Annotated in this window: 58 protein-coding genes and 1 pseudogene (2 of these 59 cut by a window edge); 37 read left to right on the top strand and 22 right to left on the bottom strand. The window is 62.6% G+C overall.

What is annotated here, in order from left to right:
* From ACSQ76_RS19040 to ACSQ76_RS19020, 5 genes are all read right to left on the bottom strand, one after another.
* On the bottom strand, positions 1–388 hold the 5' portion of the coding sequence (locus tag ACSQ76_RS19040; RefSeq protein WP_437157796.1) for a hypothetical protein. The gene continues 113 nt to the left of window position 1, outside the view; 388 of the gene's 501 nt are visible here — the first part of the coding sequence; it begins with the start codon at positions 386–388; its stop codon lies off the left edge, out of view.
* Positions 389–706: 318 nt separating this feature from the next.
* On the bottom strand, positions 707–1,450 hold the full coding sequence (locus ACSQ76_RS19035) for a hypothetical protein (protein ID WP_437157795.1): 744 nt from the start codon (positions 1,448–1,450) through the stop codon (positions 707–709).
* A 7-nt stretch (positions 1,451–1,457) separates the two neighbouring features.
* On the bottom strand, positions 1,458–1,628 hold the full coding sequence (locus tag ACSQ76_RS19030) for a helix-turn-helix transcriptional regulator (RefSeq protein WP_437157794.1): 171 nt from the start codon (positions 1,626–1,628) through the stop codon (positions 1,458–1,460).
* Between the two features lie 73 nt (positions 1,629–1,701).
* The gene (locus tag ACSQ76_RS19025) at positions 1,702–2,868 is read right to left on the bottom strand and encodes a tyrosine-type recombinase/integrase (protein ID WP_437157793.1); all 1,167 of its coding nucleotides are present in this window, start codon (positions 2,866–2,868) and stop codon (positions 1,702–1,704) included.
* A gap of 482 nt (positions 2,869–3,350) precedes the next feature.
* Positions 3,351–3,962 (bottom strand): nuclear transport factor 2 family protein, encoded by a 612-nt coding sequence (locus ACSQ76_RS19020; RefSeq protein ID WP_437157792.1) that lies wholly within the window; start codon positions 3,960–3,962, stop codon positions 3,351–3,353.
* 482 nt (positions 3,963–4,444) lie between these two features.
* Here ACSQ76_RS19020 and ACSQ76_RS19015 point away from each other — a divergent pair, with 482 nt between their 5' ends.
* Positions 4,445–5,350, top strand: coding sequence for a helix-turn-helix domain-containing protein (locus tag ACSQ76_RS19015; RefSeq protein WP_437157791.1), 906 nt, complete (start codon positions 4,445–4,447; stop codon positions 5,348–5,350).
* A 73-nt stretch (positions 5,351–5,423) separates the two neighbouring features.
* On the opposite strand, the gene ACSQ76_RS19010 is transcribed toward ACSQ76_RS19015, so the two are convergent.
* Positions 5,424–6,323: an FkbM family methyltransferase gene (locus ACSQ76_RS19010; protein ID WP_437157790.1), complete on the bottom strand. Its 900-nt coding sequence runs from the start codon at positions 6,321–6,323 to the stop codon at positions 5,424–5,426.
* Between the two features lie 205 nt (positions 6,324–6,528).
* Here ACSQ76_RS19010 and ACSQ76_RS19005 point away from each other — a divergent pair, with 205 nt between their 5' ends.
* Positions 6,529–7,209: a glycosyltransferase gene (locus ACSQ76_RS19005; protein ID WP_437157789.1), complete on the top strand. Its 681-nt coding sequence runs from the start codon at positions 6,529–6,531 to the stop codon at positions 7,207–7,209.
* A 101-nt stretch (positions 7,210–7,310) separates the two neighbouring features.
* Here ACSQ76_RS19005 and ACSQ76_RS19000 read toward each other — a convergent pair whose 3' ends face one another.
* Positions 7,311–8,234: a helix-turn-helix domain-containing protein gene (locus ACSQ76_RS19000; RefSeq protein ID WP_437157788.1), complete on the bottom strand. Its 924-nt coding sequence runs from the start codon at positions 8,232–8,234 to the stop codon at positions 7,311–7,313.
* A gap of 254 nt (positions 8,235–8,488) precedes the next feature.
* On the opposite strand from ACSQ76_RS19000, the gene ACSQ76_RS18995 reads away from it, so the two are divergent.
* The 19 genes and pseudogenes from ACSQ76_RS18995 to ACSQ76_RS18905 all read left to right on the top strand — a co-directional run bounded on the left by ACSQ76_RS18995 (position 8,489) and on the right by ACSQ76_RS18905 (position 24,240).
* Positions 8,489–9,246, top strand: a protein-coding gene (locus ACSQ76_RS18995) for an IS5 family transposase (protein WP_420557722.1) whose coding sequence is annotated in 2 segments (ribosomal slippage) — positions 8,489–8,825 and positions 8,825–9,246 — 759 coding nt in all. Because the reading frame shifts where the segments join, the coding sequence is not laid out codon by codon here.
* A 277-nt stretch (positions 9,247–9,523) separates the two neighbouring features.
* A complete protein-coding gene (locus tag ACSQ76_RS18990) occupies positions 9,524–10,360 on the top strand; it encodes an alpha/beta fold hydrolase (protein ID WP_437157787.1) in 837 nt (278 codons plus the stop codon).
* A 119-nt stretch (positions 10,361–10,479) separates the two neighbouring features.
* The gene (locus ACSQ76_RS18985) at positions 10,480–10,872 is read left to right on the top strand and encodes a RidA family protein (RefSeq protein WP_437157786.1); all 393 of its coding nucleotides are present in this window, start codon (positions 10,480–10,482) and stop codon (positions 10,870–10,872) included.
* Between the two features lie 71 nt (positions 10,873–10,943).
* Positions 10,944–11,639: a hydrolase gene (locus ACSQ76_RS18980; RefSeq protein WP_437157785.1), complete on the top strand. Its 696-nt coding sequence runs from the start codon at positions 10,944–10,946 to the stop codon at positions 11,637–11,639.
* 142 nt (positions 11,640–11,781) lie between these two features.
* Positions 11,782–13,776 carry an amidohydrolase gene (locus ACSQ76_RS18975; protein WP_437157784.1) on the top strand — a complete coding sequence of 665 codons (1,995 nt, stop codon included), beginning with the start codon at positions 11,782–11,784 and terminating at the stop codon, positions 13,774–13,776.
* 9 nt (positions 13,777–13,785) lie between these two features.
* The gene (locus ACSQ76_RS18970; protein WP_437157783.1) at positions 13,786–14,031 is read left to right on the top strand and encodes a DUF1427 family protein; all 246 of its coding nucleotides are present in this window, start codon (positions 13,786–13,788) and stop codon (positions 14,029–14,031) included.
* The gene (locus tag ACSQ76_RS18965; protein ID WP_437157782.1) at positions 14,028–14,846 is read left to right on the top strand and encodes an efflux RND transporter periplasmic adaptor subunit; all 819 of its coding nucleotides are present in this window, start codon (positions 14,028–14,030) and stop codon (positions 14,844–14,846) included. The genes ACSQ76_RS18970 and ACSQ76_RS18965 overlap by 4 nt, the downstream gene beginning before the upstream one ends.
* A 216-nt stretch (positions 14,847–15,062) precedes the next feature.
* Complete coding sequence (locus ACSQ76_RS18960) at positions 15,063–16,040, top strand: pirin family protein (RefSeq protein WP_437157781.1); 978 nt, start codon at positions 15,063–15,065, stop codon at positions 16,038–16,040.
* On the top strand, positions 16,037–16,273 hold the full coding sequence (locus tag ACSQ76_RS18955) for a VOC family protein (protein WP_437157780.1): 237 nt from the start codon (positions 16,037–16,039) through the stop codon (positions 16,271–16,273). The genes ACSQ76_RS18960 and ACSQ76_RS18955 overlap by 4 nt, the downstream gene beginning before the upstream one ends.
* Complete coding sequence (locus tag ACSQ76_RS18950) at positions 16,270–16,581, top strand: VOC family protein (protein ID WP_437157779.1); 312 nt, start codon at positions 16,270–16,272, stop codon at positions 16,579–16,581. The genes ACSQ76_RS18955 and ACSQ76_RS18950 overlap by 4 nt, the downstream gene beginning before the upstream one ends.
* Positions 16,582–16,666: 85 nt before the next feature.
* Entirely contained in the window at positions 16,667–17,362 is a 696-nt protein-coding gene (locus tag ACSQ76_RS18945) for a type 1 glutamine amidotransferase domain-containing protein (RefSeq protein ID WP_437157751.1), read from the top strand.
* A 253-nt stretch (positions 17,363–17,615) separates the two neighbouring features.
* Positions 17,616–17,906: a DUF1427 family protein gene (locus tag ACSQ76_RS18940; protein ID WP_437157778.1), complete on the top strand. Its 291-nt coding sequence runs from the start codon at positions 17,616–17,618 to the stop codon at positions 17,904–17,906.
* Positions 17,857–18,165: pseudogene (locus ACSQ76_RS18935) on the top strand (MFS transporter); the annotation flags it as partial. The gene ACSQ76_RS18940 and the pseudogene ACSQ76_RS18935, both read left to right, overlap by 50 nt.
* 100 nt (positions 18,166–18,265) lie before the next feature.
* Positions 18,266–19,489, top strand: a complete 1,224-nt coding sequence (locus ACSQ76_RS18930) for an MFS transporter (protein ID WP_437157777.1) — start codon at positions 18,266–18,268, stop codon at positions 19,487–19,489.
* A gap of 57 nt (positions 19,490–19,546) precedes the next feature.
* Positions 19,547–20,167, top strand: a complete 621-nt coding sequence (locus ACSQ76_RS18925; protein ID WP_437157776.1) for a glutathione S-transferase family protein — start codon at positions 19,547–19,549, stop codon at positions 20,165–20,167.
* Between the two features lie 20 nt (positions 20,168–20,187).
* The gene (locus tag ACSQ76_RS18920; protein ID WP_437157775.1) at positions 20,188–21,705 is read left to right on the top strand and encodes a VOC family protein; all 1,518 of its coding nucleotides are present in this window, start codon (positions 20,188–20,190) and stop codon (positions 21,703–21,705) included.
* A gap of 344 nt (positions 21,706–22,049) precedes the next feature.
* Entirely contained in the window at positions 22,050–22,817 is a 768-nt protein-coding gene (locus ACSQ76_RS18915) for an amino acid ABC transporter substrate-binding protein (protein WP_437157774.1), read from the top strand.
* A gap of 3 nt (positions 22,818–22,820) precedes the next feature.
* Positions 22,821–23,495 (top strand): amino acid ABC transporter permease, encoded by a 675-nt coding sequence (locus ACSQ76_RS18910; protein WP_437157773.1) that lies wholly within the window; start codon positions 22,821–22,823, stop codon positions 23,493–23,495.
* A gap of 28 nt (positions 23,496–23,523) precedes the next feature.
* Positions 23,524–24,240, top strand: a complete 717-nt coding sequence (locus tag ACSQ76_RS18905) for an amino acid ABC transporter ATP-binding protein (protein WP_437157772.1) — start codon at positions 23,524–23,526, stop codon at positions 24,238–24,240.
* Between the two features lie 82 nt (positions 24,241–24,322).
* Here the strand turns inward: ACSQ76_RS18905 and ACSQ76_RS18900 are convergent, their stop codons facing one another.
* The 3 genes from ACSQ76_RS18900 to ACSQ76_RS18890 form a co-directional block, all read right to left on the bottom strand.
* Positions 24,323–25,786, bottom strand: a complete 1,464-nt coding sequence (locus ACSQ76_RS18900; protein ID WP_437157771.1) for a catalase — start codon at positions 25,784–25,786, stop codon at positions 24,323–24,325.
* Positions 25,787–25,949: 163 nt separating this feature from the next.
* Positions 25,950–26,714, bottom strand: a complete 765-nt coding sequence (locus ACSQ76_RS18895) for an alpha/beta fold hydrolase (protein WP_437155337.1) — start codon at positions 26,712–26,714, stop codon at positions 25,950–25,952.
* 277 nt (positions 26,715–26,991) lie between these two features.
* Positions 26,992–27,615, bottom strand: a complete 624-nt coding sequence (locus tag ACSQ76_RS18890; RefSeq protein WP_437157770.1) for a TetR/AcrR family transcriptional regulator — start codon at positions 27,613–27,615, stop codon at positions 26,992–26,994.
* 384 nt (positions 27,616–27,999) lie between these two features.
* Here ACSQ76_RS18890 and ACSQ76_RS18885 point away from each other — a divergent pair, with 384 nt between their 5' ends.
* The 8 genes from ACSQ76_RS18885 to ACSQ76_RS18850 all read left to right on the top strand — a co-directional run bounded on the left by ACSQ76_RS18885 (position 28,000) and on the right by ACSQ76_RS18850 (position 37,767).
* A complete protein-coding gene (locus ACSQ76_RS18885; RefSeq protein ID WP_437158235.1) occupies positions 28,000–28,905 on the top strand; it encodes a helix-turn-helix domain-containing protein in 906 nt (301 codons plus the stop codon).
* A gap of 798 nt (positions 28,906–29,703) precedes the next feature.
* Positions 29,704–29,880 carry a hypothetical protein gene (locus ACSQ76_RS18880; RefSeq protein WP_437157769.1) on the top strand — a complete coding sequence of 59 codons (177 nt, stop codon included), beginning with the start codon at positions 29,704–29,706 and terminating at the stop codon, positions 29,878–29,880.
* 27 nt (positions 29,881–29,907) lie between these two features.
* Positions 29,908–30,891, top strand: a complete 984-nt coding sequence (locus ACSQ76_RS18875; protein WP_437157768.1) for a zinc-dependent alcohol dehydrogenase family protein — start codon at positions 29,908–29,910, stop codon at positions 30,889–30,891.
* 38 nt (positions 30,892–30,929) lie between these two features.
* Positions 30,930–31,895, top strand: a complete 966-nt coding sequence (locus tag ACSQ76_RS18870; RefSeq protein WP_437157767.1) for a zinc-binding dehydrogenase — start codon at positions 30,930–30,932, stop codon at positions 31,893–31,895.
* A 121-nt stretch (positions 31,896–32,016) separates the two neighbouring features.
* Positions 32,017–33,672 carry an acetolactate synthase large subunit gene (locus ACSQ76_RS18865; protein WP_437157766.1) on the top strand — a complete coding sequence of 552 codons (1,656 nt, stop codon included), beginning with the start codon at positions 32,017–32,019 and terminating at the stop codon, positions 33,670–33,672.
* Positions 33,673–33,724: 52 nt separating this feature from the next.
* The gene (locus tag ACSQ76_RS18860; RefSeq protein WP_437157765.1) at positions 33,725–35,107 is read left to right on the top strand and encodes an aldehyde dehydrogenase family protein; all 1,383 of its coding nucleotides are present in this window, start codon (positions 33,725–33,727) and stop codon (positions 35,105–35,107) included.
* A gap of 83 nt (positions 35,108–35,190) precedes the next feature.
* On the top strand, positions 35,191–36,207 hold the full coding sequence (locus tag ACSQ76_RS18855; RefSeq protein ID WP_437158234.1) for a zinc-binding alcohol dehydrogenase family protein: 1,017 nt from the start codon (positions 35,191–35,193) through the stop codon (positions 36,205–36,207).
* A gap of 162 nt (positions 36,208–36,369) precedes the next feature.
* Complete coding sequence (locus ACSQ76_RS18850) at positions 36,370–37,767, top strand: MATE family efflux transporter (RefSeq protein ID WP_437157764.1); 1,398 nt, start codon at positions 36,370–36,372, stop codon at positions 37,765–37,767.
* 10 nt (positions 37,768–37,777) lie between these two features.
* Here ACSQ76_RS18850 and ACSQ76_RS18845 read toward each other — a convergent pair whose 3' ends face one another.
* The 4 genes from ACSQ76_RS18845 to ACSQ76_RS18830 are packed head-to-tail and all read right to left on the bottom strand — an operon-like array spanning position 37,778 to position 40,964.
* Positions 37,778–38,485, bottom strand: coding sequence for a nucleotidyltransferase family protein (locus ACSQ76_RS18845; protein WP_306130110.1), 708 nt, complete (start codon positions 38,483–38,485; stop codon positions 37,778–37,780).
* Between the two features lie 10 nt (positions 38,486–38,495).
* On the bottom strand, positions 38,496–39,494 hold the full coding sequence (locus ACSQ76_RS18840) for an SDR family NAD(P)-dependent oxidoreductase (protein ID WP_437157763.1): 999 nt from the start codon (positions 39,492–39,494) through the stop codon (positions 38,496–38,498).
* Positions 39,491–40,381 (bottom strand): NAD-dependent epimerase/dehydratase family protein, encoded by an 891-nt coding sequence (locus ACSQ76_RS18835; protein ID WP_437157762.1) that lies wholly within the window; start codon positions 40,379–40,381, stop codon positions 39,491–39,493. The genes ACSQ76_RS18840 and ACSQ76_RS18835 overlap by 4 nt, the downstream gene beginning before the upstream one ends.
* Positions 40,382–40,424: 43 nt before the next feature.
* Positions 40,425–40,964: a hypothetical protein gene (locus tag ACSQ76_RS18830; RefSeq protein WP_437157761.1), complete on the bottom strand. Its 540-nt coding sequence runs from the start codon at positions 40,962–40,964 to the stop codon at positions 40,425–40,427.
* A gap of 68 nt (positions 40,965–41,032) precedes the next feature.
* Here ACSQ76_RS18830 and ACSQ76_RS18825 point away from each other — a divergent pair, with 68 nt between their 5' ends.
* Positions 41,033–41,281 carry a hypothetical protein gene (locus ACSQ76_RS18825; RefSeq protein WP_437157760.1) on the top strand — a complete coding sequence of 83 codons (249 nt, stop codon included), beginning with the start codon at positions 41,033–41,035 and terminating at the stop codon, positions 41,279–41,281.
* Between the two features lie 271 nt (positions 41,282–41,552).
* On the opposite strand, the gene ACSQ76_RS18820 is transcribed toward ACSQ76_RS18825, so the two are convergent.
* The 3 genes from ACSQ76_RS18820 to ACSQ76_RS18810 form a co-directional block, all read right to left on the bottom strand.
* Positions 41,553–42,521, bottom strand: coding sequence for an LLM class oxidoreductase (locus tag ACSQ76_RS18820; RefSeq protein ID WP_437157759.1), 969 nt, complete (start codon positions 42,519–42,521; stop codon positions 41,553–41,555).
* A 175-nt stretch (positions 42,522–42,696) separates the two neighbouring features.
* Positions 42,697–44,091 carry a M20/M25/M40 family metallo-hydrolase gene (locus ACSQ76_RS18815; RefSeq protein ID WP_437157758.1) on the bottom strand — a complete coding sequence of 465 codons (1,395 nt, stop codon included), beginning with the start codon at positions 44,089–44,091 and terminating at the stop codon, positions 42,697–42,699.
* Positions 44,092–44,181: 90 nt separating this feature from the next.
* Positions 44,182–45,378 carry a trans-sulfuration enzyme family protein gene (locus ACSQ76_RS18810; RefSeq protein ID WP_437157757.1) on the bottom strand — a complete coding sequence of 399 codons (1,197 nt, stop codon included), beginning with the start codon at positions 45,376–45,378 and terminating at the stop codon, positions 44,182–44,184.
* A gap of 98 nt (positions 45,379–45,476) precedes the next feature.
* Here ACSQ76_RS18810 and ACSQ76_RS18805 point away from each other — a divergent pair, with 98 nt between their 5' ends.
* On the top strand, positions 45,477–46,388 hold the full coding sequence (locus tag ACSQ76_RS18805; protein WP_437157756.1) for a LysR substrate-binding domain-containing protein: 912 nt from the start codon (positions 45,477–45,479) through the stop codon (positions 46,386–46,388).
* A gap of 8 nt (positions 46,389–46,396) precedes the next feature.
* Here ACSQ76_RS18805 and ACSQ76_RS18800 read toward each other — a convergent pair whose 3' ends face one another.
* The 3 genes from ACSQ76_RS18800 to ACSQ76_RS18790 are packed head-to-tail and all read right to left on the bottom strand — an operon-like array spanning position 46,397 to position 48,978.
* Positions 46,397–47,182, bottom strand: a complete 786-nt coding sequence (locus tag ACSQ76_RS18800; RefSeq protein ID WP_437157755.1) for an amino acid ABC transporter ATP-binding protein — start codon at positions 47,180–47,182, stop codon at positions 46,397–46,399.
* Complete coding sequence (locus tag ACSQ76_RS18795; protein ID WP_437157754.1) at positions 47,160–48,053, bottom strand: amino acid ABC transporter permease; 894 nt, start codon at positions 48,051–48,053, stop codon at positions 47,160–47,162. The genes ACSQ76_RS18800 and ACSQ76_RS18795 overlap by 23 nt, the downstream gene beginning before the upstream one ends.
* Positions 48,054–48,075: 22 nt before the next feature.
* On the bottom strand, positions 48,076–48,978 hold the full coding sequence (locus ACSQ76_RS18790; protein ID WP_437157753.1) for a transporter substrate-binding domain-containing protein: 903 nt from the start codon (positions 48,976–48,978) through the stop codon (positions 48,076–48,078).
* A 369-nt stretch (positions 48,979–49,347) separates the two neighbouring features.
* Here ACSQ76_RS18790 and ACSQ76_RS18785 point away from each other — a divergent pair, with 369 nt between their 5' ends.
* Both ACSQ76_RS18785 and ACSQ76_RS18780 read left to right on the top strand, forming a co-directional pair.
* Positions 49,348–49,947: a TetR/AcrR family transcriptional regulator gene (locus ACSQ76_RS18785; protein ID WP_437157752.1), complete on the top strand. Its 600-nt coding sequence runs from the start codon at positions 49,348–49,350 to the stop codon at positions 49,945–49,947.
* 169 nt (positions 49,948–50,116) lie between these two features.
* A complete protein-coding gene (locus ACSQ76_RS18780; RefSeq protein ID WP_437157751.1) occupies positions 50,117–50,812 on the top strand; it encodes a type 1 glutamine amidotransferase domain-containing protein in 696 nt (231 codons plus the stop codon).
* 156 nt (positions 50,813–50,968) lie between these two features.
* On the opposite strand, the gene ACSQ76_RS18775 is transcribed toward ACSQ76_RS18780, so the two are convergent.
* Positions 50,969–51,466 carry a Dps family protein gene (locus ACSQ76_RS18775; protein ID WP_437157750.1) on the bottom strand — a complete coding sequence of 166 codons (498 nt, stop codon included), beginning with the start codon at positions 51,464–51,466 and terminating at the stop codon, positions 50,969–50,971.
* Positions 51,467–51,569: 103 nt separating this feature from the next.
* Positions 51,570–52,229: an NAD(P)H-binding protein gene (locus ACSQ76_RS18770; RefSeq protein ID WP_437157749.1), complete on the bottom strand. Its 660-nt coding sequence runs from the start codon at positions 52,227–52,229 to the stop codon at positions 51,570–51,572.
* A 661-nt stretch (positions 52,230–52,890) separates the two neighbouring features.
* On the opposite strand from ACSQ76_RS18770, the gene ACSQ76_RS18765 reads away from it, so the two are divergent.
* From ACSQ76_RS18765 to ACSQ76_RS18750, 4 genes are all read left to right on the top strand, one after another.
* Complete coding sequence (locus tag ACSQ76_RS18765) at positions 52,891–53,544, top strand: hydrolase (protein ID WP_437157748.1); 654 nt, start codon at positions 52,891–52,893, stop codon at positions 53,542–53,544.
* A 176-nt stretch (positions 53,545–53,720) separates the two neighbouring features.
* Positions 53,721–54,353: a LysE family translocator gene (locus ACSQ76_RS18760; protein WP_437157747.1), complete on the top strand. Its 633-nt coding sequence runs from the start codon at positions 53,721–53,723 to the stop codon at positions 54,351–54,353.
* Positions 54,354–54,444: 91 nt separating this feature from the next.
* The gene (locus ACSQ76_RS18755) at positions 54,445–55,170 is read left to right on the top strand and encodes a nuclear transport factor 2 family protein (RefSeq protein WP_437157746.1); all 726 of its coding nucleotides are present in this window, start codon (positions 54,445–54,447) and stop codon (positions 55,168–55,170) included.
* Between the two features lie 69 nt (positions 55,171–55,239).
* On the top strand, positions 55,240–55,748 hold the 5' portion of the coding sequence (locus ACSQ76_RS18750; RefSeq protein ID WP_437157745.1) for an Atu2307/SP_0267 family LLM class monooxygenase. 550 nt of this gene lie beyond the right edge of the window; the window shows 509 of its 1,059 coding nt (coding positions 1–509); it begins with the start codon at positions 55,240–55,242; its stop codon lies off the right edge, out of view.

Raw genomic sequence — 55,748 nt, 5'->3', positions numbered from 1 at the left:
TCTCCTGGAAGAACTCGGTTTCGATGTTGATCCCGTTTTCATTCCGCAGAAGCAGAACAATATCGGACAGGCGAACCGGACTGGCGCAGTAAATCGGGTTGCGTATCAGCGCATCCAGAACCTGCCGTTTGCGATTGCTCAAGGTGATGGTTTCACGCTTGCCGTCCGCGTGTTGCACCTCGTAGTGCGCCCCGCCTCGACGGCGCGGTAGATCAAGCCTCGAAATGATCCACTGGGTGTTTTCGGGCGGCGTTGCTTCTGTTTTTCTACTCATGCTCGTTTCCTTCTGGGTTGAAGGAACGGGCGGAATGCGGTACGTTTCTGTTGCTGCATAAACGAATACCGCCCCTGCCCGAACCTTTGGGTGGGGGTTTCGTTTAAGCAGCATCCTGCAATTGCTTGGTCAGAGCGTCGTCAACTTGGCTTTCGATCCAGTACGGACGACCGCCCAAGCGGATCGGTTCAGGAATGCGGCCAGCTTCTACGTCTCTATACAGGGAGCTGCGGGAGCGACCGCCAAGCTTTTGTGACAGTTGGTTGAGATTAAGATACGTCATTGCTTCACCTGCTTGTCTTTGTGAAGCTAACCCCTTCGGCCTTGCCACGCTTCACCATGGGGCGGCATGGTCGAAGGTAGAAGCGGACGATACTGCTAGCGCCCGACAGAAACGCAATATGTTTCCGTGGAATGTCTATGCGTATACATTTATTGATTTGGTTCAGCAGAACTGTCGACAGCAGATTTCCACGAACGAAGGGCGCTCTGAGCGGAAGGCGACTTTCCTTCGTCATATCCCCCTATCGTTGATAGAAGGTCCTCAAGCATACGGCCCATAGGACCAGGTGACTGTCTCTCACTTTTTGGAGCAAAGTTCTGGATATGATAGTTGTATCGCTCCAACAGTGTCTGATTATCGGCGCTATAGAATTCCTGGGTTAGAGCATTTCTCACAGGTTCTGGTCCGTAAGTTTGGGAGTTCACGCGCCATTCCTCAGTGGCCCAAACCTCTCGGCAAGCGCCAGCTATTGCTGCCATCTTCCAGTCACGATTAGCTTTCGCCGTCGGCAGCTGCTCTTGTACCTGCATTAGAGCCTTACATCCGCTTTTGATTTCCTTAGTCAGGAGGGTGACATCATATAGCAGTGCATAAGGCTCTAATGTCCGAGGTCCAGCTGCCCAATATAGCTTCTCTTTTAGCCCTTCCGGCAAAGCAGAGATTGCTCTTTCGTATTCAGTTGCGGCCTTAGAAAGACGTCGAAGGGCTTCCGTTTGCACCTTGGACCCATAGCCGAACTGCGCCTCTGGCGACTTCAGGGTATTGAGAATGATGTCTGCGTAACCGCAACTAACAGTGCTGCCGTGCCACGGTTCTACAGTACGCGGCAAATGGATTTCGATGATGCGAGCCACACCAGGCCTGAATGCTTTCATTTGGGACGTAATCTGCATTTCTATTCTATCTAGCCTCCATCCAGTCGCTGATTGCACTTTGCCGCCAACCAATGGCGCGTAGGCCAAGCTTTTGGGGTCGCGGGAAATCACCGCGCTCGATCATCCGGTATATCGTGGATCTGCTAAGCCCAATGGCTTGCTGAACTTCTCGGCATCTCAGTATCTTGTCGGTCATTAAAAGACTTCCTTCTTTCTTATGACACCAATCTGCACGATCACGGTTTAAGCCCAGTTAAAATTCCGGAAAATTAAGCATAATCCACCGATTTACTTATGTTCTTGCCGCTTGCGTGGTCAGCCCAACGGTTCATCAATTGCAGACGTAGAAGGAAAAGGTCAGACCTAGCATAGGCACGCTCGACCGCATCACCGACCTTGTGAGACAACGCAATTTCAGCAATTTCCCTGTCGGCGATTTGGTTTTCCCGGCACCAATCTCGAAACGTGGACCGAAACCCATGGGTGGTCAGGCCCTTCAGTTTCATTCGTTTGTACAGTGCGGCAAACACGGTGCCGGAAAGAGGCCGATTTCCGTTCGGACCACGATAAGGACTGGGAAATACCAACTCGTCATCCAGTCCCTTTACCTTCTCCAAGGTCGCAAGGGCCGCAGGCGAAAGCGGAACACGGTGCTTCTCGCCAGTCTTCATTCTTTCGGCGGGTACAGTCCAAACGCCACCGCTGATTTCGGACCAGCGTGCTCCCCTGGCTTCACCAGAGCGGGCAGCGGTCAGGATGATGAACTCTAGGCAACGTGCGGAAGTGCCCTCACGCTTTCTAAGTTCACGCATAAAGTCAGGTGTTTCAGACCAAGGCAGCGCTGCCATGTGCTGAGGTCGATTCTTTACGGTCGGCAGCGCCCTCGTCACGCCATTAACGGGGTTCTCATTCGGATACAGCATTGCACTTTTCGCCCAGTCAAACACGGTCGCGATGCGTTGCTTCACCTTGGAAGCTGTCTCGTTCTTTTCCGTCCATATCGGCGAGAGGACTTTGAGAACATGCGAACTGTCGAGTTGATGGATTGGCTTGGATCCAAATTCGGGGAAGACGTATCGATCAAGTGACGAAATCCACCTGATTGCATGGTCCTCGCTGCGCCATGATTTTCTAAGCTCGGAGTGTACCTTGCGCGCGGCTTCCTCGAATGTAACGCTCACACGTTTTCGCTCTTCGATTGGGTCACCGCCCTTGCGGGCAATTTTCCGCATCTCGCGCGCCTCGTCACGGGCCTCCGCCAAGCCAACAGTTTTGACTGAGCCTATACCCAGGTCACGCCTTTTGCCCTGAACGACCGTACGAAGGATCCATGACTTCCCGCCGTACTCTCCGATGCGCAGGTAAAGTCCGTCTCCGTCGCCGTACATACCCGCATCTTTAAGGCTGGAAACCTTTTTGGTGGTTAGTTTCCCCATCGCTGTCCCCACATTGGTTTACCATCATTTATACCATCAAAAAGTGTGGGGTTAAATGAAATTCTCTGGGGCAGCTTGAGACAAGCGCATTCAATAAGCACTGTAATTAAAGAATATTATGGAGTGTATTGGAACAGCGTGAAACATTAGTTTCGTAGCCTCCTCCGCTACCAAATTTTCCCTTGATGAAATCAGCGGCTTTCTCCTGTTCAGGTTCGGGACTGCGCTCCCAAAAGCTTATTGGGGTGGCGTCTGAGCCGAAAGGCTCGTTGGTGACCGCGAGTAATTCTAACCGAACATTTGGGCACACGATTGCAGTTGTAGCAGACCATGCGCACGCCGATTGTTTAACCAAGTGTCTGTATGGCGATCATGTTCACCCTGCCGCAATCGAAACTCAACGTCGGGTGGAGACCCTGAAGGATGCCGCCGCGACGGGAAGCTTCATCCAAGGTCACATGCCGGATCAGCATGGCGGTTGCCTATTCGTCCGGGTTTGCCTTGATGCGGTATTCGCCGCTTTCCCGGAAGCTGCGAACGGTGGCGAAGGTGTCTTCCATGAATTGCACATAGGACAGTTTGCCGTTTTCGCCGCGCGCCAAAACCGCGAACGGGGAGGTCACGGTCTTGCCCAGCGTGTTGGACGTATAGGTGAACGTGCCGAAAAGCGCGGCACCGTTCTCGTTCTCGAAGCTGTCCTGAATCTGGAAATCGTCGACCGTCCAGTAACGGCTCACATCGATGAAGGTCTGGACCAGACCTTCGGTACCCTTCGTCGTCCCGGCCCAAGGCATGATCTGCTTCAGTTCCGGATTCTCGTAATTCAATGAAACATATGTGAAATCGTCGGTTGTGTACTGCTTGACGAAGTCCAGGTCCGATGGGTTCGACAAGATGGTCTGCAGGACTGCCAGGGGCGATGCCTCGGATGCGGGCGCGACCGTGGAAAAATCCTGTGCATTTGCGGCGCCGGAAAGCGCGGTCAAGGCAATTGTGGCAGCGGCATTGCGAAGGGTGGCGGCGTTTGCAGGCATAATGTATTCCTTCAAAGCGCTGTGAGGCGTACGGCGCAAAAGCTGCTGCGTTGGTTTCATCCTTGCGCTCTTTGCCAAACCCAGAAAGCCGTGGCTCAGAATGGTTGAGAATTGCGGCGCGTGTCGCGGCCATTTTTGTTTCCCCCACAAGGGCGAGCACGGGCGCAGACTGCGCAAGCCTGTGGAGACGCGTCTGCCTCGGGCGCGACGCCGCACGGCTTTTGGTCGATACGGCGCTGAACGGCCTGGCAACATCCGGCTCTTTGCGAACGTGAAAGACAAAAACCGCAAGACCGGCACCATGGCAGCAAGCGCGGCACCGAACGGAAGTCGCAGGCTTGCTAATCGAAGGTAAGAAACCGAAGTTATCAATCTGCCGCCGACCTCGTTCCGGCTGGCCGACATGGAAGACGGAAAAGAGGTATTCCCCCGATTTTGCGGAACCGGAAGCGCACCCGCTGTTTTCCATCCAGGCTGGGGCCCCTGATGAAGAACCGCAGGTCGCGAGATCGCCCAGTTCATTCCGGAGATATCAGGCAACCATGTCCAAGTATGCGTCTTTTGCCCAATGGTATAGCGAAGGCCCCAGCGCGACTTACGTCCATTCGATGAAATCCACGGGCGGCATTCTGAGTATGTATGGCTCGACGCAACCGGGTCAGGAAATGGATACCCCTGCCGTACCGGATCTCGTGATCTATCAGGATGTGCTCGGCGGCAGCCGTCTCAATGCCAGCCTTGGTGGGGGACGTTTCGACGTGACAATGGAAAACGGCGGCTGCGTCTTTGCGGCACCGAATTTCGCCGTCAACTGCCGCGTTGAAACCACGCACCATATCCGCAGCTTCGTGTTTCCCGTGTTGCACTGGCAGACAATGCTGGACGAAGCCTCGGACGGCAAAATTTCGTTTGACAGTTTGAGTATCTATCGCGGAGCGTTCGCGACGCCGGCCCTGAAAGGGAAGCTTCGGAACCTCTGGGCGCTTTGTGAAGAAGAAGCCGCACCGTCGCGCATGTTGGCGCGGGCCGCCGGTTGCGAGATCCTGGCCGAGATCTGCCAACTGGGCGGCACGGATCTGGCGCCGAAGAAGGGCGGCCTGGCACCCTGGGCAGAGCGGCGTTGTATCGAGATGATGCATGCGCGGTTTGCGGACGACCTGTGCGTCGACGAACTGGCAGTCGAAGCGCGGCTATCGTCTTTTCACTTTGCCCGCATGTTCAAGCAAAGCACGGGGGTCACGCCGCTGGCCTACCTGACGCGGCTGAGACTGGAGAAAGCCTGCGAGCTTCTCGAGCATACGGATATTCCGATTACCGAGATCGCGCCGGACGTCGGCTATTCTTCAAACCAGGTCCTCGCCCGGGTGTTTGCCAAGCATATGCACATGTCCCCGTCCGATTATCGACGTAGCGTGCGTGATCCCGCGCGCTCGTACGCGATGCGGTAGCGGATTACCGGCGGCTATCCAGGATGAGCGTTTAGCTTCATTGGGTGTTTTGGTCTGAAACGTGCCGCCAGGGTCACAACCGTTCCAAGATCCTGGCCAGCAGAGCAGAGTCCCTGTGAGCGGCCAGCAGGTTGTACCCCTTGTAAGGATCCGTCTTGAGCGCACGCACCTGATCGAGCGATGTGACCTGGCTGAAGCGGTCGTCGCAAAAGAAGAGACAGGTTTCCGGGATGCTCAGGAGATGGCTGCTGGGAGCACAGGTCGGGTCGCTGCCGTGGTCTTCGTAAATGATGACGGCCCCCTCCTGCAGTGCGCGTGAGGCCCCTTTGAGAGCCTCGACCTCGGCCCCTTCCACGTCGAGCTTGATAAGGGCCGGAACGCCTTTGGGCACGAGATCGTCGATGCGGCGGGTCACCACGGTTTCCGTCTTGTCGCCCGGGCCGGGTTTCCCATCGCTCAAAAGCCGTGCCGAGGCGTGGCTGTTCGCGACATTCACGAAGGTCAGGTGCTTGCCGGAGACCGAGTGGATGGCCACCTGGTGCAAGGTGACGTTCGGCAAGCGCCCCGCATTCCCCTCAAGCGCGGCAAAGGTCGCTTGCGCAGCCTCCGCCGCGATCACCCGATCGAACAGTGCGGCGGCGCGCACCGTCCAATAGCCCTTGTTGGCGCCGCAATCGCAGAAGACTTTCGCCTGCCCGGACGCTGCCCCCAGAACGGCGGCGACTTCCGGTTCGTACTCTTCGTGCCAAAGCGCGAACCTGGTCCAGTAACCGTCGTCCAGCGAGATTCCGAAGGGCGGCGCTCCGTCGATGCGCAGAAAAACCTGGTTGTCGCGGTTGAAAATCCGTCCGAGACCCCGGGCGAAACGCCCGTAGAGACCGCGTGACACTGCCAACCGGAACAACGCCATCAGCAGCGAGTATTGCAGCCGCGCGCCGGGGCTGGAAAAGGTCAGTTCGCGTGTGTCCTGCATTGGCTTCCGATCATGACCGCGCTGAGCGAGGGTCGTCCTCATCATTGCGGGGTTTGCGGCGTATGATCACCGCTTTAAGTTCACCTCGACTGCGCGCTGACACACGGATCGGTTTATCGTCAGCAGCCTGTGAGCGATATTGTAAACCGCGCCTGCTTTTGCCACAAGTCCGGGACTTGGCAATCTGGACAGGAGTGATATTCGGATGCCCGATGGAATCTCGATTGTCATCCCCGCCCGGAACGAGGCCGAAACGGTCGGCAAGGTGGTTTCCGCCGTGATCAACCTGCCCTGCGTGCGCGAGGTCGTGGTTGTCGATACCGCCTCGTGGGACGACACCGCCGCGGTCGCCGCCAGCGCCGGTGCGGTGGTGGTCGAAGAACCCGAGCTTGGAATGGGCCGCGCGTTGAAAACCGGTTATGCCGCAGCGAGATGGCCTTGGGTCATGAAGCTGGACGCCGATCTTGAGGAGTTCGACCCCAACCTGGTGCTGATGCTCGCCGAGGCCCGAGAGCCCGGCGTGGGGCTGGTCAAAGGCAAATGGCAGGATCCCAATGACGACATGCCGATGACGCGGTTGCTGGTGCGGCCCGCCATCCGCCAGATTTTTCCCGAGCTTCGCCATGTCAGGGCGGTCAACTCCGGCCTTTACCTGTTCAACCGCGACCTCATCGAACTGGATGAACTGGTGGATACGAACGCGGCCGATATCGACGTGATGCTGCGCGTTCACCTGGCCGGAAAGGAGATCGTCGAGGTGGAAATCGGACGGATCGGCCATGATCCTCGGAACGTCGAGCATTACAATCTGATGGCGGAGAATATCCTGCAGCTGTTCCTTCAGCACTACGCCCGCCAGATCAGGAGCGCGGACACCGGCACCTGAGACGGCCGTCATGCGGGAAAAAACGATTCGCTGTCGCCAAGGCCAAACCTGTCAGTGCCGAGACACGATCGCGATGGCCGGCCAATGTCGGTAGAGCGCATTCATGCAACGTCCTCCCTTCGCAATTGGGGCCTTCCCGGCTCGCGCATGGCGCGGCGATAGTCTGTTGGGCTCATACGCCGATTCTTCTGAAAGACCCGGGCGAGTACTTGGTTCGACGAATATCCGACCTCCAGCGCGATCTCCGTGATCGGAATGTCCGTCTTTTCGAGAAGTTCGCAGGTCTTTTCCATTCGCAGTTGCGTCAGGTAGACACGTGGCGGCACACCGAGGCTCTGCTTGAACATCCGGGCAAAATGAAACGGAGAGAGTTGCGCCTCGGCAGCCAGTTCTTCCAGGCCGATGTCTTCTGAAAGCCGGGCGTGCATGAGCTCGATGCATCGGCGTTTCGCCCACGGTGAGAGGCCGCCCTTCGCCGGGGCAGGTTTTGCCCCGCCCAGTCGGCACAGGTGCGATATGATCTCGTAGCCCGCGGCGCGCGCCAGCAGACGGGATGGCACGCCCTCGACTTCGCAAATTGACCAAAGGCACCGGATGGCGGAACGGATCTCCGGTGAATTGAAGGTCCCTCTGAAGACGTCTGGCCGATCGAGTACCGTCTGATCGACATTCGCTTCGTCGAATGCGCTTCGCCATTGCGACAGGGGCAACGCCAGGCAGCGGACCTGATGGCTGGAGTCGACCATTATCGTGTTGGCGAAGTTCGGTTTCGCGAGGAAGAAGCCGCATTTGTCGCTTTTGACGTCGAAGGCCCCCGATCCCATGTCCCCCCTGACGCGCGTGCCGCAATCCATGTACTGATGCAGCACCAGATCCGGCACCGCGGGGTCCGACATGTCGCCGGCCGGTTGCACCGCCTCGATCAGATTGAGGATGCCGCCGGCGGACTTTCTTGCACGAACATAGGATGCAAGATGACCTTCCCGGTACCATTGGGCGAACGAAGTATAGGTAGGGTGCGTCATCCTTTGTTCGCCTTTTCTGTCAGTTGATGATGAAGGCCCAAATGCATGTGCCCCGCGGCATTGGGGCCAAGCTACGCACTTGGCGCGTATTCGTAAAATACCGTCTTTTTGGCGATCTATTCGCAAATGATATAGCTTTCAGGGCGTCCTATGCTGCCTCCCGACCCCGCTCGGTCGACCGACGGCACTAGGGTCAGGATGCATTGATTTCCGTTGCGCTGCGTGATTCACGGCTCCGAAAACGGAGCGGTGACATGAGCGACCTTTACTGGCTGAGCGATGCGCAGATGGCCAAGCTGAAACCCTTTTTCCCGAAGTCGCATGGCAAGCCCCGTGTGGACGACAAACGGATCTTGAGCGGTATAATCTTCATCAATCGCAATGGCTTGCGTTGGCGCGATGCCCCTGCGGAGTATGGGCCGCATAAGACGCTCTACAGCCGTTGGAAGCGATGGAGCGATAAGGGTATCTTCGCCCGGATGCTTCTCGAACTGGCCGATCAAGGCGGCGGGACTGACACGCTGATGATCGATGCGACGCATCTGAAGACGCACCGCACGGCCTCCAGCCTGGGGCTGAAAAAAGGGGGCGCGGTCGCCTGATCGGACGTACCAAGGGCGGGATGAACTCGAAACTGCACGCGGTGACCGATGCGGCAGGCCGCCCGCTACGGATGTTTCTGACGGCCGGCCAACGGAGCGATTACATCGGCGCCCGTGCACTGCTGGACGGCCTTCCTCCCGCCAACCACATGCTGGCAGACCGTGGATACGATGCAGACTGGTATCGCGAAGCCCTTGAAGACAAGGGGATCACGCCGTGCATCCCTTCCCGAAAGAACCGTAAGGTACCAATCCCCTATGACGAAGCCCGATACCGCAAGCGCCACAAGATCGAGAACAGCTTCGCTCGCCTCAAGGACTGGCGACGGGTCGCGACCCGCTACGACAGGTGCCCGAAGGTCTTCCTATCAGCATGCGCATTGGCTGCCGTCGTCATGTTCTGGCTATGAATCCTGACCCTAATGCGCAAGTTCGGTGCATACGCAGCAGAACAGGCAACGCCCGGAAATTCGATGCCGGCTAACCTGTACCCGAATACTCGGATGCGCTGCATGCCGCAGCACCTTGAAATCCGACAAGGAGAAAGGATCACCAATGCCCTCCAATGATCTGACCCGTACGACACTGACGCGGCGCACGGCTCTGTACTCTGCCGGCGCTTTTGCCGCTGCGAGTGCGTTCTCCCTTCCCGGTTTTGCTCAAGAACAAATCAAAGGAGATTTTGTAATGGCGGAAATCACCACCCCCGACGGCAACCGCATCTTTTACAAGGACTGGGGCCCAAAGGACGCTCAGCCCATCGTCTTTCACCATGGCTGGCCGCTCAGCACCGACGAGTGGGACGCACAGATGCTGTTCTTCCTGTCGAAAGGGTTCCGCGTGGTCGCTCATGACCGGCGTGGCCACGGCCGGTCCGAGCAAGTTGAAAGCGGGCACGATATCGACCACTACGCCGCCGATGCCTTTGCCGTGGCCGAGGCGCTGGACCTGCGCAACGCGGTGCACGTCGGCCACTCCACCGGCGGCGGCGAAGTGGCGCGCTACGTGGCGCGGCACGGCGAACCCGCGGGACGGGTGGCCAAGGCGGTTCTCGTCGCCGCCATCCCGCCGCTGATGCTGCAGACCGACGCGAACCCCGAGGGCACGCCGATTGAGGTGTTCGACGACTTCCGCTCGGCCCTTGCCGGCAACCGCGCCCAGTTCTTTCGCGACGTGCCTGCCGGGCCGTTTTACGGGTTCAACCGCGAAGGCGCGACGGTCCACGAGGGGGTCATCCAGAACTGGTGGCGCCAGGGCATGATGGGCAGCGCCAAGGCGCACTACGACGGGATCAAGGCCTTTTCGGAAACCGACCAGACCGAGGATCTGAAGGCGATCAGCGTGCCGACCCTGGTTCTTCATGGCGAGGATGATCAGGTCGTTCCAATCGCGGCCTCGGCCGAGAAGGCGGTGAAACTGCTGCCCAACCCCACGTTGAAGACCTATCCAGGGCTCTCGCACGGGATGCTGACGGTCAACGCCGACGTGCTGAACGCCGATATTCTGGAGTTCATCGCCGGCTGAGGCCGCTGTTGGGGCGGGGCTTCGGCCCCGCCCCGCAGCGGGTTCGCAGACCACGCCAACGGACGTCGGTTTGCCTCGTCCAGCCGAAAAGCTCCCGTCGCTCATAGAGGACCAGATCAATGTCAAAACGCGATGCAATCTTTCCCGCCAACCGTCACGCGCTTTACGAGGAACACGGCTATTCCGCGGCGGTTCGCAGCGGCGATCTGTTGTTCGTTTCCGGCCAGGTCGGCAGCCGTGAGGACGGCTCGCCCGAACCCGAGTTCCGCAGCCAGGTCGAACTTGCCTTCAGAAACCTTGAGGCCGTGCTTGCCGCCGCCGGCGCCGGTTTCGACGATATCATCGATGTCACCACCTTCCACACCGATCCGGACAACCAGTTCGAGGCGATCATGGAGGTCAAGAGCGGGATCTTTTCCCAAGCTCCCTACCCGACCTGGACGGCGGTCGGTGTCAACTGGCTCGCCGGTTTCGACTTCGAGATCAAGGTCGTCGCGCGACTGCCGCGATGACATCCGATTGGTCGCTGCTCCCAGCGAAAGGCCGGGACGAGAAATAATGCATACTTACAAGGAGATACCAAATGAACAAGCCTGACCTGCTGACGCCCAGCAACTGCCAGATCATCTTTATCGACCACCAGCCGCAGATGGCGTTCGGCGTGCAGTCGATCGACCGCCAGGTTCTGAAGAACAATGTCGTGGCCCTGGCCAAGGCGGCCAAGGTGTTCGACATCCCGGCCACGATCACCACGGTCGAGACCGAGAGCTTCTCGGGTCACACGTATCCGGAATTGCTGGCCGTCTTTCCCGATCATCCGCTGCTCGAGCGGACCTCGATGAACTCCTGGGACGACCAGAAGGTGCGTGACGCGCTTGCCAAGAACGACCGGAAGAAGGTCATCGTTTCCGGCCTCTGGACCGAAGTCTGCAACAACACCTTCGCCTTCAGCGCGATGGCCGAGGGCGGGTACGAGATTTTCATGGTCGCGGACGCCTCGGGCGGGACCTCGCAGGAGGCGCATGATTATTCCCTGCAGCGCATGATCCAGGCCGGTGTCGTGCCGATGACCTGGCAGCAGGTGATGCTGGAATGGCAGCGCGACTGGGCGCATCGCGAGACCTATGACGCCGTGATGGAGATCGTGCGAGAGCATTCGGGGGCCTATGGCATGGGCGTCGATTACGCCTACACCATGGTCCACAAGGCGCCCGAGCGCGTCGAGCACGCAGAGCGTCTTGCGCCCGTGGCGGCCGGATCGGCCGCTGCCGCCGAATAACGATCCCGATGCGCCGGGTCCGGCGGCCGTCTTCTCCCCGCGGCCGTCCCGCTCCCGCCCGGCGCAACTGGCGGGCCTGCGCCCCCACGCAGGCCCGCCCTGTTTGCAAGCCCGGGAGAGGAGAGCCGCGAGGACGCGAGACATGCTCGAGACGACACACGACCCCACAAGAGACGCATCGACCGTGACCCGCCGGTGGGTCACGACGACAGGTGCGGCGGCCGGCGCGTTCGGCCTGGTCGCGCCCGGAAGGGCGTGGTCGCAATCCAACGAGGAGGACAAGATGCCCGACACGATCATCAGGAACGCCCGCGTGACAACGCTGGACCCCGCCATGCCCGAGGCCGGCGCCGTCGCGATCCGCGACGGTCTCATCATTGCGACGGGGCCGGAGGCGGAGATCATGCGCCTCGCGGGCGTGGACACTGAAGTGATCGACGCGGGCGGCAGACGCGTCATCCCCGGTCTCAACGACAGCCACACGCACCTGATCCGCGGCGGGCTCAACTACAACATGGAGCTAAGGTGGGAGAACGTCCCCTCGCTGGCAGACGCCCTGCGGATGCTGAAGGAGCAGGCGGACCGTACACCCGCGCCGCAATGGGTGCGTGTCGTCGGCGGTTGGTCGGAGTTCCAGTTCGCGGAGCGGCGTATGCCGACGCTTGACGAGATCAATGCCGCGGCGCCCGACACCCCGGTGTTCATCCTGCACCTCTACGGCCGGGCGCTGATCAACCGCGCGGCGATCGAGGTGCTGGGTTTCGGAAAGGACACGCCGAACCCGCCGGGCGGCGAGATTCAGCGGGACGATCACGGGAATCCGACGGGCCTCCTTGTGGCGAAACCCTCGGCGTTGATCCTCTATTCCACCCTGGGAATGGGGCCGAAGCTGCCGCGCGAGGACCAGGTCAACTCCACCCGCCACTACATGCGCGAGATGAATCGCCTGGGCATCACCAGCGTGATCGACGCCGGCGGCGGCGGGCAGAACTATCCGGATGACTACGCTGTCATCCAGCAGCTTGACGACGCGGATCAACTTACCGTCCGGATCGCCTACAACCTCTTTGCGCAGACTGCCGGCGCCGAGCTTTCGGACTATGAGCGCTGGGTGGAAATGACCGAACCCGGTACCGGCTCGGACATGCTGCGGATGAACGGGGCGGGCGAGAACCTGACCTGGTCTGCGGCGGATTTCGAGAACTTCCTCGAACCGCGCCCCGATCTGGCCCCCACGATGGAAAGCGAGCTTGAACCGGTTGTCGAGCTTCTGGCCGAGAACAAATGGCCGTTCCGCATCCATGCGACCTATGACGAGTCGATCGACCGGTTCCTGACCGTCTTCGAGCGCGTGAACCAGCGCCAGCCTTTCGAGACGCGGTTCATCATCGACCATGCCGAGACGGTTACGCCGCGCAATATCGAGCGCATCACGGCGCTTGGCGGCGGTATTGCCACGCAGCACCGGATGGCGTTTCAGGGCGAATACTTCGTCGACCGTTACGGCCCGGAGGCCGCGCGGGCGACGCCGCCGATCCGGCAGATGATCGACACGGGAACGCCGGTCGGCGCCGGCACCGACGCGACCCGCGTCGCCTCCTACGATCCGTGGGTCGGGCTCTACTGGATGACCACCGGCAAGACGCTGGGCGGCATGCCTCTTTATGACGAGGAGAACCTGCTGACGCGGGAGGAGGCGCTGCGCCTCTGGACCCACGGCTCGGCCTGGTTCTCGGGCGAGGCGGAGGTCAAGGGTACGCTGGCGCCCGGCATGTATGCCGATCTTGCGGTGCTCTCGGCGGATTACCTGAGCGTGCCGAACGAGGAGATCCGGCAGATCAACGCGGTCCTGACGATGGTCGGCGGCCGGGTCGTTTACGGCGAGGGCGCGTTCTCCGATCTGGCGCCGCCGCTGCCGCCGGCCTCGCCGGGCTGGAGCCCGGTCGGCGCCATCCCGAGCCCGGGCGCGCGCCAGGCCGCCATGGAGACCGGAACGCGCTATGCCAGCGCATGCGGCTGCGCCAGTGCCTGTTCACTGCACGGCCACGACCACGGCATCGCCTGGACAAACCCCATTCCGGTGAAGGATCTGAAGTCCTTCTGGGGCGCGCTTGGTTGTTCCTGCTTCGCGGTCTGACGGGAGGGCATGATGGATTGGAAACCCTACGCTTTGTCGCTGGCGGTCGGACTCGCGGTGGGGGGGCTTTACGCGCTCTTCGGTATCCGTTCGCCCGCGCCGCCGATCATCGCTCTGCTCGGCCTGCTCGGCATGTTGGTGGGAGAGGCGACGGCCAGTTGGCTCAAGAACCGGACGACGGCCGCACAGGCCGCGGCGGAGTGCCTACACGCCAAGCGCTTCGCCGACTCGCCGAGTGAAGAGATGCGGACATGAGGTTGCTACTCGCGTTTTTGCTGGTAGTTGCCCAGCCGGGTCTCGCGGAGCCCCTTGTCTTCGAAGGACGGATCGAGGCCTCGGAGCGCGCCGTCCTGTCGAGCCGTCTGAACGGCGTCGTGGCCGAGATCCTGTTTGAGGGCGGCGAGCGCGTTTCTGCCGGGCAACCGCTGATCCGACTCGATCCGACCGACGCGACGATCGCGCTCGAGATTGCCGAAGCGCGGCTTGCCGTCGCGCAGGCGCGGTTTGACGGGGCTTCCCGCCGCGCCGCCCGGCAGGAAGAAATGCATGAGCGCGGGATCGCAGCCGACTCCACGCTGGGGCCTGCCCGCACCGAAAGGGCGATGGCCGAGGCCGAGGTGGCGCTGGCCGAGGCCGAGCGGCGCCGGGCCGGACTTGACTTGGAAAGGACGGTCATCCGGGCGCCGATTTCCGGTCTCGTCTCGCCCCCGTCAGTGTCGGTCGGCGCCTTTCTCGAGGCGGAAGCCGCGCCACCGCTTGCCACGATCGTCGCGTTCGACCCGGCGGTCGTCGCCTACCGCGCGCCCTATGACGAGCGGCTCGAGTCCCTGGAAGTGGCCGGATCCGGAACGGTTGCCGAGCTGCTGGCGCGCATCCGGGTGCAACTGCGACTGCCGGGCGACAGGATCTATGTCGGGGAGGCAACCCCCCATGCCGCAAGTGCGGAGGTGGACGCGGAGACTGGCACCGTGACGGTATGGGCGCGATTTCCGAACCCCGATGCTCTGTTGCGCCCGGGCATGAGAGTCACCGTCCTTTCGCATATCCCGGGTGCGGAGGCGGTGGAATGAACCCGACTGCCGGATCGGCGCCTGTAATCGCGGCCGGCTGCGTTACGGCCAGACACGTCCGGACCCGGCCTCTTCGCCTACACATCACCGCGACGGAAACGCGGCAACAGCAATGGGCCGTCACACATTCGGCACCGGCTGTTGTGCCTAACCCATACCATCTGGCGGCCCTACGGCGGTCGTAACCCTGAAACCATCCCGAAAGGACACCAAATAATGAGCTGGAGCCCATGCCCCGACCCGACCCTTGGTGACGCCGCGAGCGTCGATGCCGTCGAAACCGTTATCGTGCCCCGTGCCGTCGATCTCGGGGAAATGACCGTGCGCCGTGCACTGCCCTCGACAGCCCGCCAGATGGTCGGGCCGTTCATCTTCTTCGACCAGATGGGACCGGCGGAGTTCCTGACCGACCAGGGCATCGACGTGCGGCCGCATCCGCATATCAACCTGGCCACGGTGACCTACCTTCTCGAGGGCGAGATCCTGCACCGCGACAGCCTAGGAACCGAGCAGACGATCCAGCCCGGCGCCGTGAACTGGATGCGGGCGGGGCGTGGGATCGTCCATTCCGAGCGCACCGCGCCCGAACTCAAACGCACCGGACAGCGGCTCTTCGGCTTGCAGACCTGGATGGCGCTGCCGGTCGCGGCGGAAGAATCCGACGCCGCCTTCATCCACCATGGCGAGGCGGAGCTGCCGGTGATCGACGACACCGGGTTGAACCTTCGCCTGATCGCGGGTGAGCTGCACGGCGCGCGCTCGCCGCTCGCGACGGCGTCGGAAACGCTCTATGCCGACATCGCGCTGGCGGCGGGCGGCACCTACCGGGTGGAGGCCACACATGAGGAGCGGGCGCTTTACATCCTGTCCGGCCACGTCGTGATCGATGGAACATCCCACGAGCCCGGCACCCTGCTGATCCTTGCCCCGCGTGCCGAGGCCGTGGTGCGGGCCGCGGGCGATGCCCGCCTCATGCTCTTCGGCGGCGAGCCGATGGAGGGGCCGCGCTACATCTGGTGGAACTTCGTCTCATCGCGCCCCGAGCGCATCGAGCAGGCCAAGGAGGAATGGCGCCGCGGCCGTTTCGAGACGGTGCCCGGAGACGAGTCGGATTTCATTCCGCTGCCCGATAATGCCAATCCGCCGCAACGTGCGACCGGCGGACGCGACGCGAGCGCGGATTTGCAGGGATGAGCGCCGTCCCCGGACTGCACCATGTCACCGCCGTTTGTTCCGACCCGCAGGGCAATCTGGATTTCTACACGCGCAGGCTTGGTCAGAAACTGGTGAAGAAGACGGTCAATTTCGACGATCCCGGCACATATACCTCTATTACGGCGACCGTACCGGGTCGCGCCTGCGTCTGCGAGCGCCAGGCGGGGAAAAGGGCAGCGTCGTCGATCTTTTGCGCGAGGATGCCGCCGTGATCGGGCGGCCGGGCGCGGGAACCATCCATCATGTCGCCTTCCGCGCGCGCGGCGCGGAGGAGCAACTCGAATGGCGGGACCGTCTGCGTGCCGCCGGGATTGCCGTAACGCCGGTCATCGACCGTCAGTATTTCACGGCGATTTACTTCCGCGAGCCGGGCGGCGTGCTTTTCGAGATCGCCACTGATCCGCCGGGCTTTGCCATCGACGAGCCTGAGGCGGCGCTGGGCCGCAACCTGATGCTGCCGGACCGCTACGAGCCGGACCGGGCGCGGATCGAGCGCCTGCTTCCGCCGCTTTCAGCGTGACGCCGGGTCCGGGATCCGGGATCGGCCACCACGTCTCGGGAGGCCTTCGCTCAACCGAAGCAAACGACTGAAAAGGAAAAGAGACATGAAAGTTCTGATGATACTGACGTCGCATGACGAACTCGGCGACACCGGCCGCAAGACCGGCTTCTGGCTCGAGGAGCTTGCCGCGCCTTATTATACCTTCAAGGACGAGGGCGCCGAAATCACCCTGGCGTCTCCCAAGGGCGGACGGCCGCCCCTGGATCCGGTCAGCAATTCGCCCGATTTCCAGACGGACCACACCCGCCGCTTCGAGGCCGATGCCGAAGCCAACGCGGCGCTTGCCGCGACGGTGAAGCTCGCCGACGTGAACGAAGGCGACTATGACACCGTGTTCTATCCCGGTGGCCATGGCCCGCTCTGGGATCTGACCGAAGACGCGGATTCGGTGGCGCTGATCGAGGCATTCCACGCGGCGGGCAAGCCCTTTGCGCTGGTCTGTCACGCTCCCGGCGTGCTGCGCGACGTCAAGGGCAGTGACGGTCGACCGCTGGTCGAAGGCCGCGACGTCACGGGCTTTACCAATTCGGAAGAGGCCGGTGTGGGCCTGACCGAGGTTGTTCCCTACCTGGTCGAGGACACGCTGAAAGCCAAGGGCGGCGCGTTCGTGAACGGCCCTGACTGGGCCTCGTTCGTGGTACGGGACGGTCTGCTGATCACCGGACAGAACCCGGCCTCTTCGGCCGAGGCAGCCGTGCGGCTTATCGAGGCGCTTGCAGAGCGCCAAACGGCCGGTTGATTGACTTCGCGTCAAATCGACCAAGCGCCCGTCGACCGCGGCAGAGCTTCGGCTTCGCCGCGGTCAGCAGCCCCGACCGGTATCGCGGGGCAACGGCAAGACAGACTGCGAACAACGCCCAGCCCGGCTGCCTTACGGTCTTCGGCAAAGGCAGGGAAGGCCGCAAGATCGGAACCTTCGCGGCAGCATCTGCGCCGCGTGACAGACGGCAATCCGTTAACGTGACATTGACCTGATCCTCCAGGAGAGACTTATGAGCCCCTTGCACCCCTATATCCTTTCGCTGACCGCCGGTCTCGCCATCGGCGTGATCTATGGCCTCATTTCCGTCCGTTCGCCCGCGCCGCCGATCATCGCGTTGCTGGGGCTTCTGGGCATGCTTGCCGGTGAAGCGTGCGTTCAGTGGCTGAGGGGCCACGCAAGTGTCGTGCAGTCGGCCCTGCACGCGAAGACCTTTGCGCATCCCTTCCGGGACGGCTCGGCGAAGGACGCCGATGCGGACGGAACGCGCGGCCTCCCGCAGACCGGACATCGCCGTGGTTGAGCGGCCTTTGGAGGGGGACAAATCCGGGAACCCGCTGAGCTACCCGGTCTTCCGGGCGCTCTGGATCGCGACGATCGTGTCGAATGTCGGCACATGGATGCATGATGTGGGCGCCGGGTGGCTGATGACCTCGCTGTCGCCGAGCCCGCTGCTGGTTGCTTTGGTGCAGACCGCGACGACGCTGCCGATGTTCCTTCTCGCACTGCCGGCCGGTGCGCTGGCCGACATCGTGGACCGGCGCAGGATGCTGCTGTCGGCGCAGTTGCTTGGCCTGTGTGCGGCGCTGACGCTGGCGATCCTTACAGCCTGGGGCCTCGTCCTCTCCGGAAATCCTGCTGGCGACGACGTTCCTGCTCGGCATGGCGGCGGCGCTCAGCGCGCCGGTGTTTCAGGCGATCGTACCGGAACTCGTGGGCCGGCAGGCGCTGCCGGACGCCATTGCGCTGAACAGTCTGGGCGTCAACATCTCGCGCGCGGTGGGCCCGGCGCTCGGGGGGATCATCGTCGCCCTTGCAGGAATCCCGGCCGTCTTTGCGCTAAATGCGCTTTCGGTGCTGGGCGTGCTGGCGGTGCTGTTCATCTGGAAGCGCCCCAGTACCGTACATACCCTGCCCCCCGAGCATTTCTTCGGCGCCCTGAAGGCCGGTTACCGCTATACCCGCCATTCCCCCGCCATGCGCCTGGTGCTGGTCCGGGCGGTGGGGTTCTTTCTCTTCGGCAGTGCCCTCTGGGCGATGCTGCCGCTGATCGCGCGGCACGGGCTCGGTCTCGATGCCGCCGGGTATGGTGTGCTGCTTGGCTGCATGGGCGCGGGAGCGGTCGCAGGTGCGATCCTGCTGAAACGCGTGCGGACGCGCGTCTCCGCCAATCCGTTGTCCGTTGCGGCGACACTGCTCTTTGCGCTGTCGACGCTGGCGCTTGCTCTGTCCACCCATGCCTGGGTTGCCGGCCCGGTCCTCTTCATGGCCGGGCTGGGCTGGATCGGGATGCTGACGTCGCTGAATCTCGCCGCGCACATGGCCTCGCCGGGCTGGGTCAAGGCGCGGGCGTTGGCGGTCTATCTGCTTACGTTTCAGGGAGCTATGACCTGTGGCAGTGTCCTGTGGGGTATGCTTGCCTCCGGCACCAGCGTCGCCACAGCCCTGGTGATTGCCGGCGTTGGGCAGGCTTGCGCGGCCGTCATTGCAATCCGCTGGCGACTGCCCCGCGATTCGGCAGCCGATCTCGCGCCGTCGCACCATTGGGCGGAGCCGGTCGTTTCCGTGCAGCCGGACGACGACCGCGGCCCGGTCATGATCGAGATCGAATATCATGTCGAGCCCGCGCGGCTGGCCGAATTCGTTACGGCCTTGCGCCGCTTCAAGTCTGTCCGACAGCGCGACGGCGCGATCCGCTGGGACGTCTGGGAGGACATGGCCGAGCCGGGGCGGGTCGTCGAGACATTCGTCGTGGAGAGCTGGGTCGAGCACCAACGCCAGCATGCGCGCGTGACCCGCGCCGATCAGCTGGATCAGGAGATCCTGCTCAAGTATCAGCTGGACGGCAGACAACCGGTGGTCCGGCACCTTTTGCGGCCATCATGACCTGTGGCGGCCCAATAGACAGCGATGCCCGCAACCAGTATTCCAAAAGGAAACACCATGCCCACACTTTACTATGTCCCGGATGCCTGCTCGCTGGCCCCGCACGTCGCGCTCGAATGGATCGGCGCCCCCTACGAGGCGGTCAAGGTGCAGTTCGGCTCGAAGGAGCTTCTGGCCGTGAACCCCGCCGGTGCGGTTCCCACCTTTCGTGAAGACGATCGCTGGCTGTTGACGCAGGCCGGCGCGATCCTCGATTACCTTGGCCAGAAGCACCCGGAGGCCGGACTGTCGGGCGGCGAAACCCTCCGCGCGAAGGCCGAGGCGCATCGCTGGTCGGCCTTCCTCACCTCGGATCTTCATGCCTCGTTCTGGCCGATCTTCGTGCCCTACCGCTACACGACCGACAAGAGCGATGCGGCCCGGCAGGCGGTGGCTGATGCCGGGCACAAGCTGGCCGCCAAGCAGCTTGGTGTTCTGAACCGCCACCTAGACGGGCGGGACTACATCCTGGAAGGTGGCCGATCGGTGATCGACGCCTATGCCTTTCCGATGATCCGCTGGGGGGCGAAACTTCTGCCGGGTGGGCTGCAGGACTTCCCGGCCGTGCAGGCGCTGCATGACCGGATCGCCGCCGATCCCGCCGTGCAGAAGGTTCTCGGCCGAGAGGCCGCGGCGTGAGTGGGGGTGGTGACGAAGGAATGATCAGCGGAATTCACCACGTCACCGGCATCACCGCCGATGTGCAGGCCAATGTCGATTTCTATGTCGGCTTCCTTGGTCTCAAGCTGGTCAAGCGGACGGCGGGCTATGCGGATGCCGAGCAGTTGCACCTGGTCTACGGCGACAGGCTTGGAAGCCCCGGATCGCTTCTGACCTTCCTGGTCTGGGAGGCCAGCGGCCGCGGGCGCACCGGCATCGGCCAAGTGCTGGAGATTGCGCTTGCGGTTTCTCCGCAGTCCATCTCCGGCTGGCTGACCAGAGCGCTTGCGGCCGGTGTCCCGTTCGAGGGGCCGACGCGCGAATTCGAAGAGCCGGTTCTGCGGTTCAGGGATCCCGACGGGCTGATCGTGAAACTGGTTGGTGTCGACCTGTCGACGCCCGCGCCGCTTCCAGGGGGACCCACCCGTTTGCGGGGCGTCACCCTGCTGACCGACAAGGCTGCGCAAACCGCGGAATTTCTGACGCGGTTCGGCTACCGCCACGGGGAACGCGCGGGCCAGACGCACCGCATGACATCCGACACCGACGTGATCGACGTGCGCGACGCGACGGGTTTCGTCCCCTCCGTCGCCGGGGCGGGCGTGCCCGATCACGTGGCCTTCCGGGCCGGGAATGCGGACGAGGTTCGGTCCCTGCGGGAATCGCTCCGCGAGCACGGACCGACCGAGGTCCATGACAGGAAATATTTCCTGTCGCTCTATGTTCGCGATCCGGCCGGCATCCTTCTGGAATACGCCACCGACAGGCCCGGCATGACGATCGACGAGGCGCCGGAAGCTCTTGGCCGGACGCTGTTCTTCCCGCCACAGGAGGCAGGCCGCGCCCAGGATCTCGAGGTCATGCTGCCGCAGTTCTCATTGCCGGGCGAGGAGCGGTTCCCCATCCGCAAGCTGCCCTTCGTTCACCGTTTCAACCGGCCGGATCAGCCGGATGGCACGACCCTGGTCTTGCTGCACGGCACGGGTGGAAACGAGGCCGATCTCATGCCGATTGCGCGTCGCATCGCCCCGCGTGCGACGCTGTTGGGGGTGCGAGGCCGGGCCACCGAGGAAGGCACCAATCGCTGGTTCCGGCGCTTCGACTTCACGACGTTCGATCAGGCCGATATCCGAAGCGAAGCCGAGGCATTCGCGGCATTCGTGGAGGGCGCGGTGGCCGGCTACGGAATAGATGCGGTCGGGCTTACCTTCCTCGGCTATTCCAACGGCGCGAACTTTCTGGCGGCGGTGATGCAGCTCTATCCTTCTGCCGTGCGCCGTGCCGTTCTGCTTCGCAGCGTCCAGGCCCTCGAGACGCCACCGTCGGCGGACCTTTCCGGAGCGCAGGTGCTGATGCTCGATGGGCGGGACGATGTTTACGCGCGCCAAGCGCCCGCCCTGGCCGAGGATCTGAGGGCGCAGGGTGCGAATGTCGAAACGCGAACGGTACGTGGCGGTCATGAGTTGACCGGCGCGGACGCCACCGAGGCCGCTGACTGGCTTGAACAGGGCACATGACCTGCCAGCGGGATCAAGCCGGGTCCGCGCCCGACGAACCGGCGTCTTCCTCGCCGGGGCGCTCTCACCGCGTCGCGTACGCCGCCCGATCTGCGTTGCGCGGGATGCATAGCCGCTCTGAGAACCGGTCTGGCAGCGGGAAAAGAGGGCTCGAGTTCGGAACGAACGTCGCGGTTCCGTACAGTCCCATGGTACAAATTTCGAGGCGCGGGGCCAAACCGGACGTTTCATTCCGGTTTTGCCGCCGTTCCGGGATGCCCGGCCTTCGTTTCGGAGCGTTCTTGCGTTTGCGCCAACCGATCGACATCTCTGCGTCCATAGCCGTTACCAAGGAGTCTTCCGCCATGACCAATGTCCTTCACTCCGCCCTTCTGGCCGGGCTCATCGTTGCGACCGTCCCCGCGGCCCAGGCCGAGGACGCCGCTTTGACCGTCGGCATGTCCGGCGGCTATTTCCCGTTCACCTTCGTGCGCCAGGATGTGCTGCAAGGGTTCGAGGTCGATGTCATGAACGCGGTGGGCGAGAAGGCCGGTCTCGACATCCAGTTCGAGACGATGTCCTTTTCCGGGCTAATCGGGGCGCTGGATGCGGGCCGTATCGACACCATCGCCAACCAGATCACCATCACGCCGGAGCGGGAGGCGAAATTCGCCTTTACCGAACCCTACGTTATCGACGGCGCCCAGGTCGTGACCCGCAAGGGCAATGATGCCATCGCCGGGGTCGAGGACCTGCGCGGCAAGATCGTGGCAGTGAACCTCGGGTCGAACTTCGAACAATTGCTGCGCGATCTGCCGTTTGCCGATGAGGTCGAAATCAGGACCTACGAAAGCAACATCGAGCAGGACACCGCGCTTGGCCGCGTCGACGCCTTCGTGATGGACCGGGTATCCTCGGCCCAGGTGATCAAGGAAAGCCCGCTGCCGTTACAACTGGCCGGCGAGCCCTTTTCGGAAATCCGCAATGCCCTGCCGTTCCGGGATGACGAAGAGGGCCGCGTTCTGCGCGACAAGGTCGATGCGGCGCTTGCAACGCTGCGCAAGGACGGCACCCTGAGCGAAATCTCGGAGAAGTGGTTCGGATCGGACATCACCTCGCCTGCGGCGGAGTAGACCGTGCAGGGGCTCGACATCGGGTACATGCTCGGGCTGGTGCCGGTCATCCTGGGTTATGTTCCGCTGACGCTGGCCATGGCATCGGCGGCCATGGTCTGTGCGCTGGTGCTGGCGGCCCTGCTGGCGGTCGAACGAGTGGCGCGTGTGCCGGTCCTGGACCGGCTGGTGATGCTTTTCATCAGCTTCTTCCGTGGCACGCCGCTACTGGTCCAACTTTTCCTGTTCTATTACGGGCTGCCACAGGTGCTACCTGTCCTGACCCGGATCGACGGGGTGACGGCGGCAATCCTGGGCCTGACGCTGCATTTCGCCGCCTACATGGCGGAATCGATCCGCGCCGCCATTGTCGGTGTCGATCGCAGCCAGTGGGAGGCGGCCCAATCCGTCGGCATGACCCAGCGACAGCTGATGCAGCGCATCGTCCTGCCGCAGGCCGCGCGTGTGGCGGCGCCGACGCTGGTCAACTACTTCATCGACATGCTCAAGGGGACCTCTCTGGCCTTTACCCTCGGCGTGACCGAGATGATGGGCGCCGCGCAGAAGGAAGCCGCCGGCAGCTTCCTCTACTTCGAAGCTTTTCTCGTGGTGGCGGTGATCTACTGGGTCATGGTCGAGGCGCTGAACCAGGGGCAGAAAGCCCTGGAAACCCGGCTGAACAAGGCGTACGCCCGATGAGTTCGACGACCGGCGTGACAGTCAGGGGTTGACCAAGACCTTCGGCGGGGCGGCGGTGCTGGACGGCATCGACCTCGACGTTTCTCCGGGTGAACGGGTGGTCATCATCGGGCCCTCGGGCACCGGGAAGTCGACCCTGCTGCGCTGCCTCAACTATCTTGACCAGCCGGATGCGGGGCAGATTTCCATTGGCGACCTGACCGTGGATGCCGCCCGTGCGCGCAAGTCCGACATCCTCGGGCTGCGGCGGCGCACCGGGTTCGTGTTCCAGAACTACGCGCTTTTCGCCAACAAGACCGCGCTCGAGAACATCATGGAGGCGCTGGTGACAGTTCAGCGCCTGCCGCGGGCCGATGCCGTTGCCCGCGCCCGGGACGTGCTTGCCGAGACCGGCCTCGCGGACAAGGCCGACAGTTATCCGGCGGCGCTTTCCGGCGGGCAGCAGCAACGGGTCGGTATCGGCCGCGCCATGGCTCTGGGTGCGGGAGTGCTGCTGTTCGACGAACCCACCTCCGCGCTGGACCCGGAGTGGGTGGGCGAGGTGCTCGACCTGATGCGTCGGGTGGCGGCGCAGAAACAGACACTCCTGATCGTGACCCACGAGATGCAGTTTGCCCGCGAGATCGCTGACCGTGTCCTGTTCATGCACAGCGGCAGGATCGTGGAGCAGGGCACACCGGCACAGATCTTCGATGCCCCACAGGATGCGCGGCTCCGGCGGTTTCTGGCCCGGACAGGGGTTTGAGCGCCCGTTGACAGCCCGGTGGGCCGAGGCGCCGGTGCCGAAGGCGGCTTTCCGTCAGAACGCAGCCCGCAGGGACGTTCGATCAGAATTGCGGGTCCAGTTCATCCAGGGCCGCGCAGACGCCCGCGCCGAACTCGGGATGGACCTGCTGGAACAGCCCGATCTGCCGTTCGGCTATGTCCGCCGGAACGCCGCGCATCGACTCGGCGATGTTGTCGAAGAGCCGGGCCTTCTGCGCCTGGTCGAAGAGCAGGAACAGCGCGCGCGGCTGAGTGAAATCATCGATGCTGTCGCGATGGTCGAACCGGCCGGCGGGACCCTGCAGATCGAGTAAGGGCTCGGCGAATGACGGATCCTGCCGGGGGCCGTCAAAGCTGTTCGGTTCGTAATAGGCATCCGGATTGGTTGCGTTCTCGAAGAAGCGCATCGCGCCGTCCTTGTGGTAATGATGCACCGGGCAGCGCGGACGGTTGACCGGCAGGGCTTCGTAGTGGGTGCCAAGCCGATAACGATGGGCATCCGCATAGGAAAATATCCTGCCTTGCAGCATCCTGTCCGGCGAATGGCCGATGCCGCGCACCACGTTCGAGGGGCTGAAGGCAAGCTGTTCGATCTCGGTAAAGTAATTGTCGGGGTTTCGGTTCAGCTCGAGCACGCCGATCTCGATCGGGGGAAATTCCGCATGGGGCCAGACCTTCGTCAGGTCGAACGGGTTGAACGGGAACGCCTCTGCCTGGGGTTGCGTCATGATCTGCACCTGCACGGTCCATTGCGGAAACTCCCCTGCCTCGATCGCGCCGAAGAGAGCCTCCTGATAGCCTTCGCGGGTGCGCCCCACGACTTCCCGCGCTTCGGCGTTGGTATAGTGGCGATGCCCTTGTCGGGTCTTGAAGTGGAACTTGACCCAGACCCGTGCGCCGCCGCTTGTCCAGAGGCTGTAGGCATGGCTGCCATAGCCGTTCATGTGAACCGGGCTGACGGGCAGGCCACGGTCGGAGAAGAGCATCGTGACCTGATGGAGGCTTTCGGGAGTGAGAGACCAGAAATCCCACATCGCGGTGGTCGATCGCAGGTTGGTGCGCGGGTGGCGCTTTTGAGTATGGATGAAGTCCGGGAACTTCATCGGATCGCGGACGAAGAAGACCGGGGTGTTGTTGCCGACCAGGTCCCAGTTGCCCTCCTGCGTATAGAACTTGAGTGCGAAGCCACGCACGTCACGCTCATGATCCGCGGCTCCCATTTCGCCGGCCACGGTCGAGAAGCGCGCGATCATCGGCGTCTCGGCACCGGGTTGGAGCGCGGCTGCACAGGTCAGGTGCGATATGTCGCCGGTGATCCGCAACACGCCATGCGCGCCCCACCCCTTGGCATGGACAACGCGTTCGGGGATTCGCTCGCGGTTCTGGTGGGCCAGTTTCTCGATCAGTTGCCAGTCCTGCATCAGAACCGGGCCGCGAAGACCGGCGGTGAGGCTGTTCTGGTTGTCCGCGACAGGCGCGCCTGCGGTGGTCGTCAGGCGGGGCGGCAGTGTTTCTTTGGTGGTCATGATCAATCCTGTTGGGTCCGGCGAGGCTGGTCGCCGGCTTGTTACGCGCGCCGCGTTCCGAATCCTGCGCCGGTGCTGCTCTTACGTTTCGAGATTTCGAAGATCGGCAACCGCGTTAAGAGGCCGGTCTCCGGTATGTCGTGCCGGCCGTTCGTCAGCCGATTCATTCCACCGCTTCGGCGGCCTGTCGGATCACATTCGCCACTTCGGCAGGGTTCGTCATTGGCAACATGTGACCGTTCTCGACATCGACGACAGTCGAGCCGGCCCGCTGCGACATCTGACGCTGCAGATCGGGCGCGATGGTCCGGTCGAGGGTCGCGATGATCGACCAGCTCGGCTTTTCGGTCCACGCCGCCGACCTTGTCCGGTATTCAAGGATCGCCGAGTTGGAAGCGGCCTGCGACCTGGCCACGTAGATGGCGTCATCCTCGGACAGCCCATTGCCGACGACCGAGAGGAAGGCCTCTTCATGGATCAGGTAGTGCCCATCTTCGAAGACCGTAAGCTTGTCGGGCGTGAACTCGGTTGGCATGGAGGCCAGCAGGCTGCCGCCGCTTTCACCGGCATCGGGCAGGAACGCCGCAACGTAGACGAGGCCGCTCACGTCAGGATCAACGCCAATTTCGCTGATCACCACGCCTCCATAGGAATGCCCGACCAGCAACATCGGACCGTCCTGGATGTCGACGATGCGCTGGACGGCGGCAATATCGTCTTCGGTGGAGGTCAGCGGCATCTGCGCCACCGTGACCTTGTAATCGTCTGCGGTGAGATTGTCATACACATCGCGCCAGGTGCTGCCGTCGACATTGGCGCCATGCACCAGAACGATCTTGGTCACATCGGCGCGCGCCACGCCTGGCTGCCCGGCTGCAGCGCCAATCGCCACGGCGCCGGAAATCAGAAGCGTTTGTAAAGTGTCCATGATCGGGGTCCATTATCTGTTTATTTGATGTTCACGCAGGGGGCCGCGTGGTCAGGGCCGGCGGTGGCTGCGGGGCACAATGTTCATTCATTCGTCAGCGACATACGCGATCGAGTCAGGGCATGATCCGTCCGAACCGGGCCGGGCCGCAGGAGCAGGATAGCCGGCACCGGCAAAGGTGCGTCGCAGACCTTGCTGCAATGGCACCATTCTTGCGGGTGGGTTGGCCGACATCTGCGCTGCGCCTGCAAAATCGACCGCCGTTATCGGGTATGCCCTAACGGTTGTGACAACATGCCTTGATGCCGGCTTCGATGACCACGACATGCCTTTCGAGGTCGGCCAGCGTGGTCGAAACCCCTCGATTGATCATGCTCATGTAAAGCGGCCCGACGAGGTAATCGAGCGCCAGCTCCCTGTCGAGATTGGCGTCCATTTCGTTCCGGGCGATGGCGCGGTCCAGCAACCGATGTCCGACTTGACGTCGCACCGATACGATGCGGTCCAGCAATGGCGACAATTCGCTTGATCGCAGGCGCTCAGCCACCATATCCGCGATGACCCGGCGCGCCAGCGGATGTCGCAGGATCCTGATCGTGGCGCGAAGGTATGCACGGATATCTTCCTGAAAGGTCTCCTGCTCCGAAAAGCCCGCCCACATGACTTCGACGCTGCGTATCGCGTCGCACGCAAACTCGAGCTTCGAGGGCCATCGCCGGTAGATCGCGGCTTTGCCGGCGCCTGCCCGCGTCGCGACATGTTCCAGGCTTATTCTCGTATAACCGGTCTCGGCCCACTCCTCGAAAAGCGCCCTGAAAAGCGTGGTGGTCAGTTCCGGGCGGATTATCGCCGCCCCGCTCGGTTTCCGCTTTTTTTTATGGTCGACACTCTTGCGTTCCATTCTAAAATCTCCCAATATGAACGGAACGATAGCGTCTCGACCGACCCTTGAAAAGGGCCCGAAGTCGCGTCCATTTTGAAGAGTCTTTGCCTCATTCCGGCGACGGAGCCGTCGCTTGGAGATAGGGGGACAGAAGAGTCCCGGCGGCTTTTTCGTCAGTTTGCCCGATACGTGAATCGCCTGATCTATCCGATCGCACCCAGAACACCTCAGGGATGGAAGGCCGGAACGCCCTGATCGAAAGATAACGATGCACTGGAAAATGAGCATGCCCACAGATGCGTCTTTTCCCGAAATCAATTTCGAGGGCCGGCAGGCGGTGCGTAATTTCCCGCTTCAACTGCCCTGTGCGGCGCTTTTGGAATGGGAGGCAGGGCGTTGACCGTGCCCACCTATTCGGCTTCCACCCGGTGGTACCGTGAGGGCCACTGCGGCTATCACCTCCGCAAGATGAAGTCCGCAGGCAGGATCCTCGATATGCTCGAGATAGAGCGTCCGGGCGGGAACATGTCTCGTCCGGGCCTACCCGATCTCGTGCTGGTTCAGGACATGCACGGCGGCAGCCGCGTCAGCGGCAGCCTGGGAGGGGGGCGTTTTGCCGTGACGAGCAAGAATGGCGCGTTTTATCTCGGTGCGCCGAATTTCGCCCTTACGTCCAACGTCGATATCGGCCACCAGATGCGCGTCGTGGCCTTTCCCCTGGCGCAGTGGCAAAACATGCTGGATGAAGCTGTCGACGGACAGTTTTCTTTCGAACTCGCTCATGTCTATGACGGCATGTTCGAGTCTCCGATCATCCGGTCAGCGCTGCGGAAGCTTTGGACCCTGTGGGCCGAAGAGGGTGGAGCGACGCGCTTGTTGACGCGCGCGGCGGGCTGCGAGATCCTGGCCGAACTCTGCCGCCTGGGCGGGGCGCCGTTTGTCCCGGCCAAAGGCGGCCTTGCGCCCTGGGCCGAGCGCCTCGTGCTGGACCTGATGCACACGCGGCTTTCCGAAGACATCAGCCTTGACGAGCTGGCGACCGAGGCGCGGCTCTCATCTTACCATTTCGCCCGGATGTTCAAGCAGACCTTAGGCGTGCCGCCAAGGGTCTATCTCACCCGTCTGAGAATGGAAAAGGTCTGCGAACTGCTGGAACACACCGATCGTCCGATCACGCAAATCGCGGTGGAGGTCGGGTATTCATCCAATCAAGTCCTCTCCCGCGTCTTCTCAAAGCAGATGCGCATGAGCCCGTCCGATTATCGCCGAGCCGTTCGTGATCCGGCGCGGTCCTACACGCTGCGGTGACCTTCGCCGAGGCAGGCCGAGAGGCAGGAGCGTATATCCCCGACCCGAGGAAAGGGGACGTTCACGCAGGCGGTGGTTCGCAAACCGTTGTGCCGAGAGCACCCTTGCAGGGCGAAGGAAGGTCCAGCCTAGCCACATGATGTAGGGCACCCGCCAGCCGGAGGCCGAGAAAGGCCGCGGGGTAGGTTTCGAGCAGGGAGCTCAGACCCAGAACCAACAGCGCGGCCATCGCGATGGCGAGCAGGTCGCCGCTCAGACGCTAAGGGCGTCGTTCAAGGTCGTCGCCGTCTCGGCCCGCGCCCAGTCGCGTCGCCATTCGGACGCCAGCGGCAGCTAGGGTCATCATGTTCATGCCGAATCCTCGGGACGAAAAAGCGACTCGAGGCCGTTACGGAAGGTCATGATGTCATCCTTTAATTGGTTGGAGACCTGCGCTCTGGTAACAGAACGTAGCCAGTGAAAACGGGCACCGCGTCGCGGATCTGCCGCAAGGTTGCCATTTCTGCGTTCATGTCAGCTTTGGCGTCCATGAAGCCCGGACACGCCGGCGCGAGGGTGCCGCCCGATCCTCCGGTCGCTGCGGCATCCAAGGCTGTCAGCCCCATTTTGCTGCCAAGGCATAGGCAGGCACAACGCCTGCGCAAGAGTGGAAAGCTCCATCTTCCTGATTTCTCAGCGCTCTCAGAATGGACCGCAAGTGCAGTTAAAACCAAGCAAGTTCCGCACCGCGGGCAACTAAAGCCTTTGCTAGGCTCGCGCAGCAGAGTTCGGATTCAATGGAATTTCAGGGAGTAGATCATGCCCGTTCACAATGCCTTGGTGTTTCCGCATCGGAACGCGGAGGCGGTGCATAATCTGAGTGCCTTGATGAAGCTTGACCGGTCCCCCTGCATGCCGCGCGATGTTTTGCAAAGCGTGGCCAGAAGAAAGTTCAAGGCGCACGCCTTCAACGAGAACATCGCCAATGAGCGATGACAATTCATCCTAAGCTGGAGAAGAACGATGCAAGCTATTAGCCTCCCTCGGTTCGGCGGCCCCGACGCTTTCGCGCTATCAGAATTTGAGACCCCCGCCGTTGGCGCCGGAGAGGTGCTGGTCCGTGTCCACGCAACCTCGATCAACCCGCTCGATTATCAGGTGCGCCGAGGCGATTACGCCGATCTGGTGCCGTTGCCCGCAATCACCGGCCATGATGTTTCGGGCGTTGTCGAAGCCGTCGGCTCCGGCGTAACGGCGTTCAAGCCCGGCGATGCCGTCTGGTACACACCGCAGATTTTCGGCGGGCCCGGCAGCTATGCCGAATACCACGTCGCGAGCGAGGCGATCGTCGGTCACAAGCCGGAATGTCTCACGCATCTGGAAGCAGCCAGCCTAAGCCTCGTGGGCGGCACGGTCTGGGAAGCGTTATTCACGCGGGCGGGACTGCGGATTGGTGAATCGATTCTCGTTCACGGCGCGGCCGGCGGCGTGGGACATGTTGCCGTGCAGGCGGCCAAGGCAACGGGCGCATTCGTCTTGGCGACAGCGTCGGGCTACGATGCCGACTTCGTGCGCAGCCTGGGCGCCGATGTGGTGATCGACTATCGCACCGAAGATTACGTGGCCATCGTCAACCGCGAGACCGACGGTGCTGGCGTCGACGTCATCCTTGACACGATCGGCGGCGACACGCTCGAACGCAGCCCGCACGCGCTGGCCCAGCTCGGCCGGGTCGTCTCCATCGTCGACATTGCCCAGCCGCAGAACCTGATCGAGGCCTGGGGCCGGAACGCCAGCTATCATTTCGTCTTCACGCGGCAGAACCGCGGGAAGCTTGACGAGCTTGCGACCCTCGTGGCTCGCGGACAGCTGAAACCCCATGTCGGAAAGGTCTATCCTCTCGCCGGCATTCCCGACGCCCACGCCGATCTGGAGCGTCCGCGCAACGGCATTCGGGGCAAGATCGGGATCGCCATTGTCGACGATGGTGCGGCCGGACCAAGGTGATTATTGGCCGGCACAACGCGGTATATAGGAGTGTCCCATTGAAAGCCGTTACCGTTTCGAAGAGTGGCCTGGAAGCCAGCCTTGTTCTGGCTGAGCATGAGGAACCGGCAGCGGGGCCGGACGAGGCAATCGTCGCAGTTCGCGCGATCTCGCTGAACAATGGTGAAGTTCGCGGCGCGCTGCTCGAAGGGACCGACCGCGATCGACCCGGATGGGATCTGTCGGGCGTCGTCCAGACGGCCCCGGATGGCTCCGGGTTCCGCCCGGGCGATCGCGTGGTGGGCCTGGTATGGAGTGGTGGCTGGGCAGAACGTGTCGCCGTGCCGAGGCGCCGCCTGGCCAGGATCCCCGACGACGTGAGCTACGAAGCGGCCTCGACCCTTCCTGTTGCGGGTCTGACCGCGACTGTTGCGCTTCAGAAGAAGGCAATCGGTCCGGGAAGCCGTGTCCTCGTCACGGCGGCCACGGGGGGTGTCGGCATGTACGCGATCCAGCTTGCCGCGGCTGCGGGCGCCCATGTGACGGCCTTCGCCCGGGATGCCTCGAAAGCGGAATTCCTGCGCAGCCTTGGTGCGAACGCGGTCGCGGTCGGCGTCGAGGCAGGCGCGAAAGGAGGGCCCTACGACCTGATTCTGGAGGGTGTCGGAGGCCCGCTCCTAGGCCAAGCGCTGATGTGGCTGGCACCACGCGGTGTCTGTGTTCTCTTTGGCGATGCGTCGCAGGACACGCTCACAACCTTTGACGCCCGCCGCTTCCGGCTACAGTCGGGCGAGGCGTTTGGCGGCACCGTTCTCTACGGCTTTTTCCTTCCCGAGGAGTTGACCAGGCCCGAGGCCGCGGCCGACGGGTCGGCCATTCTGGCCGATCTGGCGCGGCGGCTTTCCGAAGGACGTCTCCGACCGGTGATCGGAAAAACCGCGCCGTGGGCCGAGATCGATGTGACAGCGCGCGACCTTCTGGAACGGAAGTTCGTGGGCAAGGCCGTCCTTACAGTGGGCGGATGAAGAAGAGCCTCGGGATACCTGCGATTGGGTATGGGGCTCGTGCCGCGGGTCTGGCGATCGCACGGGCTGGCAGGTATCTTTCGTCAACTCTGTCGCAACCGTTAAAATATGGATTGAAACAATGCCCAAAGGATCGGACCTGTTTGTCGCAGCGCTGGAAAACGAGGGGGTTGACCGGGTCTTCGGCGTCCCCGGCGAGGAAAACCTCGACATCGTGGAATCGCTGCGCACCTCCAAGATCGAGCTGATCCTGACACGGCACGAGCAGGCGGCGGCCTTCATGGCGGCAACGCATGGGCGCTTGACCGGCAGGCCCGGCGTTTGCCTCGCCACGTTGGGCCCCGGCGCCCTGAACCTGTCGACCGGCGCGGCCTATGCCCATCTGGGCGCCATGCCGATGATCCTCGTCACGGGACAGAAGCCGGTGATGAGCGCCAAGCAGGCCCGGTTCCAGATCGTCGATATCGTCGCCTCGATGAAGCCGCTGACAAAGATGACACGCCAGATCCTGAGCCCGGCGGCCATTCCCGCGACGGTGCGTGACGCGTTTCGGGTCGCGGCCGAGGAAAGGCCGGGCCCGGTGCATCTCGAACTTCCGGAGGACGTGGCGGCCGCGGATGCCGAGAACGCCGCCGTCATTCCCCGCCATTCGCAGCACCGGCCCCTCGCTGGGGCCGCCGCGCTCGACAGCGCGGCCGAGATGATCCTTGCCGCCCAGAAGCCCCTGGTCATGATCGGCGCGGCGGGCAACCGGCCCGCGCTGATCGAGCCGCTTTCCGGCTTCATCGCGCGCACCCGGTTGCCCTTCTTCAACACGCAGATGGGCAAGGGTGCCGTGCACGGCGGCTCCAACCTTTACGTGGGAACCGCCGCGCTGTCGGAGGGGGACTATGTTCACGAGGCCATAGAACGGGCCGATCTGATCGTGGCCATCGGCCATGACACGATCGAAAAGCCGCCCTTCCTGATGAAGGCCGAGGGCGGGCCCAAGGTTGTCCATATCGGCTATGAATCAGCGACGGTCGAACAGGTCTACCACCCGGATATCGAGGTGATCGGCGATATCGGCGCGTCTGTCGACGGTCTCGGCGACCGGCTCGAGGGCAAAGTGCCGTCCGACGAGGGGGTCGTCGAACTGCGCCAGAAAATTCTGGCTCGGCTGAATGACCGCGCCGAGGAGGACCGCTTTCCGGTGACGCCTCAACGTCTTGTCCACGAAGTGCGGCAGGTCATGCCAGAAGACGGCATCGTCTGCCTCGACAACGGCATGTACAAGATCTGGTTCGCCCGCAATTACCGCACCCATGTCGCCAACACGCTGCTGCTCGACAACGCGCTCGCCACCATGGGGGCGGGCCTTCCCTCGGCGATCATGGCGGCCATGCTTCATCCCGACCGCAGGGTGATGGCCGTGTGTGGCGATGGCGGGTTCATGATGAACTCGCAGGAGATGGAAACGGCGGTGCGGCTGGGGCTGAACCTTGTCGTCGTGATCCTCAATGACAGCGCCTATGGGATGATCCGGTGGAAGCAGTCGGTCGACGGTTTTCCCGATTTCGGGATGAGCTTCAACAACCCCGATTTCGTCCGCTATGCCGAGGCCTATGGCGCAACAGGCTCCCGGGTCGGCGCGATCGAAGAGCTGGCGCCGACGCTCGAGGCCGCCTTCGCCGGTGGCGGTGTTCATCTGGTCGACGTCCCGATCGACTACTCGGAAAACACCCGGGTTCTTGTCGACGAATTGCGCAACCGCACGCCGGATGTGGAATGTTCATGACCCGCGTTCGCCAGTGCAGAGCACGGGCCAGCAACAGGCAAGGAGATCGAGAATGTTGACCGTCGTGCAAGCGTTCGACCGTGCGCAGATCGCACAGATCGAAACAGACGATGCCGCCGCGCTGGAGCGCAAGCTGCAAGCCGCCGACCTCGTTTTCCGGGCTCGCGACGGCTGGCTCAAGCCTCATCAGCGGATCGCGGTTCTGCACAGGCTGGCCGGGCTGATGGAGGGCCGACGCGACCACCTTGCCCTGCAGATCGCCCGTGAGGGGGGCAAACCGCTGCCCGATGCCATTGTCGAGACCAACCGCGCCATCGATGGTGTGCGCAACGCCGCCGATGAACTGCGCAACTTTGCCGGCCGGGAGATCCCGATGGGCCTGTCGGCGGCGGCCGAGGATCGCTGGGCCTTCACCACGAAAGAGCCCATCGGCATCGTCGCGGCGATCTCCGCCTTCAATCACCCGCTGAACCTGATCGTCCACCAGGTTGTGCCGGCCATCGCAACGGGCTGTCCCGTGATCGTGAAACCGGCAAGCGCGACTCCGCTGTCCTGTCTCGACCTTGTGGGCCTCGTCCACGAGGCGGGCTTGCCCGAGCCCTGGTGTCAGACTTTCGTCACCCAGGACAACGCGCTTGCCGAGAAACTGGCCACTGACAGCCGGGTCGCATTCCTGAGCTTCATCGGCTCGGCCAGGGTCGGCTGGTCGCTGCACGGCAAGCTCGCGCCGGGCACGCGTTCGGCGCTGGAACACGGCGGCGCGGCACCGGCGATCATCGACCGCAGCGCGGATCTCGACAAGGTCATCGAACCGATCGTCAAGGGCGGCTACTACCACGCCGGCCAGGTCTGCGTGTCGACCCAGCGCATCTACGTTCACGACGACATCGCCGACGATTTCACACACCGCTTTGTCGCCCGCGTCGAGAAGCTGCGCACCGCCGATCCGGCGCTGAAGGATACCGACGTCGGGCCGCTGATCCAGCCCCGCGAGGCTGACCGAGTCGCGGAATGGATCGCGGAGGCGGTATCAGGTGGGGCGGTTCTCGCGACCGGCGGTGAACGACTTTCCGAAACCACCCTGAGGCCCGCGGTGCTGCTCGATCCGGCTGTAGACGCGAAGGTGTCCAGGCTGGAGGTCTTTGGCCCCGTCGTGGCGGTCAACCGCTTCGCGGATGTCGACGACGCCATCCGCCACGCCAACGCCTTGCCCACCGCGTTTCAGGCCAGCATCTTCGCGCAGGACATCGACATCGCCATGCGCGCGGCCAACCGTCTCGATGCCTCGGCGGTCATGATCAACGATCCGACGGCCTTCCGAACCGACTGGATGCCCTTCGCCGGTCGCAGGGAATCGGGATACGGCACCGGCGGCATCCCCTACACCATGCGCGACATGACGCAGGAAAAGATGATCCTGATGCACAAGAGCTGAAAGGTGCCCCATCCAACCGTCCCCCGAGGTGGCATGTAGAAACCCGAACGAGGAACACCATGACCCTTATGCCCGTATCATCCATGAAGTCCGTCGCGCTTACCCATTACCTGCCGATCGACAATCCGCAGGCGTTGTTCGACGTGGAGCTTCCGCGCCCGGTGCCGGAAGGCCGCGACCTGCTGGTGGAGGTGCGCGCCGTGGCCGTCAACCCGGTCGATACCAAGGTTCGCGCTCCGAAGGACAAGGTTGAGACGTCCCCGCGCGTCATCGGCTACGACGCGGCCGGTATTGTCGCGGAGGTGGGGCCCGACGTGACGCTTTTCCGCCCCGGTGACGAGGTCTATTACGCCGGCGACATCACCCGCCCCGGCACCAACCAGCAGTTTCATTTGGTCGACGAGCGCATCGTCGGTCGCAAGCCTCGTACGCTCGGCTTAGCCGAGGCCGCCGCCTTGCCGCTGACCACTATCACGGCCTACGAGGCGATGTACGACCGTCTCGGCATCGACCGGGACGGCGGCTCGACTGGGGAAACCATCCTGATGTTCGGCGGCGCCGGCGGGGTCGGTTCCATCGCCATCCAACTGGCGAAGCGCAGCGGCCTGACAGTGATCGCTACCGCATCGCGGAGCGAGACCATCGAGTGGGCCCTGTCGCTCGGTGCCGACCACACGGTCAACCATCGGGGAGACGTTGTTGCGGAAGTCCGCGCGCTCGGGTTCACCCATGTCGATCATATCGCGATCTTCAACGACATGCGTCACTGGAACGCGGCAGTCGAGTTGATCCGGCCGCAAGGCGGGATCGTGGCGATTAACGAGGTCGACCACCTGTTACCGATGGGCATGATGATGACCAAGGCCGCCGCTTTGCACTGGGAGTACATGTTTGCCCGCGCGATGCACCAGACCCCGGACATGATCGAGCAGCACAACCTGCTGAACTTCGTTGCGGACGAGATAGACGCGGGCCGCCTGCGGACCACTCTCGCCGAGGTGCTCTCGCCCATCGACGCGGCCACCCTTCGCGAGGCGCACCGGAGGATTGAGACAGGCACCACCCGCGGCAAGATCGTCATCGAGGGTTTTCCGAAATGATACGGACACCTTAGATGTGCCTGCCATGAAGGCGATACATACCCAAGTACGGTTTAATTCGTTTTGTCGTCCTGCAGATTTGCACAGGTCTTGCGCCGGCAGCGCAGTTGCCATCGCCAGGATATATAGTAAATCAAATCCGATCTTGCGTGGAGCACTCCTTTGACCGAAGTCGTGGCCCGATTCGTTGAAGGCAACCTGATGCGGCATGTCTCGGCGATGTCGCTGACATCCAGTATCGGCCTGATGGCGATCTTCGCCGTCGACCTGATCGACGTGTTCTTCATTTCCATGCTCGGGCAGGACGCGCTCGCGGCCGCCGCGGGATATGCCAGCGTCGTGATGTTCTTCGCCAGCGCGATAAATATCGGGCTGTCGGTCGCGGCGGGCACGCTGGTGGCCAATTCGCTGGGCGCCAAGGCCGACGTCCCGGCGCGCGAGCACGCCTTCAGCAGCAGCATCTTCGCCATTGCTTTCGGCATTCTCATACCGCTGTTCACACTTCCCAACCTCGACTACATCCTGACTGTCCTCGGCGCCTCTGGCGAGGTGGCTGAGCGAGCGGCGGACTACTTGTGGATCATCCTGCCGACCACCGTCTTTTCCGGGCTCGGGATGACCACCGTCGCGGTACTGCGGGCTTATGGCGATGCCAGGCGCGCGATGTTTCCTTCACTGACGGGGGCGCTGGTCAACGGCGTACTTGACCCGATCTTCATCTTCTCGCTGGGGCTGGGGCTGGAAGGGGCGGCCTGGGCCACGGTCGCAGCGCGGTTCGCCACGATGCTCATGGCGCTCTGGCCCACCATCCGGCTGTACAACGGCTTCGCGGTGCCGCGCACCGGCTGTTTCCTGTACGATATCCGCGAAGGGATGCAGATCGCGATTCCTGCCATCCTGGCCACTGTCGCCACGCCGGTCGGCACCGCGATCGTCACCCGCGAGATGGCCAAGTACGGGACGGATGCGGTGGCGGGCATGGCGGTCATCAACCGGATGATCCCGGTCGTGTTCGCGGTGGTCCTCGCGCTGTCGGGCGCGATCGGGCCGATCATGGGGCAGAATTTCGGGGCCGGGCGGAATGACAGGGTACGCGAGGCCTTCTTCGACGGCGTCATCTTCGCGGGGGTCTATGTTGCCGTCGCCTCGCTTCTCCTTCTCCTGTTCCGGGGACAGATCGCCGATTTCTTCGGCGCCGAGAACCAGGCACGGGATCTCATCCTGCTGTTCTGCTTTCCTCTGGCGCTGGCCAGCTTCTTCAATGCGGTAATCTTCGTGGCGAGCGCGTCGTTCAACAACCTTGGGCATCCAAGCTATGCGACCTGGGTCAACTGGGGGCGCCAGACGCTGGGCACGCTGCCGCTGGTGCTGATTGGCGGGGCGTTCTACGGCGCGGCGGGCGTGCTGATCGGGCAGGCGGTGGGGGGGATAATCTTTGCCGTAATAGCCGGATGGCTGAGCCTGTGGATGATTACCGAGCAGGCGCACCCGCTGAAGCAGCTGACCTGCCGGTTCCAACTACAACGGCGCATGCACGAGATGTATCACAAGGTCGCCTGAAGAGGGTGCGTCAGGCGAGGAAGGCGCCGGGATCGTCCGCGAATTCCTGCTGGGCGCGCTCGTACTCGCCGGGGTTGCCGATATCGATCCAGCGGCAGGGCGCGGTAAACCCGGACACCTTCTCGCCCCTCTCGATGAGGCGCAGAACCAGCGTCGGAGCGTCGAGATGTCCTCCCGGCTCGACAAGGGATTTCGCAAGGGGCGAATAAACGTATATGCCCATGCTGGCCGCATAGGACATCTTCGGTTTCTCGTTGTAGCCGGTAATGTTGTCGCCCTTGTCCAGCGACAGGACGCCAAGCTGGATCTGCACCTCGGTGGAGACCACACCCACGGTCAGGCACGAACCGGTGTCCAGGTGGTGTTGCATCATCGCCTTGAAGTCGATGTCGGACAGCAGGTCGCCATTCATCACGAAGAACGGCTCGGTCAGGCCGTCGATTCCGCCGATGGCCCCGGCCGTGCCGAGCGGTTCGTCTTCCATGTGATAGGTGATGTTCATCCGGTTGGAGATGGGGTTCTGCGCGAGGTAGGTCTGGATCAGGCTGCCGAGATAACCGATCGCGATCACCACGTCGGTCACCCCGGCTTTCTCCAGCCGGCGCAGGATGATCTCGAGGATCGGCAACTCGCCGATCGGCAGCAGGGGCTTGGGCAGAACCGATGTGTAGGGGCGCATCCGGAGGCCTTTTCCCCCGGCAAGGATCACGGCTTTCATACGGGCCTCCTCAAATCTGGTAGCCGTCTACGGCGAGCTCATCGATATTCGCCTCGATCCATTCGGCGGTTCGGGCAAGCCCCTCGGTGAGCGCCACGTTCGGGCGCCAGCCCAGCAGCGCCTTGGCGCGCGCGGTGGAGGCGATCAGCCGGTTCACCTCGCTTTTCTCGGGGCGGGTGCGGTCGGACTCGTTGGCGATGATCCGGGGCGACTTGCCCAGAAGGGAACAGATTTCCCGGACCAGATCGCCGATGCTGATTTCCACGCCCGTGCCCAGCTGCACGACCTCGCCCACGGTTTCGCGGGCTTCGGCGATCCGCAGGGCGCCGGCCACCGTATCCTCGACGAACAACATGTCGCGGGTTGGGTGCAGCGAGCCCAGCCGCACCTCGTCGCCGCGCAGGGCCTGACCGATGATCGTCGGGATGATGGCGCGGGCGGGCTGGCGCGGGCCATAGGTGTTGAACGGCCGGCAGATGGCGACGGGCGTGCCGAAGGCGCGGTGATAGCTGAGGCCCAACTGATCGGCGGCGATCTTGCTGGCGGAATAGGGGGACTGGCCCTGAAGCGGGTGATCCTCGTCGATGGGCGAGTATTGCGCGGTACCATAGACCTCGCTGGTGGAGAACAGCACCACCTTCGAGGCGCCCGACGCGCGGGCCGCTTCGAGTACGTTGGTGGTACCCATGACGTTGGTTTGCACTACATCGACCGGGTGCACATAGGAATACGGAATGCCGATATGAGCCGCGAGGTGAAAAATGACGTCGCAGTCGGCCGCGGCCGCCATAACGCCCGCCGGATCCTTGAGGTCGCCCATGATGAAGCGCATCCGGGCGCGGAGGGCGGCATCCATATCGCTCACCCCGCCGCCAAGCCCGCGCGAGGAATAGCGGGTATAGACCACCACTTCGGCTCCCGCCCGGACCAGCGCCTCGGACAGGAAACTGCCGATGAACCCGGCCCCGCCCGTGACAAGCACCCTTTTGCCGTTCCAGAACTGTGTCATGTTTTCGCCGTTGCCCCCAGCTTGCTATATTCTGCATCAATGGCGCGCGTCAGCGCGGTTTCGAAATCGAAGCGCGGGCGCCAGCCGGTGCGGGCCGTCAGGCGGGCCGCGTCGCCATAGCAGACATCGCTGCCACCATCGCCGCTTGCCCGGCTTTCCCATGACGCCCCGGTACGGGCGTCGATGGCATCGAGCAGGTCGCTGATGCGGGTGGGCCGGCCGGTCGCCACGTTCACAACCTCGCCCGCCCTGCCGTGAAGCGCCATGGCAATGAGCGCATCGGCAGCATCCTCGACATCCATGAAATCGCGCACCGCACCGACCGGGCCCACCTGGTAGCGGCCGCAATCCGCGCCTATGGCTTTTTCGATGAAGACCCGCGGGGCAAGATGAGCCTGCTGCCCCGTCCCCATCAGGTTGAAGACCACGGCTGTCTGGATGTCGAGGCCGGCGTTATCGTGCGCCGCGCGTCCCATTTCCAGCGCGGCGAGCTTTGCGCGTCCATAATCGGCCAGCGGCTGCCGTGGATCGTCTTCGCATGTGGCGCGGTTTCGCGCGGCGCCGGCGCCATAGATCGCCGCCGAATTCACGAGAACCAGACGGGGCGCGCTGCGGGCGTGGGTCAGCGCTTCGATCCAGCGTCGCGTCAGCGCGAGGTTGGTAGCGACATCGCCGCGCCCGGGCACCACTCCCGCGGCGTCGATGGCAAAGGCTGGTTGCACCTTGTCGAGGAACGCCGTGAAGGCGGCTGCGTTGTCGGGGCCGAAGACGTGGCGAGGCGCCGGAATGGCCTTGAGGTTCCATGCACCGGCCCGAGCCATGACGGCCTGCCCCAAGAACCCGGTCGCGCCCGTCACGAGCAGCTTAGCATTCTCGGTATGGCTCACGTTTCGGCCCTTTCAAGCATGTCTTCACCCTGACACACGCCGGTCAACGCCCGGCGACCGCAGCCTCCTCTGGCGGGCGTGCGACGTAGATCTGCGCATAAAAGTGGCCCGTGGTCTCGAAGCCGGTGGTATCATGGCCCGCGGCGCGCGCGATATCGATCGCCCTGGCCTGTTCCGAAGGGCTGTCGAAACGCCGGTGCGGAAAGGGCGGAAGGCCGAGAGTTTCAACCACGTAGCCGTGATCGCGCAACAGATCGAAGGCCGCCTTGCGTTCGTTGCCGCGCACCGGCGAGGTCACGATCCAGGGCTTGTTCACGGCGCTGGCCCGCAGCAGGCGTTCGAGCGCGGCGGGCTTCAGTTGGGCCACGCTGCCGCATTCGAGGATCAGGTCGGTTGAGGACAGGGTCTCGGCCAAGGGGGCGGAGGGGGCGGCATGTTCGAGATCCTCGTCGAAGGCGGCGTCGAACAGGCCGATCGCGCGCCCGTAGGCCACCGCGTTGCCGGCAACGTCGACCCCCGTGAAACGCGCGCCGGGATAGCTTTCCGGCAGATCCGAAAGCCAGGCGGCGTCTCGGCTGGCCATCTGTCGGGGGTCAAACGGTCGAGTTCGCGATCTTCGTAGCGCCTGAGGAAAGCCTCGGCCGACACGTCGTGCCGGACAAGCGCGCTGACGATGCCGTAGCTGCTGGCGAAGTCGAGCACGTTCGGCGCTTCGAGCCTGCGTTTGCGCAGCAGTTCTTCCAGCATGCGGCGAAAGACGGGTACCGCGTGGGCGTGGTGGCTGTAGCCCAGCGATTTCTGCATCCGGTAATACGCCCTGCAATCGGGTTGATTGTAGGTGTCGTCAAACAGCGTTACGAAATTCGTTCTACGTTCGGAAAGGTTAATCGGCATCAATAAACCTGATTGAAGTATGTTCCGCATGCGCGGGCCTATTGAATTTGCATGCTTTGCGATGGCGTTCAATTGCAAACGTGCTCGTGCCTCTCGGGTCCGATTTGTCGACATGTTTTTTTGCTCGCGCTTACGAATTCTTGAGCACAAATGCATCTGATTAGGGATACAGGCTAGCTGGCCTTGGTGTCTTGAGCGTTGCTCGTTCTGCTTTGGATGGACCGAATTTGCGCAAGGTTTCGAGGGTGGGGGCCTGTGCGTCCCCAGTGCACCATCGTTACAGCGGCTCGCCCCTTGCTAGAGGCGACAGCTTTTCGAGAACGTCACGCACGTTCAAGCGGCTGAACTTGAGGTTCAGGGCTACGTGGTGAACGCCGATCCCGTGGAGGGAGTTCAGCAGGCTCTCGAGATGCCGAGCACCCATGCGGTATCCCAGGTGAATGGGCTCGGGCGGGGCGTCAGCCTCCTCGGCCAGGTCAAGATAGAGCGATTGCGCCACGGGCTTGACCGGCTCATCAGGTGCGGTCAGGCTGTGCCACTCGGAGACGACACGCTGCTGTTGCGAAGGTGGCCTGGGATAGGTGATCCAGCCATCCGTGTGCTCTGCCAGCCATTCCAGCGGCTGGCCGCTGTTGCCCGTCCCCAGCAGGGGCAGACAGCCGTGCAAGGGCTTCGGGATGAGATCGCCGCCATGCATACGGCCATAGCGCTCGCTTTCGTAGGTCGGAAAAGATTTGCCGAGCAGCTCCTTCAGATAGAGCAACGCGTCGCGAAACAGTTCCGCGCGCTCGTTTCGGTTTCGCCCATAGGCCGGATATTCAATGGGCCGGTCGCCCGAGGCGATGCCCAGAACAATTCGGCCCCCGGAAAGATGATCGAGGGACGCGGCCTGCTTTGCGACATCGACCGGGTGATGCAATGGCAGGATCACCGAACCCGTCGCCAGGGCGATCTCGCTGGTATGGGCGGCCACCGTCGCCAGCCAGACGAACGGGTCGTATATCTGCCCGAGATCGCCGAAGCCGGGATCGTCTAGCGGCACATCGCGGGCCCAGAGTGCCGAGAAGCCGAGACGTTCCGCCTCTGCCGCCAACTCGATCTGATCTTCCATGGCCGGCCTTGGGCCGTCGAAAGCCTCGATCGGAAAAAAGAGGCCGAGCGTTGTGCGGTCGGTGCGGAACGTGCGGTCGAAGCCGGGGCCAAACCGGGTTTCCGCCTCGCCCCGCCCGAATTGGGTTCTCTTCATCACACGCGCCTCCAAGTTTCGTTAACCGTCATCGCGGCCCGCCCGAGGGTGTGCCGCACTGAAACGATTTAACCGCAAAGCCTGTGCCATGCGTTGCGGGGGATGCGGGACGTTTGCCGATATTGCGCTTTCTCCCACTGTCCCTGGTGCAAGCACCCAGCGATCTTCGATGGCATCAAGCCGTCGCACCGCCACGAATTTCGCCGAGGATCCGGATCCAGCTGCGCGTGCCGCGGTGGAAACGCTCGACGTCGTAATGCTCGTCCGGCGCGTGGATCGCATCGCTTTCAAGGATGAAGCCCAGCACCACGCAATCCAGCCCGAGCCCATCGTTGAGCGCACCGACAAGGGGAATGGCCCCGCCCGTGCCCTTCAGCACCGCAGGCTGGCCCCATTCCGCCTCGAGCCCCCGCGCGGCGGCGACAAGGAACGGGTTCGTCTCAGACAGATGAACGGCCGCGTTGCCCTCCGGCCCGTCGAATTCGACGTTGCAGCCTTCGGGCACACGGTCCGACACGAATTTGCGGAAGCGCGTCCTGATCGTTTCGGGCGTCTGCCCGGCCACCAGCCGGAAGGTCAGCCGCGCGGTCGCCGAGCCGGGAAGCACCGAACGGCCCCCCGGCCCCTGATTGCCGCCCGTGATCCCGTTGAAATCCGCCGCGGGCCGTCCCCACATCGCCTCTGTCGCGGTATAGCCGTCTTCGATGACGCCCCCGGCAAGGCTGACCTCTCCCGCACGGTCGAACTCTTCCGACAGCGCACGCCACCGTTCACGCTGGCTCTCCGTCAGGCCGACGACGCCATCGTAGAAACCGTCGATGGTTACCTTGCCTTTCTCGTCGTGAATCGAGGCCAGGATCGCGCTGAGAATGCGGATCGGATTGGCGGCAGCCGCCCCGTAGTGGCCCGAATGCAGGTCGGCATTCGGTGCATGGATGGTCACGGTTTCATGCACCAGCCCCTTGAGCTGCGTGGTGATCGAGGGGCGGGTAGGGGACCACATGTCGCTGTCGCAGATGAACGCGACGTCGCAATCCAGCTCTTCGCCGTGCTGTTCGAGGAAGGCGCCGAGGCTGGGGGATCCCATTTCCTCTTCCCCTTCCAGCATGATCACGATGTCCGCGGGAAAGGCGCCATTGGCCGCTTTCCACGCCCGCAACGCCTCTATGAAGGACCAAAGCTGGCTCTTGCTGTCAGAGGCCCCGCGCCCGTAGAACCGGCGCACACCATCCTCTTCGATAACCTCGGGCGCGAACGGATCATGTGTCCACGCCTCGCGGGGGGCGACGGGCTGCACATCGTAGTGGCCGTAGAAAAGCAATCGATTGCCGCCTTCCGCCTCTCCCTCGGACCGCGCAAGCACGATCGGATTGCACGCCGTTTCCACGACGCGGGAAGAAAAGCCAATACCCGCAAGCGCCTCGTCCAGCCACCTGGCGGCGCGGGCGATACCCGGCTTGCTTGCGTCGTCGCCCGAAACGGATGGGATCGAAATCAGCTCCAGCAAATCCGCGACTGCGGTGTCGAGATTGGCATCGACCTCCCTCAGCGCGCGTTCGATTTCCGACACGTCAAACATCCTTTCCGCGTATCATTGAAGGCAGCGGAGGCCGCATAAAGGTGTGGCACCGGCCCTGGTTTTGTCGGTTAAGCCAGCTAGTCACTCTGCTGCGTCCCCGGTGGCACTGAGGTGACGCAGCGCGCTCAGCATCTGCTCCAGATCCGCCCAAAGCTCGGCTTCGTCTTCCAGCCCGATCGAGATCCGCAGGATCACGTCGGGCTCCTGCCAGCGCGTTGCGCTCCGGCTGGCCGCGATCGACATCGGCGCGGCAAGGCTGCGCGTGCCGCCCCATGACGCACCGATGGCAAACAGGCTCAGATGATCGAGCGCAGGCCAGACATGCGGTGCGACACATTCAGGAAAGGTCAGCGAAAAGACACCGCTGTTGCCCAGGAAATCTCGCTTGAAGATTTCGTGGCCCGCCATGGTCGGAAGGCCCGGAAAAAGCACCCTGCCGATCATTGGATCGCCGGAAAGGCGCTCGGCAAACCTCTGGGCCACGGCACCGCTGTGCCGCAGCCGCATACCCAGCGTCTCGAACCCTCTCAGAACAAGAGAGGTATCATCCGGGGATGCTCCTATTCCCATACGGCCGATCATTTCCCTCATCGGCGGCGCCAGATCGGGGTCGCGCACGGATATCGACCCCATAAGCACATCCGCATGGCCGGCGACGTATTTCGTGAGCGCCTCGGTTACGATATCCGCTCCCAGCGCCAGCGGCTTCAGGTTCAGCGGCGTGGCCCACGTATTATCCACCGCAAGCAGCGCCCCGGCCTCATGCGCCAACGCCGCCGCCGCGGGAATATCCATCAGTTCCATCGTCGTGGAGCCGGGGCTCTCACACCAGATGAGCCGGGTTTCGCTGCGGATCCTTGCCTTCAGATCGCCAAGGTCCGTCGGGTCGAAGAATTCGAGCTTTACCCCCATCCTCGCAAGGTCCGACAGGGCGAAATCCCGCATGGGCGGATAAATCGTGTCGGCCAGCAGAAGATGATCTCCCTTGTTCAGGAACGCCATCGCTGCCAGTGCGTTGGCCGCCTGGCCCGAGGGCGTCAGGAACGTGCGCGCGGCCTGTTCGAGTTGGGTCAGTTTTTCTTCCAGCGTCCGCGTCGTCGGCGTGCCGTACAGACCGTAGGAATACCCCTTTTCGCCCCGCTCGCCCCTGTTTGCATAGGACGCCGCATCCTCGAAAAGGATTGTCGATGCGCGATGGACGCCGACGCCGATCGGATCGAACCCGTCCGTTGCCACGCGTGGGGTCAGGACACACCGTGTCAGATCGCTGGTTGTCATTGTTTACTTCCTTTTCCAACGCCTGCTGTATGCGTTGACGTTATTGTCGCAATCCGTATTATTCCGTTTTGCTCTAGATCGCCCCGAGGCTCTGAATCATGAACCTGCGTCAGATCGAGGTTTTCCGCGCCGTGGTCACCAGCGGAACGACCTCCCGTGCCGCCGAAGTGCTGAGGATTTCGCAGCCCTCGGTCAGCAAGACGATCCAGGATCTCGAACGGTCGATCGGTTTTCCGGTCTTCGACCGGATCAAGGGCCGCTTGCGCCCGACCGCCGAGGGCCAGCTTTTCTTCCGCGAGGTCGAGCACGCCTTCGCCGGCCTCGCCCATCTTCGCGGCGCGGCCGCGCGGATCCGGGATTTCGGGTCGGGAGAGTTGCGTGTCGCTTCGCTGTCGGCGCTGTCGACCAATGTGATCCCCCACGCGCTGTCCGCGCTGATTTCGAAGAACCCGGGCGTTGCGATCACCTTTCAGACGAACCTGTCCTCCGTCGTCAGGGACCACGTCGCATCCGGACAGTTTGACGTGGGCGTCGTCTCCGACGAGATCGACAAGACCGGCGTCGAAATCCGCCCCTTCGCCCGCTTCCGCGCATGGCTCGCGATGCCCGAAGGCCATCCGCTCGAAGCGCAGTCCGTCATCCGGCCGGCTGACCTCGTCAATCAGCCATTCATTGCCCTTTCGCCCGAGGATACCACCCGCCAGCAGGCTGAAAGGGCTCTCGCCGCCGAGGGCGTCAAGCTGAGCATCGTTCTCGAAACGCCCTATGCCACGACGATCTGCGCGATGGTGGCGGCCGGTCTTGGGGTGGGCCTGGTCGATCCCCTGACCGCCGATCTGTTCCAGGGGCGCGGGCTGGTGCTGCGCCCCTTCGAGCCCGAAGTGCATTTCCGGACGCTCCTGATCCTGCCGCCGCACCGCCCCGCGTCGCGCATCGTCGAGGATTTTATCGACGAGCTGTTCCAAACCATGGACGAAACCGGTAAGTTCGGCGGCGGCTTTTCCTGCTGACACCATCGTTAGAGAACCTTTGACAGAAAGGCTTGGGTTCGCGTGCTCTTCGGTGCCTCGAGCATCTCCTTCGGCCGTCCCTCTTCCACGATGGTTCCGTGATCCATGAAGACAAGGTGGTCGCCGACTTCGCGGGCAAAGCCGATCTCGTGCGTAACCAACATCATCGTCATTCCCGACGCCACGAGATCCTTGATCACATCGAGAACCTCCCCGACCAGTTCCGGATCGAGCGCCGAAGTCGGTTCGTCGAAGAGCATCACTTCCGGCTCCATCGCCAGGGCCCGCGCGATCGCGACGCGCTGCTGCTGCCCACCGGAAAGCTGGTTGGGATACCTGTCAGCAAGATCAGCCAGTCCGACCCGCGCAAGCAGGTCCCGACCGAGGCTTCGCGCCTTCGCCTTGGGCATGCGCTTTACGTGCACGGGCCCTTCGATGACATTTCCAAGCGCGGTCATGTGTGGAAACAGATTGAACCGCTGGAACACCATCCCGGTCAGCCGCCGTTGCCGGTCGATTTCGCGCGGTGACAGCGCGTGAAGACGACCGTTCCGCTCGACGTAGCCCTGCAGCGTGCCACCGATCCTGACGCGCCCGGCCGAGATTTCCTCGATCTGGTTGATACACCGCAGAAGGGTCGACTTGCCCGATCCGGATGGGCCGATCGCAACACAGACTTCCCCTCTGGCGATGGTCAGGTCGATACCGCGCAGCGCGTGGAAATTGCCGAAGAACTTGTGAACGTCCTCAAGGGCCACGGCCGGGGTCCGGTCAGGTATGGCGTGTCCGGACATAGTCCTGCCCCTTTCCGAAATGTCGTTCCAGGTAGAACTGGCCGACCATCATCACCGAGGTGACGACCAGGTACCAGAATGCCGCGACCATCAGCATCGGCACAGGAAGATAGATCCGGTTCGCGATCGCGCTGGTGGCGAACATCAGGTCCAGCGTGAACGGCACGGCGAGGACGAGCGCGGTCCCCTTCAACATGCCGATCGTCTCGTTTCCCGTCGGCGGAATGATCGTTCGCAACGCTTGCGGCAGAAGGATACGCCACCATATGCGTCCCCTCGACATCCCGATGGCCTGTGCGGCTTCGGTCTGGCCCCGATCGATGGCCTTGAAGCCCGCGCGAAAGATCTCGGCCAGGTAAGCGCTTTCACACAGCCCCAGGCCCAGGATCGCGGCCACGCCGGCCGTCACCACCCAATCGGTCGGGACGCCGAGTATTTCAGGTCCGAACGGAACAGAGATCGACAGGCGCGGAAACAAGACCGCGAACAGGCCCCAGAACAGAAGTTGCGTGTAGAGCGGTGTGCCGCGGAAGAACCAGATCCACAGCCACGAGACCGTCCGCAGGATCGGGTTGTCGCTGTCCCGCATGAGCACGAGGATGCCGGCACAGACGATCGCGACCAGCATGGCGATCACGGTCAGCGCCAGCGTCCAGCCCACGCCAGCGATAACCGTCGGCGCAAAGAGATACTGCCAGAAAACGCTCCAGTGAAAGTTCGGGTTGACGATGACGCCGTGCGCGATCTGCATGACCACAATCGCCAACAGGGCGGCTGCAACCCAGCGTCCCGGGTGGCGGCGCGGCACCACTTCGTTCAGCCGCACCTGTTGTTTCTCGTCTCGGGGAGCCTCATCGCTTGGCGACGCCATGGCTGTCGTCACGGAAGCCATATCAGTTCGACACTTCCGGGTTGATCACCGACTCGTCGACAAGGAAGTGCGCCACGCCCCAGAATTCGTAGATATCCGCATAGACGCCTTCGTCGATCAGATGGTTCAGCGTGTCCGCAATCAACTGCGTCAGTTCCATGTCGTCCTTGGCCACGGCGATACCGTTCAGGCCGCGCTTTCCCATCGGCTCGACGGGTTCGAGGTTTTCCAGCCTGCCCTCGCTCTGCTTCACGGCGTAGGCTGCGGTGCCGCCTCCTGTCGCGGTGGCATCGGCGCCGCCTGCGGCGACACGGGTGATCGCCTCTGTCTGCACCGAAAACGGCAGCTTTGTGATCGCCGGCTTGCCCGCGTCCAGGCAGGCCTGGTTGTCGAGATCCAGGTGCTTCTCGTAGTAGGTGCCCGACATGATGGCGACCTTGGCGCCGCAATACTCCGCCGGATCGAACCCGGTCGGGTTTCCGGCCCGGATCACCCACAGCCCCTGGGTGTCCGAGTAGGAGACGAAGTTCACCACCTTCATGCGCTCGTTCGTGATCGAAAAAGCATTCAGGCCGATATCGTATTTCGACCCGAGGGCGGGCAGAATCGAGGGGAAGGGCGCGGTGCGCGATTCGTACTCGAGCCCGAGTGCTTTCGCGATTGCCCGACCGACATCGACGTCGATCCCCTGCGGGGTCTGGCCGTCATCGCCTGCCAGGAATTCCCAAGGCGCATAGGCGTTGTCGGAACCGCCAACCAGGACGCCGCGTGTGGCGATCTTTTCCGGCACGCGGTCGGACAGTTCGGGCACGGCTTCGAGGCCGGACAGGTCGAAAACCTGCGCAAACCCGGCCACGGGTGCAAGAACTGCGGCCGCGACCACCGCCGCAGTGCAACTGAATCGATGTGGGAAGAAAGTTGGCATATGTTTATTCCCTTGTTGGACGCAATCTGATGCATTCTGTTATATATATGGCCGCGCAGAGCGCGCGATGTGGTTCACGATATGGTCGCAAAATCTATTCGTCCAATATTAGCTTTTGGGCACTTTATTCTCACGGCGCATACCAGCGACACGATCCGTTCGACATCAGCCATGCCCCGGTATGCGTGCCGGTCATGAATTCGAGCGTCGACCCCCGCGAGAAACCGGATCCATCGTGTCCCACATGGAACAGTTCGGCTCCTTACCGGCAGGTGATAGTTCAGGTATCTGCGAAGATTTCATGCCGGAATTTGGAAGTAGAAGACTTATTTCATCCCAGCACTAGACGACTGGTCTAGTCTTCCCTATATGCGCTTCATGAAAGATGATCGACATAACACAAGCGTCAGGGAACATATCCTCGCGACCGCCCAGACCATCTTGAGCGCGAAGGGTTTCTCGGGCGTAGGCCTGAACGAGATTCTGACGGCGTCGGATGTCCCGAAGGGGTCTTTCTATCATTATTTCGGATCAAAGGAGGATTTTGGAAAGGCGCTGCTGGAAAGGTATTTTGACGCCTACCTTGCCGGTATGGACGAAATCATTTCGCGGGACGACCTGACGGGGGCGGAGAAGATTCTGGCGTACTGGACGCGTTGGTTGATCACCCAGACGGCGGATGACCCGCAAAGCAAGTGTCTTGTCGTCAAGCTGGCAGCGGAGGTTTCGGATATGTCCGAACAGATGCGAGGGGTCCTCTTAAACGGCACCGGGCGGATCACGGGACGGATCGCGGAGATGATCGAGGCTGGGACCAGGGACGGGTCGGTCAACATCGCCGGCCAGCCGCGCGACGTTGCGACGAGCCTGTATCAGTCCTGGCTGGGGGCGAGCCTTCTGGCCAAGATCACCCGGGATGATACGCCGCTGTTGGTTGCGATGAAAGAGACACGGAAGACGCTGGGCTGAACAACGGTCCGGAGCCGCATGAACGCTATGGTTTGTGCCTAGTATGTATACGACTGGTCTAATATAGCATTTGCGGAATGGCAGGGCTGACCGACCTCTACCCGCGATGCGGGGCAACACCGGGGCTACTCCCCACAACCGAAGCAAACGACAGAAAAGGAAAAGAGACATGAAAGTTCTGATGATACTGACGTCGCATGACGAACTCGGCGACACCGGCCGCAAGACCGGCTTCTGGCTCGAGGAGCTTGCCGCGCCTTATTATACCTTCAAGGACGAGGGCGCCGAAATCACCCTGGCGTCTCCCAAGGGCGGACGGCCGCCCCTGGATCCGGTCAGCAATTCGCCCGATTTCCAGACGGACCACACCCGCCGCTTCGAGGCCGATGCCGAAGCCAACGCGGCGCTTGCCGCGACGGTGAAGCTCGCCGACGTGAACGAAGGCGACTATGACACCGTGTTCTATCCCGGTGGCCATGGCCCGCTCTGGGATCTGACCGAAGACGCGGATTCGGTGGCGCTGATCGAGGCATTCCACGCGGCGGGCAAGCCCTTTGCGCTGGTCTGTCACGCTCCCGGCGTGCTGCGCGACGTCAAGGGCAGTGACGGTCGACCGCTGGTCGAAGGCCGCGACGTCACGGGCTTTACCAATTCGGAAGAGGCCGGTGTGGGCCTGACCGAGGTTGTTCCCTACCTGGTCGAGGACACGCTGAAAGCCAAGGGCGGCGCGTTCGTGAACGGCCCTGACTGGGCCTCGTTCGTGGTACGGGACGGTCTGCTGATCACCGGACAGAACCCGGCCTCTTCGGCCGAGGCAGCCGTGCGGCTTATCGAGGCGCTTGCAGAGCGCCAAACGGCCGGTTGATTGACTTCGCGTCAAATCGACCAAGCGCCCGTCGACCGCGGCAGAGCTTCGGCTTCGCCGCGGTCAGCAGCCCGGAAACGCAGGTTCGAACGCACGGCCACCTACGCCGTGAATACTTTATATCCGTCCTGCGTCAGGGAACCGCCAAGCATCCCGTCAGCCGGTTCGGCTGGTCTCGAACAGAAACCATGCGCGCTGCTCGGCCTGATCCGTCCAATCGTCGATCGTCCCGCTCGTTGCGTTGTCTTTCGCTTCATCCACAATTTCCTTTGCCTCGCGCAGGGCCTCGACCAACTTCAGGTTGTCCTCTCGCAATTCCGCCAGCATGTCTTCGCTCGACACGAACGCCGCGTCATTGTCTGCAATGGTCTGCATCCGCGCGATGTCGCCGATCGACCGAAGCGTGGTGTTGCCGGTCTTGCGGACCCGTTCGGCGATCATGTCTGTGGACGCCAGAATCTGCGCCGCCTGATCGTCGAGCAGCAGGTGATAGTCGCGAAAATGCGGACCGGACATGTGCCAGTGAAAATTCTTGGTCTTGAGGTACAACGCGAAAGTGTCGGCGAGGATGGCGTTCAACGCCCCTGCAACGGTTTTCGCATCATTGCGACCAAGGTCCGTGGGCGTCTTCAGCGCAGGGTTCGGGTCGGTCATCGGATTCTCCTTGGGTTGGGTTGAATCGGGCGCTCGGTTAAGACTGAGATCGAGACTGGATCGCGCGCCATCTGACGCGTTGGATTATTTTCCGGCGGAATACTCAGGAAATGCGAGGCTTCATCGCCGCGACCGCGGCCTCAATGGCCACCGCGCCGCCTGTCACCTCCAGAATGGCACAGCTGATCTCGGGCGCATGCAGCAATTCCACGATGGTGGCAGCCACGTCATCTCGCGTGATTTCCCGGTGGATTTTGACCAGTCCCAGGTCGACCTGTCCGGTGCCGGGATCGTCGCTCAGGGCCGAGGGGCGCAGGATGACCCAGTCGAGATCCGAGGCCACAAGCGCGATTTCCGCCCGCTTCTTCTCTTGGATGTAATGTTCGAAATCGTCGTTCATGTGGCGTTCGCGCCAGGCTTCGGGGAAGACAGACACCAGCAGGAACCGCTGGATATCTGCAAGCGCCGCCGCCTGCGCCAGCTTGCCCGGCCCGTCGCCGTCGATCGCGGTCGTGGCCTCTCGGCCACTGCCGCCGGCTCCCGCGGTGAACACGACGGCATCGGACCCGCGCATCGCCTCGGCCAGCTCCTCGACCGACATCGCGAGGATGTCGCCCAGACTGGCGGACACACCTTGGCCGGTCAACGCGTCGATCTGTTCCGGTCGCCGCACGAGACCGGACGCATCATCTTTACGTGCGGCCAGCGCGCGTGCGACGCGGCGACCGACGCCGCCCGCCATTCCGATAATGAAAACCTTCATCCCCGTTCTCCGTACCTTTTCCCAGGAAGTGAACCGAAAGGGCGTAGTCCATCCAAAGAGAAAAGTTCCGTGTGGATTGGTGTCCCAAAGTCGGGTGGGAACGAAGCCGGCGCACGTTGCGGAAGCGGCTCCGTCAGCGTCACAGTCGCAGCGCGCGCATAGGCGAGCCGAATGCGCCGGGTGTTGCAGGGCAGAAATGGTCGGCTGCCTGGGGTCATCGCTGGTCTCCGAGTTGCTTGTTCGGCGCTTGGCTGCAAGAACCGATCGGCCCCCCGAAACCTAGCCAGCGCTGTCGAAACATGCGACGCAAGGATTGCTCCGCAGACACCGATCTTGCGGGTTTTCTGGCTGCTTAGGATTTTCGCAATGCAGCGGGACACGAAGCACAAAGGCTACCCGCGAAGCACGCACCTTGCCTGGGGGCACGAACCTGGTGCATCCGAAAATAGGACGAAAAGCTGGTTGGCCGGATGAATGGGCCCTCTGCATGGTTCTGGCCCGTCCGCAAGTTTGTGGCCAAGAAATCTGGTCAGATGAGACGGGCGCGGCAAAGACAGCAAAACCGGCACCAACGCAGCAGTTTCAGAGCCGCAAGGTCCAGAGACTTTCGCTAGGTTTCACCTACCCAGATCCTCCACTTTTCGACGGAAAAGGAAAAAACATGCAGTTCCGCAACGGCCTCGATTCGCTTCTTCGTCCCGAAGATTCGGTTCTCGTTCTGATCGACCATCAGCCCTACCAACTCGCCAACCTCAACAGCCACGATCCGCACATGGTCGTGAACAACACGACCGCCCTGGCCAAGGCGGCCAAGGTGTTCGGCGTGCCCACGATCCTGACCAGCGTGATCGCCGCCCGCGGCGGCGACATCTTTCCGCATGTCACCGAAGTCTTTCCCGACCAGGACGTCATCGATCGCACGACGATCAATACCTGGGAGGATCCCAAGGTGGTGGATGCCGTCAAAGCGACCGGCCGAAAGCAGTTGATCATAGCAGGTCTCTGGACAGAGATCTGCGTGGCGATGCCCGCGCTGCAGGCCGCCGGTGAAGGCTGGGACGTGACGGTGATCACCGACGCGTCCGGTGGCACCTCGGTCGAGGCGCACGAGGTCGCGATCCAGCGCATGATCGCGGGCGGCATCAACATGATGACCTGGCTGGCGCTTGCGTCGGAATGGCAGCGCGACTGGGCGCGGGCCGAGACGGCGACCGCGCTCAACGATGCCCTCAGGGATCACCTCGGCGGCAGCGCCATCGCCTATCTGTGGGAGCAGCAGTTGCTCAACACGCCGGTACCGGGGGTCGCGGCCTGACACGGGCGTCGGATGATGAAGATCCTGAACCTGATCGCGAAGAAGCTGACCACGGATCGAGCTTCGTCATCCGCCACCTCACTTGAAACACCGCCTCCGGGGACAGTCCGATGAACGACGAGAAGTTCGCGCAGGACAACCTAGAGCGGCGCGCTTGATCAATGGCGAGCTCTCTCATGGAATTTTCAGCCTACCTAACATTCGTGATCGTCAGCGCGGTCCAGACGGCGACGCCCGGACCCTCCACCTTGTTTATCGTGAACAACGCTGTGGCCCACGGGTGGCGACGCGCCTTGGGGGCGCTAAGCGGCGATCTGCTTGCCATCGCACTGCTGGCCACTCTTTCGATCATCGGGTTGGGTACGTTGCTCCAGACCTATCCCACGGCCTTCCTTGTTCTGCGTCTCGTGGGCGCTTTCTATATCATCTGGCTCGGTTGGACCTTTCTGCGCGCCCCCTCGCCACAGCCGGCTCGCTCGCCGGATGCGGCAATCGACGGGAAGGGTGGATGGATGCTTTGGCTTCACTCCTTCGGCGTGGGCATCAGCAACCCGAAGGCCGTTTTGTTCTTTGCCGCGTTGTTTCCGCAGTTCCTACCGGCAGATAGCGGGCCGGTGATCCTTGCTCTTCTGGTTTCGACCTTCGTCGCCGTCAAATTCGTCATTCTCGGTGGCTATGCGATCGGGGCCCGGCACTTTGTCCGACTGCTTCGCAAGCCGGAACATGCGCGGCGCGGGCGCATGTTGACCGGCATCATCTTCCTGGCCTTCGGAGCGCTGATGGTCTGGTCTGCCCTTGCCGCCACGTAACATTGCGCGCCTACACGGAAAGCTTCCCCCATCACAGGCAGCGGCGGCAGTCGATACAGACGGGCTCTGCGTCACCTCAAAGGAGAAATCAATGCCTATCGATCACTTCCCGATCGGATCGGAACTGGACGTGTCCTATCCGGACTTCAAGGTGAGCCTCACACTCTTGTCGGTCGAGCACCTGAAATTCGATATCAAGGAGGGGCCATTTGCCCGGACCGAGACCGTCGACATAGAAGTGGCATCGCTCGGCAACGGCATCTTTGCCGTAAGCTGGCAGGAAAGCGACGGTGCGACCGTCACGAACATTCAAGACTTTGACCGACGCGTCATTCACTCTTTCGCGACGCTGCCCGACGGACAGTTTCTGCGGATGACGGGACCCTTTGCATTTACCGCGCCCGCCGGCCACGTAACAGATGCCCGTCCCCAGCACAACAAGGCGCTTGTTCTGGATGCCATGACGTCGCTGTTTCAGCGGCACGACACCTCGGCCGTGCAGCGCCTCTATTCCGAGGACTATGTCCAGCACAATCCAAATATTCCGCAAGGCCGAGACGCGTTGCAACGTATAGTCGAGACACTATCGAAATCTGTTTACTACGAGCCCGGCTTGATCATCGCCGAAGGCGACCTTGTCGCCATTCATGGCCGGATTCGCGGTTGGGCGGACGAGACGCAGATTGTGGTGGACATCTTCCCGGTCGAGGGCGGCAAGCTGGCCGAACACTGGGACGTCCTTCAGAACGAAGTGACGGCGGCCTCGGGCATGGCCGCTCTATCGATGTTCGATCCTGCGGAAAGCGCACGGCGATAGGTCGGCAGCAGCATGGAAACCTCGCTTTCAATGCGCGCCGCAAGAAACAGCAAGAACAAAGGAACGCCCATGGATATCGGCATCGACAGCTTTGCAGCAATTCTGCCTGATCCGACGACGGGAAAGCCGCCGTCGCCAGTCGACCGCATGGCGGCACTTCTCGAGGAAGTCGAGACCGCCGACCGCGTCGGTCTGGACGTGTTCGGCATCGGCGAACATCATCGCGCCGAGTTCCTCGATTCCGCGCCCGCGATTATCCTTGCCGCCGCAGCGGCACGCACCAGCCGGATACGGTTGACGAGCGCGGTCACGGTGCTGAGCGCCGCCGACCCAGTCCGCGTGTTCCAAGAATTCGCGACCCTGGACCTGATCTCAAGGGGCCGTGCTGAAATCGTTGTCGGTCGAGGCTCGTTCGTTGAGGCGTTTCCGCTGTTCGGCTTGGATACGGGCGCCTATGACGAACTCTTTGTCGAGAAACTGGACCTGCTTCTGGAACTGCGCCAGAGCACCGATATTACCTGGGAGGGCCGATTTCGCCCCGCTCTGTCCGGTCAGGGCGTCTTTCCGCGCCCCCTTCA

The sequence above is a fragment of the Roseovarius sp. B08 genome (assembly GCF_051417955.1).
GTDB lineage: Bacteria > Pseudomonadota > Alphaproteobacteria > Rhodobacterales > Rhodobacteraceae > Roseovarius.
Note: the sequence above shows the minus strand (reverse complement) of the source record. Positions and strands in the feature narration are given on the sequence as shown.

Coding starts and splice junctions, on each gene's coding strand:
- ACSQ76_RS18785 (WP_437157752.1), top strand. CDS start 49,348: ATGCGCTTCATGAAAGATGATCGACATAACACAAGCGTCAGGGAACAT.
- ACSQ76_RS18925 (WP_437157776.1), top strand. CDS start 19,547: ATGCCCACACTTTACTATGTCCCGGATGCCTGCTCGCTGGCCCCGCAC.
- ACSQ76_RS19020 (WP_437157792.1), bottom strand. CDS start 3,962: ATGAAACCAACGCAGCAGCTTTTGCGCCGTACGCCTCACAGCGCTTTG.
- ACSQ76_RS18765 (WP_437157748.1), top strand. CDS start 52,891: ATGCAGTTCCGCAACGGCCTCGATTCGCTTCTTCGTCCCGAAGATTCG.
- ACSQ76_RS18770 (WP_437157749.1), bottom strand. CDS start 52,229: ATGAAGGTTTTCATTATCGGAATGGCGGGCGGCGTCGGTCGCCGCGTC.
- ACSQ76_RS19030 (WP_437157794.1), bottom strand. CDS start 1,628: ATGACCGACAAGATACTGAGATGCCGAGAAGTTCAGCAAGCCATTGGG.
- ACSQ76_RS18795 (WP_437157754.1), bottom strand. CDS start 48,053: ATGGCGTCGCCAAGCGATGAGGCTCCCCGAGACGAGAAACAACAGGTG.
- ACSQ76_RS18840 (WP_437157763.1), bottom strand. CDS start 39,494: ATGACACAGTTCTGGAACGGCAAAAGGGTGCTTGTCACGGGCGGGGCC.
- ACSQ76_RS18760 (WP_437157747.1), top strand. CDS start 53,721: ATGGAATTTTCAGCCTACCTAACATTCGTGATCGTCAGCGCGGTCCAG.
- ACSQ76_RS18830 (WP_437157761.1), bottom strand. CDS start 40,964: ATGGCCAGCCGAGACGCCGCCTGGCTTTCGGATCTGCCGGAAAGCTAT.
- ACSQ76_RS19005 (WP_437157789.1), top strand. CDS start 6,529: ATGCCCGATGGAATCTCGATTGTCATCCCCGCCCGGAACGAGGCCGAA.
- ACSQ76_RS18985 (WP_437157786.1), top strand. CDS start 10,480: ATGTCAAAACGCGATGCAATCTTTCCCGCCAACCGTCACGCGCTTTAC.
- ACSQ76_RS18875 (WP_437157768.1), top strand. CDS start 29,908: ATGCAAGCTATTAGCCTCCCTCGGTTCGGCGGCCCCGACGCTTTCGCG.
- ACSQ76_RS18930 (WP_437157777.1), top strand. CDS start 18,266: ATGGCGGCGGCGCTCAGCGCGCCGGTGTTTCAGGCGATCGTACCGGAA.
- ACSQ76_RS18790 (WP_437157753.1), bottom strand. CDS start 48,978: ATGCCAACTTTCTTCCCACATCGATTCAGTTGCACTGCGGCGGTGGTC.
- ACSQ76_RS18990 (WP_437157787.1), top strand. CDS start 9,524: ATGGCGGAAATCACCACCCCCGACGGCAACCGCATCTTTTACAAGGAC.
- ACSQ76_RS19010 (WP_437157790.1), bottom strand. CDS start 6,323: ATGCAGGACACACGCGAACTGACCTTTTCCAGCCCCGGCGCGCGGCTG.
- ACSQ76_RS18810 (WP_437157757.1), bottom strand. CDS start 45,378: ATGACAACCAGCGATCTGACACGGTGTGTCCTGACCCCACGCGTGGCA.
- ACSQ76_RS18945 (WP_437157751.1), top strand. CDS start 16,667: ATGAAAGTTCTGATGATACTGACGTCGCATGACGAACTCGGCGACACC.
- ACSQ76_RS19025 (WP_437157793.1), bottom strand. CDS start 2,868: ATGGGGAAACTAACCACCAAAAAGGTTTCCAGCCTTAAAGATGCGGGT.
- ACSQ76_RS18775 (WP_437157750.1), bottom strand. CDS start 51,466: ATGACCGACCCGAACCCTGCGCTGAAGACGCCCACGGACCTTGGTCGC.
- ACSQ76_RS18960 (WP_437157781.1), top strand. CDS start 15,063: ATGAGCTGGAGCCCATGCCCCGACCCGACCCTTGGTGACGCCGCGAGC.
- ACSQ76_RS18880 (WP_437157769.1), top strand. CDS start 29,704: ATGCCCGTTCACAATGCCTTGGTGTTTCCGCATCGGAACGCGGAGGCG.
- ACSQ76_RS18805 (WP_437157756.1), top strand. CDS start 45,477: ATGAACCTGCGTCAGATCGAGGTTTTCCGCGCCGTGGTCACCAGCGGA.
- ACSQ76_RS18915 (WP_437157774.1), top strand. CDS start 22,050: ATGACCAATGTCCTTCACTCCGCCCTTCTGGCCGGGCTCATCGTTGCG.
- ACSQ76_RS18820 (WP_437157759.1), bottom strand. CDS start 42,521: ATGAAGAGAACCCAATTCGGGCGGGGCGAGGCGGAAACCCGGTTTGGC.
- ACSQ76_RS18920 (WP_437157775.1), top strand. CDS start 20,188: ATGATCAGCGGAATTCACCACGTCACCGGCATCACCGCCGATGTGCAG.
- ACSQ76_RS18940 (WP_437157778.1), top strand. CDS start 17,616: ATGAGCCCCTTGCACCCCTATATCCTTTCGCTGACCGCCGGTCTCGCC.
- ACSQ76_RS18855 (WP_437158234.1), top strand. CDS start 35,191: ATGAAGTCCGTCGCGCTTACCCATTACCTGCCGATCGACAATCCGCAG.
- ACSQ76_RS18895 (WP_437155337.1), bottom strand. CDS start 26,714: ATGGACACTTTACAAACGCTTCTGATTTCCGGCGCCGTGGCGATTGGC.
- ACSQ76_RS19000 (WP_437157788.1), bottom strand. CDS start 8,234: ATGACGCACCCTACCTATACTTCGTTCGCCCAATGGTACCGGGAAGGT.
- ACSQ76_RS18800 (WP_437157755.1), bottom strand. CDS start 47,182: ATGTCCGGACACGCCATACCTGACCGGACCCCGGCCGTGGCCCTTGAG.
- ACSQ76_RS18970 (WP_437157783.1), top strand. CDS start 13,786: ATGATGGATTGGAAACCCTACGCTTTGTCGCTGGCGGTCGGACTCGCG.
- ACSQ76_RS19015 (WP_437157791.1), top strand. CDS start 4,445: ATGTCCAAGTATGCGTCTTTTGCCCAATGGTATAGCGAAGGCCCCAGC.
- ACSQ76_RS18955 (WP_437157780.1), top strand. CDS start 16,037: ATGAGCGCCGTCCCCGGACTGCACCATGTCACCGCCGTTTGTTCCGAC.
- ACSQ76_RS18890 (WP_437157770.1), bottom strand. CDS start 27,615: ATGGAACGCAAGAGTGTCGACCATAAAAAAAAGCGGAAACCGAGCGGG.
- ACSQ76_RS18860 (WP_437157765.1), top strand. CDS start 33,725: ATGTTGACCGTCGTGCAAGCGTTCGACCGTGCGCAGATCGCACAGATC.
- ACSQ76_RS18965 (WP_437157782.1), top strand. CDS start 14,028: ATGAGGTTGCTACTCGCGTTTTTGCTGGTAGTTGCCCAGCCGGGTCTC.
- ACSQ76_RS18980 (WP_437157785.1), top strand. CDS start 10,944: ATGAACAAGCCTGACCTGCTGACGCCCAGCAACTGCCAGATCATCTTT.
- ACSQ76_RS18755 (WP_437157746.1), top strand. CDS start 54,445: ATGCCTATCGATCACTTCCCGATCGGATCGGAACTGGACGTGTCCTAT.
- ACSQ76_RS18975 (WP_437157784.1), top strand. CDS start 11,782: ATGCTCGAGACGACACACGACCCCACAAGAGACGCATCGACCGTGACC.
- ACSQ76_RS18845 (WP_306130110.1), bottom strand. CDS start 38,485: ATGAAAGCCGTGATCCTTGCCGGGGGAAAAGGCCTCCGGATGCGCCCC.
- ACSQ76_RS19035 (WP_437157795.1), bottom strand. CDS start 1,450: ATGCAGATTACGTCCCAAATGAAAGCATTCAGGCCTGGTGTGGCTCGC.
- ACSQ76_RS18865 (WP_437157766.1), top strand. CDS start 32,017: ATGCCCAAAGGATCGGACCTGTTTGTCGCAGCGCTGGAAAACGAGGGG.
- ACSQ76_RS18900 (WP_437157771.1), bottom strand. CDS start 25,786: ATGACCACCAAAGAAACACTGCCGCCCCGCCTGACGACCACCGCAGGC.
- ACSQ76_RS18780 (WP_437157751.1), top strand. CDS start 50,117: ATGAAAGTTCTGATGATACTGACGTCGCATGACGAACTCGGCGACACC.